45 protein-coding genes and 1 pseudogene (1 of these 46 running past the window's edge) are annotated in these 57,671 nt (G+C 44.8%); 27 read left to right on the forward strand and 19 right to left on the reverse strand.

Annotated features, from left to right (window positions below; translation table 11 throughout):
* Both A37S_RS0113345 and A37S_RS0113350 read right to left on the reverse strand, forming a co-directional pair.
* Positions 1–210: transposase (locus A37S_RS0113345; protein ID WP_028297423.1), on the reverse strand; the 210-nt coding region annotated here is incomplete at its 3' end.
* A 283-nt stretch (positions 211–493) separates the two neighbouring features.
* Positions 494–1,138, reverse strand: coding sequence for an RNA polymerase sigma-70 factor (locus tag A37S_RS0113350; RefSeq protein WP_028297424.1), 645 nt, complete (start codon positions 1,136–1,138; stop codon positions 494–496).
* Positions 1,139–1,476: 338 nt separating this feature from the next.
* On the opposite strand from A37S_RS0113350, the gene A37S_RS24695 reads away from it, so the two are divergent.
* Positions 1,477–4,425: an FAD-binding and (Fe-S)-binding domain-containing protein gene (locus tag A37S_RS24695; RefSeq protein ID WP_051293168.1), complete on the forward strand. Its 2,949-nt coding sequence runs from the start codon at positions 1,477–1,479 to the stop codon at positions 4,423–4,425.
* Here the strand turns inward: A37S_RS24695 and A37S_RS0113360 are convergent.
* The 3 genes from A37S_RS0113360 to A37S_RS0113370 form a co-directional block, all read right to left on the reverse strand.
* Complete coding sequence (locus A37S_RS0113360) at positions 4,399–5,589, reverse strand: ATP-binding protein (protein WP_028297425.1); 1,191 nt, start codon at positions 5,587–5,589, stop codon at positions 4,399–4,401. The two genes, A37S_RS24695 and A37S_RS0113360, sit on opposite strands and share 27 nt — an antisense overlap.
* A 99-nt stretch (positions 5,590–5,688) precedes the next feature.
* Positions 5,689–6,291 (reverse strand): DUF6515 family protein, encoded by a 603-nt coding sequence (locus A37S_RS0113365; protein ID WP_028297426.1) that lies wholly within the window; start codon positions 6,289–6,291, stop codon positions 5,689–5,691.
* A 28-nt stretch (positions 6,292–6,319) separates the two neighbouring features.
* Complete coding sequence (locus A37S_RS0113370; protein WP_028297427.1) at positions 6,320–6,691, reverse strand: hypothetical protein; 372 nt, start codon at positions 6,689–6,691, stop codon at positions 6,320–6,322.
* 259 nt (positions 6,692–6,950) lie between these two features.
* Here A37S_RS0113370 and A37S_RS0113375 point away from each other — a divergent pair, with 259 nt between their 5' ends.
* Complete coding sequence (locus A37S_RS0113375; protein ID WP_028297428.1) at positions 6,951–7,142, forward strand: hypothetical protein; 192 nt, start codon at positions 6,951–6,953, stop codon at positions 7,140–7,142.
* 199 nt (positions 7,143–7,341) lie between these two features.
* On the opposite strand, the gene A37S_RS0113380 is transcribed toward A37S_RS0113375, so the two are convergent.
* Both A37S_RS0113380 and A37S_RS0113385 read right to left on the reverse strand, forming a co-directional pair.
* Positions 7,342–8,424, reverse strand: a complete 1,083-nt coding sequence (locus tag A37S_RS0113380; protein WP_028297429.1) for a hypothetical protein — start codon at positions 8,422–8,424, stop codon at positions 7,342–7,344.
* A 2-nt stretch (positions 8,425–8,426) separates the two neighbouring features.
* On the reverse strand, positions 8,427–9,056 hold the full coding sequence (locus A37S_RS0113385) for an ABC transporter ATP-binding protein (RefSeq protein ID WP_028297430.1): 630 nt from the start codon (positions 9,054–9,056) through the stop codon (positions 8,427–8,429).
* 161 nt (positions 9,057–9,217) lie between these two features.
* Between A37S_RS0113385 and A37S_RS0113390 the strand changes: the two genes are divergently transcribed.
* Both A37S_RS0113390 and A37S_RS0113395 read left to right on the forward strand, forming a co-directional pair.
* A complete protein-coding gene (locus tag A37S_RS0113390) occupies positions 9,218–11,095 on the forward strand; it encodes a CocE/NonD family hydrolase (protein WP_028297431.1) in 1,878 nt (625 codons plus the stop codon).
* A gap of 10 nt (positions 11,096–11,105) precedes the next feature.
* The gene (locus tag A37S_RS0113395) at positions 11,106–12,059 is read left to right on the forward strand and encodes a proline iminopeptidase-family hydrolase (RefSeq protein WP_084163901.1); all 954 of its coding nucleotides are present in this window, start codon (positions 11,106–11,108) and stop codon (positions 12,057–12,059) included.
* Here A37S_RS0113395 and A37S_RS0113400 read toward each other — a convergent pair.
* Complete coding sequence (locus A37S_RS0113400; RefSeq protein WP_036602508.1) at positions 12,049–13,230, reverse strand: MFS transporter; 1,182 nt, start codon at positions 13,228–13,230, stop codon at positions 12,049–12,051. The genes A37S_RS0113395 and A37S_RS0113400 overlap by 11 nt on opposite strands.
* A 185-nt stretch (positions 13,231–13,415) precedes the next feature.
* Here A37S_RS0113400 and A37S_RS27115 point away from each other — a divergent pair, with 185 nt between their 5' ends.
* Positions 13,416–13,592: a hypothetical protein gene (locus A37S_RS27115; RefSeq protein WP_157278651.1), complete on the forward strand. Its 177-nt coding sequence runs from the start codon at positions 13,416–13,418 to the stop codon at positions 13,590–13,592.
* A 279-nt stretch (positions 13,593–13,871) separates the two neighbouring features.
* On the opposite strand, the gene A37S_RS0113415 is transcribed toward A37S_RS27115, so the two are convergent.
* On the reverse strand, positions 13,872–15,449 hold the full coding sequence (locus A37S_RS0113415) for a beta-N-acetylhexosaminidase (protein WP_028297434.1): 1,578 nt from the start codon (positions 15,447–15,449) through the stop codon (positions 13,872–13,874).
* A 357-nt stretch (positions 15,450–15,806) separates the two neighbouring features.
* Between A37S_RS0113415 and A37S_RS26310 the strand changes: the two genes are divergently transcribed.
* Together A37S_RS26310 and A37S_RS0113430 are read left to right on the forward strand one after the other, a co-directional pair.
* A complete protein-coding gene (locus A37S_RS26310) occupies positions 15,807–16,664 on the forward strand; it encodes a collagen-like domain-containing protein (RefSeq protein WP_051293170.1) in 858 nt (285 codons plus the stop codon).
* A 314-nt stretch (positions 16,665–16,978) separates the two neighbouring features.
* Positions 16,979–17,737, forward strand: coding sequence for a metallophosphoesterase family protein (locus A37S_RS0113430; protein ID WP_211229796.1), 759 nt, complete (start codon positions 16,979–16,981; stop codon positions 17,735–17,737).
* Here the strand turns inward: A37S_RS0113430 and A37S_RS0113435 are convergent.
* The 3 genes from A37S_RS0113435 to A37S_RS0113445 are packed head-to-tail and all read right to left on the reverse strand — an operon-like array spanning position 17,724 to position 19,724.
* On the reverse strand, positions 17,724–18,785 hold the full coding sequence (locus A37S_RS0113435) for an SDR family oxidoreductase (RefSeq protein ID WP_084163902.1): 1,062 nt from the start codon (positions 18,783–18,785) through the stop codon (positions 17,724–17,726). The two genes, A37S_RS0113430 and A37S_RS0113435, sit on opposite strands and share 14 nt — an antisense overlap.
* 13 nt (positions 18,786–18,798) lie before the next feature.
* Positions 18,799–19,095 (reverse strand): putative quinol monooxygenase, encoded by a 297-nt coding sequence (locus A37S_RS0113440; protein ID WP_028297437.1) that lies wholly within the window; start codon positions 19,093–19,095, stop codon positions 18,799–18,801.
* Positions 19,096–19,106: 11 nt separating this feature from the next.
* Positions 19,107–19,724 (reverse strand): NAD(P)H-dependent oxidoreductase, encoded by a 618-nt coding sequence (locus tag A37S_RS0113445; RefSeq protein WP_028297438.1) that lies wholly within the window; start codon positions 19,722–19,724, stop codon positions 19,107–19,109.
* 100 nt (positions 19,725–19,824) lie between these two features.
* On the opposite strand from A37S_RS0113445, the gene A37S_RS0113450 reads away from it, so the two are divergent.
* The 4 genes and pseudogenes from A37S_RS0113450 to A37S_RS26720 form a co-directional block, all read left to right on the forward strand.
* Complete coding sequence (locus tag A37S_RS0113450) at positions 19,825–20,763, forward strand: LysR family transcriptional regulator (protein ID WP_028297439.1); 939 nt, start codon at positions 19,825–19,827, stop codon at positions 20,761–20,763.
* A gap of 83 nt (positions 20,764–20,846) precedes the next feature.
* On the forward strand, positions 20,847–22,328 hold the full coding sequence (locus A37S_RS0113455; RefSeq protein WP_028297440.1) for a S10 family peptidase: 1,482 nt from the start codon (positions 20,847–20,849) through the stop codon (positions 22,326–22,328).
* Positions 22,329–22,530: 202 nt separating this feature from the next.
* Positions 22,531–23,130 (forward strand): helix-turn-helix domain-containing protein, encoded by a 600-nt coding sequence (locus tag A37S_RS24705; RefSeq protein WP_051293172.1) that lies wholly within the window; start codon positions 22,531–22,533, stop codon positions 23,128–23,130.
* Positions 23,131–23,155: 25 nt separating this feature from the next.
* Positions 23,156–23,350, forward strand: a pseudogene (locus tag A37S_RS26720) (Txe/YoeB family addiction module toxin); the annotation flags it as partial.
* A 44-nt stretch (positions 23,351–23,394) separates the two neighbouring features.
* Here the strand turns inward: A37S_RS26720 and A37S_RS0113465 are convergent.
* Positions 23,395–24,612: a proline dehydrogenase family protein gene (locus A37S_RS0113465; protein ID WP_051293174.1), complete on the reverse strand. Its 1,218-nt coding sequence runs from the start codon at positions 24,610–24,612 to the stop codon at positions 23,395–23,397.
* A 195-nt stretch (positions 24,613–24,807) separates the two neighbouring features.
* Here A37S_RS0113465 and A37S_RS0113470 point away from each other — a divergent pair, with 195 nt between their 5' ends.
* The 13 genes from A37S_RS0113470 to A37S_RS0113530 all read left to right on the forward strand — a co-directional run bounded on the left by A37S_RS0113470 (position 24,808) and on the right by A37S_RS0113530 (position 47,933).
* Positions 24,808–25,014: an RNA-binding S4 domain-containing protein gene (locus A37S_RS0113470; RefSeq protein WP_028297442.1), complete on the forward strand. Its 207-nt coding sequence runs from the start codon at positions 24,808–24,810 to the stop codon at positions 25,012–25,014.
* A gap of 83 nt (positions 25,015–25,097) precedes the next feature.
* Positions 25,098–26,162, forward strand: coding sequence for a 3-dehydroquinate synthase (gene aroB / locus A37S_RS0113475; protein ID WP_028297443.1), 1,065 nt, complete (start codon positions 25,098–25,100; stop codon positions 26,160–26,162).
* Positions 26,163–26,414: 252 nt separating this feature from the next.
* The gene (locus A37S_RS24710; protein WP_051293176.1) at positions 26,415–27,002 is read left to right on the forward strand and encodes an RNA polymerase sigma factor; all 588 of its coding nucleotides are present in this window, start codon (positions 26,415–26,417) and stop codon (positions 27,000–27,002) included.
* 196 nt (positions 27,003–27,198) lie between these two features.
* Positions 27,199–28,341 (forward strand): FecR family protein, encoded by a 1,143-nt coding sequence (locus tag A37S_RS26315; protein ID WP_051293178.1) that lies wholly within the window; start codon positions 27,199–27,201, stop codon positions 28,339–28,341.
* A gap of 198 nt (positions 28,342–28,539) precedes the next feature.
* A complete protein-coding gene (locus A37S_RS0113490) occupies positions 28,540–32,040 on the forward strand; it encodes a TonB-dependent receptor (protein ID WP_169719499.1) in 3,501 nt (1,166 codons plus the stop codon).
* An 11-nt stretch (positions 32,041–32,051) separates the two neighbouring features.
* Positions 32,052–34,037 (forward strand): RagB/SusD family nutrient uptake outer membrane protein, encoded by a 1,986-nt coding sequence (locus tag A37S_RS0113495; RefSeq protein ID WP_028297445.1) that lies wholly within the window; start codon positions 32,052–32,054, stop codon positions 34,035–34,037.
* 55 nt (positions 34,038–34,092) lie between these two features.
* The gene (locus A37S_RS0113500; RefSeq protein WP_051293180.1) at positions 34,093–35,778 is read left to right on the forward strand and encodes a GH39 family glycosyl hydrolase; all 1,686 of its coding nucleotides are present in this window, start codon (positions 34,093–34,095) and stop codon (positions 35,776–35,778) included.
* A gap of 347 nt (positions 35,779–36,125) precedes the next feature.
* Positions 36,126–37,139: an IS110 family RNA-guided transposase gene (locus A37S_RS0113505; RefSeq protein WP_169719500.1), complete on the forward strand. Its 1,014-nt coding sequence runs from the start codon at positions 36,126–36,128 to the stop codon at positions 37,137–37,139.
* Positions 37,140–37,162: 23 nt separating this feature from the next.
* Positions 37,163–40,726, forward strand: a complete 3,564-nt coding sequence (locus tag A37S_RS0113510) for a glycoside hydrolase family 2 TIM barrel-domain containing protein (RefSeq protein ID WP_028297448.1) — start codon at positions 37,163–37,165, stop codon at positions 40,724–40,726.
* A gap of 26 nt (positions 40,727–40,752) precedes the next feature.
* Entirely contained in the window at positions 40,753–42,816 is a 2,064-nt protein-coding gene (locus A37S_RS24720) for a glucosidase family protein (RefSeq protein WP_051293182.1), read from the forward strand.
* Between the two features lie 109 nt (positions 42,817–42,925).
* Positions 42,926–44,224 carry a family 16 glycosylhydrolase gene (locus A37S_RS0113520; protein ID WP_028297449.1) on the forward strand — a complete coding sequence of 433 codons (1,299 nt, stop codon included), beginning with the start codon at positions 42,926–42,928 and terminating at the stop codon, positions 44,222–44,224.
* Positions 44,214–46,490, forward strand: coding sequence for a GH92 family glycosyl hydrolase (locus A37S_RS0113525; protein ID WP_084163904.1), 2,277 nt, complete (start codon positions 44,214–44,216; stop codon positions 46,488–46,490). Before A37S_RS0113520 ends, A37S_RS0113525 begins: the two co-directional genes overlap by 11 nt.
* Positions 46,491–46,514: 24 nt before the next feature.
* Entirely contained in the window at positions 46,515–47,933 is a 1,419-nt protein-coding gene (locus A37S_RS0113530; RefSeq protein ID WP_084163905.1) for a glycoside hydrolase family 140 protein, read from the forward strand.
* A gap of 111 nt (positions 47,934–48,044) precedes the next feature.
* Here A37S_RS0113530 and A37S_RS0113535 read toward each other — a convergent pair whose 3' ends face one another.
* On the reverse strand, positions 48,045–48,884 hold the full coding sequence (locus A37S_RS0113535; RefSeq protein WP_084163906.1) for a porin family protein: 840 nt from the start codon (positions 48,882–48,884) through the stop codon (positions 48,045–48,047).
* Positions 48,885–49,146: 262 nt separating this feature from the next.
* On the opposite strand from A37S_RS0113535, the gene A37S_RS24725 reads away from it, so the two are divergent.
* From A37S_RS24725 to A37S_RS0113550, 3 genes are read left to right on the forward strand one after another with little or no spacing between them, the layout of a single operon-like run.
* Positions 49,147–50,553 (forward strand): sensor histidine kinase, encoded by a 1,407-nt coding sequence (locus A37S_RS24725; protein WP_051293183.1) that lies wholly within the window; start codon positions 49,147–49,149, stop codon positions 50,551–50,553.
* 1 nt (position 50,554) lies between these two features.
* Positions 50,555–51,802: a TlpA family protein disulfide reductase gene (locus A37S_RS26320; RefSeq protein ID WP_157278655.1), complete on the forward strand. Its 1,248-nt coding sequence runs from the start codon at positions 50,555–50,557 to the stop codon at positions 51,800–51,802.
* Positions 51,799–52,476, forward strand: a complete 678-nt coding sequence (locus tag A37S_RS0113550; RefSeq protein ID WP_028297454.1) for a LytR/AlgR family response regulator transcription factor — start codon at positions 51,799–51,801, stop codon at positions 52,474–52,476. Before A37S_RS26320 ends, A37S_RS0113550 begins: the two co-directional genes overlap by 4 nt.
* A gap of 84 nt (positions 52,477–52,560) precedes the next feature.
* Here A37S_RS0113550 and ilvA read toward each other — a convergent pair whose 3' ends face one another.
* From ilvA to leuC, 5 genes are all read right to left on the reverse strand, one after another.
* Positions 52,561–53,808, reverse strand: a complete 1,248-nt coding sequence (gene ilvA, locus A37S_RS0113555) for a threonine ammonia-lyase IlvA (protein ID WP_028297455.1) — start codon at positions 53,806–53,808, stop codon at positions 52,561–52,563.
* Between the two features lie 26 nt (positions 53,809–53,834).
* Entirely contained in the window at positions 53,835–54,995 is a 1,161-nt protein-coding gene (locus A37S_RS24735) for a 2-isopropylmalate synthase (protein ID WP_036602536.1), read from the reverse strand.
* A 12-nt stretch (positions 54,996–55,007) separates the two neighbouring features.
* A complete protein-coding gene (leuB, locus tag A37S_RS0113565; RefSeq protein WP_028297456.1) occupies positions 55,008–56,102 on the reverse strand; it encodes a 3-isopropylmalate dehydrogenase in 1,095 nt (364 codons plus the stop codon).
* Positions 56,103–56,200: 98 nt separating this feature from the next.
* Entirely contained in the window at positions 56,201–56,788 is a 588-nt protein-coding gene (gene leuD, locus A37S_RS0113570; RefSeq protein ID WP_028297457.1) for a 3-isopropylmalate dehydratase small subunit, read from the reverse strand.
* 77 nt (positions 56,789–56,865) lie between these two features.
* Positions 56,866–57,671, reverse strand: the 3' portion of a protein-coding gene (gene leuC / locus A37S_RS0113575; RefSeq protein ID WP_028297458.1) for a 3-isopropylmalate dehydratase large subunit. The gene runs 592 nt beyond the window's last position; only the last 806 of its 1,398 coding nucleotides appear in the window; its start codon lies beyond the right edge, outside the window; its stop codon occupies positions 56,866–56,868.

The following is a 57,671-nucleotide window of genomic DNA, read 5'->3' on the forward strand; positions in this document are numbered from 1 at the left end:
CTTCTTGCCAGCTTCCATAAACTCTTTGTTCCAGGCGTAGAACTGGGACTGGGCGATGCTGTGCTTTCTGCACAATTCTGCCACAGAGGTCTCGGCTCTAAGACCCTCCATAACGATCAAAATCTTCTGTTCGGCGGTAAAGATCCTGCGCGTATTCTTACGAATGTCTTTTACAAATGATTCCGTGCTCTTCTTCTTTGGTGTTCCCATAATTAAATCTAACGTTTTTGATGAAAACACTCCTTAAGTTTTTAAAATATCGTGTCCACTTTTTGCTGACGATTTACACGTTTAAAATTAAATTTTATTGAGTTACAAGGGGATATGAAAATAAGTGCAAATGACTGAAATATAGGGTTTTATATCGTTATCAATTAGATGATAGTCAGTAACGATTTAGTAACCTAACCTTGCCATTTTAAGCTCAAAACCTGTCGGACACCTACTTCCAAATTTTTCCTCACGTTTTCTAAACTACTGTATATGAATGGTCTTAACCATTTTGCTTATTTTTACGTTCTTCTAATATTTTTTTACAAAAAATATAAAATATCGCTATGATGCCGCTTAATAGTAGGAAAAGGAAGTTTTTTAACGAATTTTTGATGGTGTGTAGCGCTTTTGTGATCTGGTTTTCTACCGTTTTTGTGGAAATATTGAGTTGTTCTGCTATTTCTTTATGCGTAAGCTGTTGCTCACGGCTCATAATATAAACCTCTTTGCAGCGTTCCGGCAAAGTATCTACCGTGGCGGCTATGGATTTGATGAGTTCCTTTTCTTCCAAGATATCTTGAGGAGAGAGGCCCATGTCCATGGCCATCCTTTCCGAAAGGTTTTCATAAACCTGTGGCCTAGCTTGTCCGTTTTTTATGCTATGGAAAACCTGATAGCGGACCATGGCCTGTAGGTAGGCTTTTATGGATCCCCGGATGGACAGGGTTTCTCTACGTTGCCATATATGCATAAAGGTGTCCTGGATAATGTCTTCCGCCAAAACCCTGTCTTTTAAGATGCCGTAAGCCTGACGGAAAAGAAGGTCGTAATAACGCAAATATAAGCGCTCCAAAGCTTTTTCATCTCCACCTTGAAGCGCTTTTAACGTTATGTTTTCTTCTTGTTCTCCAAATGCCACTTGCATATCAATATAGTGTCTTTAAAGGTAGATCGCGGACAAAGATATATAAGAAAAAGCAATGTCTACTATTTTGGTATTCTTTTTTTGTTGGCTAAATGGCTTTGATATTTATCTGCTGCACCGTTATAAAACACATTGCCTCTTAAAGTAATTGTAAATTTACAATTAAGTGTGGAAGAATCAAATACTTTGTCAAAAGGCTCCATAAATCTGGGTTTATTATGGCTGTTTGATGGTGATATCACTTTGCTTTTGCAAGCGTAGAATAAGAGACACAAGAATAAATTTACATAAACGAGATTTATGATTAATTTAGTCGATCTGTATACATAAACTAAACAATGACGCATTTTGCAAGGCTCAGCGAACAGCTAAAGGGCGAACTATATTACGACAACTCATCTGAACATAAAACCATTAAACTGGCCTATTCTACAGATGCCTCGGTTTATCAGGAAATGCCCTTGGCGGTAGCTACCCCGGCCGATGTGGAAGACCTGCAAAAGCTGATCGCATATTCCGCCACGTATGGGCACACCCTGATCCCGCGTACGGCGGGCACTTCGCTGGCTGGTCAAGTGGTGGGAAAGGGCATCGTGGTGGACCTGTCGCTCCATTTCAGGGACATCATCGAGCTGAATGTTGAAGAACGTTGGGTGCGGGTGCAGCCCGGGGTCATCCGCGATGACCTCAACGCATTCTTAAAACCATATGGCCTCATGTTCGGCCCCGAGACCTCCACGGCTAGTAGGGCCATGATAGGAGGGATGATAGGAAACAACTCCAGTGGCCTGCATTCCATTGTCTGGGGCGATACGCGAAGCCACCTTCTTTCGGCCAAGGTGCTTCTCAATGATGGTACTGCGACCGAATTTCGAAAACTGGACGGATCAGCGCTTTTTGATAAATTGAAACAGGAGGGGAGGGAAGGCGATATCTACAGGCAGGTATTGGAACTGCTCCATGATGAAGGGAATAAGCAGACCATTGCCAATGGGTATCCCAAACGTTCCATCACCCGTCGCAATACGGGCTATGCGCTGGATATACTGGGAGACCAGGCACAAGCTTTCAATTTTTGCAAACTGCTGGCCGGTTCTGAGGGTACGCTGTGTATGGTCACCGAGGCCAAGCTGAACCTGTTGCCGCTCCCCCCAAAAGAAATAGGACTTTTGTGCGTCCATTGCCACGACCTCATTGAATCCTTGCATGCAAACGTGGTGGCTTTGAGCCACCGGCCGGAGGCTTCCGAATTAGTGGATAAATATATCCTCGACTTTACCAAAGGGCACCCTACCTATCAATACAACCGTTTTTTCATCGAGGGCGATCCAGCGGCCTTGTTGATGGTGGAGTTTCGTGGCGAAAGCTTGGAAGAGATGGAAAAGAAAGCCGAAGCGCTGAAATTGGATCTCCAAACAAGACGGCTGGGCTATGCCTATCCCTTGATTACCGGGGGGCCAAAGACGAATTTGGTATGGGACGTGCGCAAGGCTGGCTTGGGGCTCATTCGCAATCTGCCAGGCGATACGCAACCTGTCAACCTGATAGAGGATTGTGCCGTATCGCCCGAAGACTTGCCGGCGTATATTGAGGAGCTTCGGCAGCTGCTGGACAGACATGGCCTCAATGCTTCCTATTATGCCCATGCCGCTGCGGGCGAATTGCACGTGGAACCGCTCATCAACCTCAAGTCTGCCGAAGGCCGCAAGGCATTTCGATCCGTACTGGCGGAAACGTCCGTGCTGGTGAAGAAATACAATGGTTCGCTCAGTGGTGAGCATGGCGATGGTCGACTGCGTGGCGAGTTTATTCCGGCTGTCTTGGGAGAAGGGGTATACGAGCTATTGAAGAAAACGAAAAACATATTTGACCCCATAGGCGTGTTTAATGCAAACAAGATTGTGGACACGCCGCCGATGGATCAGTCCTTGCGCTACGAAAAGGAAACAAGTAGCATCAGGATAGATACAGTGTTTGATTTTAAAGGTCAGGAGAGCATCCTCCGCCTGGCCGAGAAATGTTCGGGTTCGGGCGATTGCAGGCGTTCGCATATCTCGGGAGGTACCATGTGCCCTTCCTACATGGCCACGCGTGAGGAAAAAGATACTACGAGGGCCCGTGCCAATATGCTACGCAATTTCCTGACCAACTCTACCAAGGTCAATCGCTTTGACCATGAGGAAATCAAGGATGTGATGGATCTTTGCCTCAGCTGTAAGGGCTGCAAGACGGAATGCCCATCCGGAGTGGACATAGCCAAAATGAAAGCGGAGTTTCTGCAGCATTACTACGATGCCAATGGCACGCCATTTAGGGCTAAGCTGATAGCCAATTTCACCAAGATGCAGCAGTTGGCCAGCTGGGTTCCCTCGCTTTACAATTTCACCGTCAATAACAAGGTGCTGTCCACGCTCATCAAAAAAACGGTGGGCTTTGCAGTAGATCGCTCATTGCCCGAAGTGGGGAAGACTACCCTGCACAAATGGCTTGCCCGGCAAAAGCCCTCGGGCGATACCAGCAAGGGGCAGGTGTGCCTTTTCTGCGATGAGTTTACCAATTACAATGATGTGGGCATTGGGCAGACTGCCGTTCGGCTGCTTAACGCCTTGGGTTATGAGGTGCTTTTGGCACCCTTTGCCGAAAGTGGGCGTACCTACCTGTCCAAAGGCCTGGTAAGGGAAGCCAAGGTTATTGTCAACAAAAATATCGAGACATTTGCCCAACTTGTCTCGGCAGATGTGCCCTTGATAGGTATTGAGCCTTCTGCCATACTTACCTTTCGGGATGAATATGTGGAGCTGGCGAGGCCGGAACTGGTGGATAAGGCGCGCCAACTGGCAAAAAACAGTCTTTTGATAGAGGAGTTTCTATGGCGTGAAATGGAGTTGGACCATATAGACCAATCCATGTTCAGCCAGGATGAAAAGCACATCAAGCTGCACGGGCATTGCTATCAGAAAGCATTTCATACGGTAGGTGCTACGGAAAAAATATTGAGTTTCCCCAAAAATTATAAAGTAGAGACTATCCCATCGGGCTGTTGTGGTATGGCCGGTTCCTTTGGTTATGAGGAAGAGCATTATGAGATATCCATGAAAGTGGCCGAACTGGTGCTACTACCCGCTGTGAGGGCTACTTCAGATGATACACTTATTGCGGCACCTGGCACCAGTTGCCGGCACCAGATAAAGGATGGTGCGCATCGAAAGGCCTTACATCCGGTAGAGATACTGTGGGATGCGTTGGCGATCAGGCAAAGATTAGTACAAGAAGCCAAACAGCCATAGCGGGATCCTGTGTTGAAAACCGTATTCTATGTCGTCTGCCGCAACGTAACTTTGGGGGATTTTCTGGATTTGCCGGGTATCTTTGCCTTTCCCGCCTATTTCAAAGGTGTATTTTTCGTCTATCAGGAAATCCCCTTTTTCCGGATAGGTCAAAAGGTGCTGATAGCTAAGCTGATTGGCAAAAAATGTTTCCCGTAGGTTGCCCATGTCCGGAGCGTTCAGGACATAGGCTAGATTGGTGTTGTCTACGTAGATCTTATTGGGTTTTTGCAAGCGGCTGATACCCTTGGCCTCCTTGAAGAGATTCTGTGTAAGCCCTATTTCTTCCAGGAAATGCAGGTATTGCAACAGGGTGTTGCGATTGATGCCGATCCGTTCGCTTAGTTTGCTCACATTGGCAACGAAAGGTGCAGACTCTGCAATGGTGAGTAGCAGTAATTTTATTTTAGGCACATAGGCTATGTCTACCTGTCGCAGCAAGGGCAATTCTATTTCCAGCATCATGTTGATGATTTCCTCCAATCTGCTTTCGTAAAGATCTAGCTCTTCTTGGTAAAAAGGATAATAGCCGTGCCTTAGGTATTGCGGAAAATATTGTAATGGCTTCACGCTTTTCAGCACCTCTTGACTGATGGCTAGGTGATTTTTTAGTATTTCCTCCAACGGGAAGACACTCAGTTGAATACGTTGGTCTATGGCCAAAAACTCCCTGAAAGAGAGGCCCTGCATATGGTATACAACTGCACGTCTGCTAAGGTCTGCTCGCGCATTCAATATTTCCAGCAAGGAAGAGCCCGTAAATACCACCTGCAGTTTGGGGTGGTCGTCATAGATGTTTTTCAGCTCCTGCGACCAGTTGGGGTATTTGTGTACCTCGTCTAGGAATAGGTGTTTACCGCCGCGTTTCACAAACATATCGGCGAGGTCTACTAGTTTGTTCTGGCTGAACCATATGTTGTCCAAGCTGACGTATAGTGTGTTTTCAATTTCATGCGCTAGCTTTAACTTGATGTATTGAAGCATCAAAGTGGTTTTTCCCACCCCTCTTGGTCCTTTTATCCCGATCAATCTGGCTTTCCAATTGATGCGATCAAGTAAGTTGCGCACAAAGGAAACATCTGTATGCTGGACCTTTTGGAGGTATTTTTCCGTTATTTTTTCCATTTGCTTATTGTAATAAGCAAATATAGTTATTTTTTGCTTATTGTAATAAGCGATTATGGTACTTGATGCCAACCAGGCACGATAGAATAAGCTCAAAGCTTATTCTATCGTGCCTACCACTTCATATCCTTTTCCATTTGGCGTATTGACTTTTTGGTACAATACGTTATTGTATTCATAGTAGACAATACCATTAATTTCCACTTTTTCGTAGTCGGCAGGCAGTGCCTCCACGATCATGCCTACTTCGGGTGATATAACCTGGTAGCCGTTGTTGTAGCTGCCATAGAAAATCCCATCGTAGTAATAATAGTTGCGGTTCCCGAAAAGGATATTGATGTAGCCCAGTGGCAAGGCATTGATCTGTAATCCTACTGCAGGTGCTACCGGTATATATTTGCCGCCGGAGTTGGTATAGTAGCGGCCGTTATAGACACGGTAAGTCGTGTTTTTATAGGACACTTGATTGCTCTGCGTGGGCAAATTGCGTACGGCCGTCACTTTGGAAGTACTTTTCTTATAAGTTACCTGTTCGCGGGACACTTTTCCCGGCGTGTTGGGACTTTTTTGATTTCCTCCTGTGTTGTTAGTTTGCTGTTTGCCAGCTGGCTGACTGCTTCCTCTTTGTTGTGCCTGTAGATGGCCCAAGAGAGCCAACAGCAAAAAGGAGAGGATAAGGACGTTTCTATAGCTCGTTTTCATGTCTTAGCTTATTAATGATTTACTTTTTTTATTTTTTACTACCGCTTGGCGTATTTGTGCGTTCACTTTCCTTGAGGTAGGTGACGTATTTTTCGTTGCCCAGCAATTTTTTGATCTTGGTCTCTTTCTTAGCTTCTAATTCGGCAATTTTCTGTTTGCCTTTGGTGCTGGATTCACCGTACTTTTGTTTGGCGGCATTCACTTGACTATCGTGCTCCGTCAATATTTTTTGGTATGACGTGCTTTGTTTTGCGCTTAGATCCAATTTAGTGGCCAAATCAGTCATTTGGGTTTTTGTAGGTGTTTGAGATGTTGTCTTTACTTTCTCCTGTGCCAGGGCATTCCCCGCGCTCCATATTAAAGCTATCGCTATGATGCCTTTCAATAATCGACTTTTCATTTTTACTCTTCTTTTAACTTGTCATTTAATGAAGCTAAGGTATAGGGAATAGAAATATTATGAAATGGTGCTTGTGTTAATTTTGGTTAAAATTAATTATTGTAAATTATTATTAAATAATGTTAATTAATGTAAATTGATGGGTTTCTGAGTTGCCGCGGCATTATTGATGTTGAAAGAATGAAATAAGGGTGGTTAGAAGCCATAATTTTAAACATTTTAATAAATTTGTGCTTATCTATGAAAAGAGCGAGTGCACATGTTTTTTGATAATCCCGTTGATGAACTAAAATTTAAGATCATGCGCCAGTTGGTGCCCCAACTGGATAATAGCATGACAGAGACTTCCATGCCCTATTTCGACATAGAATCTGGCATCAGGTACCAGGTAGATCTCCGTCAGGACAATGAAACAGGATGGCAGATCGAGAGGGTGGTCAAATTGTCCTAGCTATCTTTTTCGTTTTCCTTTGGTGCTGGACGATAAAGTATATGATCAGTAAACTGCAAAAGACCGACGGTAGAAATTGACTGTAAGGTTTGTACTGGGGGAAAACCGTGCCGGAGAAAGCCAATAGCGAACTGTCGGAGGATTATAGGGTGTCTTATCTATTTATCTCCTACGTATACAAAATGATCATAGTAGATGGTCAGCCAAATCTGCGCTTAAAGCTATATATGACCAAAGAGGTGACCAGAAAAATCAGGGAAACCACCGTGATATAGCCAAAAGGCACCACAAATATCATGGAAAGGAAAAAGTAGGCCAATAACTTGATATAAGCGTCTGTTTCATTGTCACTGAGTATGGCAAAGTGATATACCAAAAGGGAGGCACACAGGAGGAAGATGACGAGCAGGCTTGCCTGCACCACATCGTATCGTATATATAGCCAAGTGATCTCGGGCAATAGGATGATGGTTATCCTGCCTGGGATAAGGAGCCAACGTTTGACAGATCCAAACGGTAAATTGCGCATAAAGGCTAGTTCGTATTGCTCAAATCGGTATTGACCAAATAGAACCATGCTATTGGCTAATGCCAGCAAAACCATCACCAATGTAGCCATGCGGATATTGTCCTGCACATCGCTGAATGCATGGAACATGCCCACAACCAAGAAATAGGAGAGTACCTTGCTGGTAAGAAAAGCTATTTTTTGTTGATCTACGAGATGCCTGATGCCAAGAAAAAGATGACTGTTATCCATCTTTTGCAGCAAAATGATCTCAAAATGCCTATTGCCGCTATTTCGTTGGTTGGTAAATGACCTGTCCACATATTTTACCGTAGAGAAAAAAGCCAAGGTAGATGCGAATACTATGCACAAGGGCTGGGCTATATAGCCATATGCCACGGCCGTAATCATACAGAGCAGGATATATCCTCCCAAGGGAAGGGAGATGTAAAGCAGCACGTACGACCAAAGGGCTATTCGTGTTCTGCTAGACAGGCAATAGGCACTGTAGTACAGGAAAGCGGAATTCTTTTCTCGCATCTTTTTCTTGATAAAGGTCACCGCTTTGAGCAGGTACAGTCCCCAAAATACCAGTAGGCCTATGGCCGCCCACCAATTGCTGCATAGCATTACAGATAGGGAGATGTGCAGTGGAAGCAATTGGCTTGGATCTACCAATCCGAACAATAGTAACGCAGCAAACAGAAACATGCCAACATGGGCCTGATAGAAAGGAAGCACAAAAATCTTTTTGAAGACCGTTTTGCTGCACATAGTTAGGCTATTTGATGGAGTTCCCCTTGCCGTATCTCCCATTTGTGCATAGGATTGTTCAGTACCAGATCGAGCACTTGGTGGGAGGAAATGATAAAGTCCACTCCCATGGCTGCGTTTGCTTGGATGAGCATTTTCAAGGTTTCCTGTGCTTCCACATCCAGTGTGACGAGCGGCTCATCTAGCAATACGAGTTGCGGATGACCTAAAAAAGCCAATATCAACGACAGTTTCTTGGCCATGCCGGAGGAATAGGTGCCTACGGGCTCCTGAAGGTAATGCTGTGCACCAAATTGTTCGATAAGCGTTTCTGCCTGTCCATTCGGTGCTTTTTTGGCTTCAGCAAAAAAGCGGATGAGTTCCATACCTTTCAGAAAAGCGGGGAACAGGGGCTCTGCCTCACCAAAATTGACCAAAAGGCGATAGGCAATCGGTTTTTTTTCCATGTCGATACCGTTCCATGCGATTTGCCCTTTATAGTCTATTATGCCGGCCACGCAGCGCAATAGTGTCGTTTTGCCGGCACCATTGGTTCCCATCAGCCATGAAACACCTTTACTAAAGGTGAGGTCGTCCAATGAAAGGATAATATGGCCTTTATAACCCTTTTCAAATCCTTTGAAACTAAGCATATCACCTTAGACCCGGTAGCCTGTCATTTGTTACGGCAGGGAAATGGACATGCTACTTGTGATAATTGTTATAATCACCAAAACAAACAATGCTTCAAACAACGTTCTTTTTTTGTTATTATATTGGTAAATTAGTCGCTCTAAACTTCATTTTTTCCGGTATGCGACACAAACTCACCTACGTCCTTTTCTTTTTGATAGTGGCTTGCTTTTCCTTCCATAGTGTCTATGCACAGGAAGAGTTGGCTTCCTATATCAAGCAGCACTATACCAAGATAGAACGCCAGATTCCCATGCGCGATGGGGTCAAGTTGTTTACATCCATATACATTCCCAAGGATGAGAGCAAAAAGTATCCTTTTCTCATCAATCGCACACCTTACACCGTTGCACCCTATGGCGAGGAATTTAAGACGAGTTTGGGCCCAGATAGTCTATTTGCCAAGGAAGGATACATTTTCGTTTACCAAGACGTACGGGGCAGGTGGATGAGCGAGGGCAGCTTTGAGGATATCAGGCCGCATATTGCCAATAAGAAATCAAAAACTGCTATTGACGAAAGCTCGGACACTTACGATACCATTGATTGGCTTCTGAAAAATATTCCCAACAACAATGGCAAGGCCGGTATATACGGGATATCCTATCCGGGTTTTTACTCCACGGCATCCCTGCCAGGAGCACATCCGGCGCTGCAAGCCGTATCACCACAGGCACCCGTGACCGATTGGTTCCGTGGTGATGATTTTCATCATAATGGCGCCTTCATGCTTGTAGATGCCTTCAGTTTCTATAGTAGCTTTGGTGTGCCACGTCCCAAGCCGATTACGCCCGACAAGGCTACTCGGGTACAGACCGATATCAGGGACAATTATCAGTTCTTCCTCGATCTGGGACCGCTCAAAAATGTCAAGAAAAACTACTTTGGCGATAGTATCCGTTTCTGGAATCAGGTGACCAGCCATCCCGACCTGGATACCTTTTGGCGCGCTAGGGAAATCGTTCACCATCTTAAAGGCGTGAAACCTGCCGTGATGGTTGTGGGCGGCAATTTCGATGCCGAAGACCAGTTTGGTACCTACCATACCTTTAAGGTGCTCGATAGCCTGAGCCCCAAGGCGGACAACTATTTTGTTGTGGGGCCGTGGTTTCATGGCGGATGGGTGCGTAGCGATGGCAGCTCTTTTGGCGATATTGTCTTTAACGAACCCACTAGTGACTACTACCAGCGCAATCTGGAGCTGCCTTTCTTCAATCATTACCTCAAAGGCAAGGGGAGTTTCGATGCGGCAAAAGTGAGTATATTCGTCACGGGATCCAACAAATGGCAGCATTTGGATACCTGGCCGCCCAAAGAAGCCACGAGTAGCAGGTTGTATTTACAGGAAGGCGGTAAACTGAGTTTTAATGCACCCACAGCTGCCGAAAGTTACGACGAGTACATAAGCGATCCCAATAACCCTGTACCTTACCAGCGAGGTACCAATTCCCGACGCAGCCGCGAGTATATGATAGACGATCAGCGCTTTGCCTCACGCCGGCCGGATGTGATGGTCTATACCACCGACGTGCTACAGGAAGATATCACTTTGGCGGGTCCGCTATTGGCCCATCTGAAGGTGTCTACCACCGGTACGGACGCAGACTATGTGGTAAAGTTGATTGATGTGTATCCGGCAGATAGCCCCGATCCCGACCCAAACCCCCAGAACATCGTGATGTCGGGCTATCAGATGCTGCTACGTGGCGAGGTGATGAGAGGCAAATACAGAAATAGCTTCGAGAAACCCGAGCCTTTTGTGCCGGGACAGCTCACGGAGGTGAATTATGCCTTGCCCGATGTAGCACATACCTTTAAGAAGGGACATAAGATCATGATCCAGGTTCAGAATTCCTGGTTCCCGCTGGTGGATCGCAATCCGCAGCAATTCATGGATATTTTTCAAGCCGATGAGGGCGATTTCAAGAAAGCTACACAACGCATCTACCACGATGCAGCGCATCCTTCTTGTCTGGAAATAAAGGTATTGGCCAACTAGAAAAAATGATATGGGAGCAGAGAGGATCTTGATGTTTTGCTGGTATTGCTGTTTGTCCTTAGCGGTGTTCACGGGGTTTTCCCAAGAGACAAAGGAACTGTACGTTGCCGTGCCGGGAGGCAAGGTCTATTGCAAGATTATCGGCCTCGAACGCTCGGGTATACCACTGCTGTTGCTACACGGAGGCCCAGGAAGCGGTAGTCGGCGACTGGAAGAGGCATTTTCCCAACACTTGGTCGATAGGCCCATCATCGTCTACGACCAGTTGGGTTGTGGCCTGTCAGATAGACCGCAAGATACGGCCTTGTGGACAGTGGATCGCTTTGTGGAAGAGCTGGATTTGGTGATTGCGGCTTTGGGATACCCTAAGATACATCTTTTGGGGCATTCTTGGGGTGGTACGCTAGCAGCACAATATATGATCGACAAGCCTTCCTCTGCCGTGGTCAAGCTCGTGCTTTCCAGTCCTTTGATAGATACGCGCCTTTGGGAGCAAGATGCCCAGCGTTACATAGCGGCAATGCCTTTAGAACAGCAGGAGGCCTTGCAATGGGAGCACGATACGTTGGAAATGAGGAAAAAGGCATATAAGGATGCGGTAGCGGCATATTATGTGTTACATGTGAATAGAAATCCCACTATAGATGCGGGTAACAAAGGGAATAATGCACGTTCACAAGCCTATTCCAATAGCGACATTTATACCTATATGTGGGGGACCAACGAGTTTTCTCCTTCCGGAACGCTTAAGGACTACAGCTGTTTGGATAGATTGGAAGAGATCAAGGTGCCTACGCTATATATTTGTGGCGAGCATGACGAAGCTGCCCCCGGATCGATGCGCATTTTTCATGAAAAAACACCACGGAGCAAATTAGTTATCGTTTCCGATGCGTCACACTCTACCTATCGCGAGCAGCCAGCGTTTTATTTTGCCAACTTGCGGGAGTTTCTTAAAGACTAACACCATCGCCTTTCCTTTGCTTCCAAAACAATAGATACGCTATAGCCATAAAGGCAATGGCGGCGCAGGCCACGAAGATAGATGGGATTAATGCTAACTTGTCCATGTACCACCAGCCGGATAGCAAGGCACCCAGGCCTATGCCGGCTTCCATGCAGATATACATGGTGGCCATGGCCTTTCCCCTATGGGCCGACGATCCCAGCTCGATGGTCCAGGCATTGAGTGCCGGGGATAAAATGCCCGTGCCAATACCATATAGCACAGCACCGGTAAACAGGCCCGTGAGGTTGCTTTGCAAGGCAATGATGAGCAGTGACAAGCATAGTATGACCAAGCCCGCCAAGATGACGTAGATGCGGCCATAGCGATCCGAAACCTTGCCAGCCACGAAACGGACAAGTAGAGAAGAAAGCGTAAAGACCATGAAGAACATCCCCTTGTTGACCACACCAAGATGCTGCGACCAATCGGGGATCAAGGTAAGGATCGCTCCATAAGCCATGTAGGATAGTAAGGTGACGATAGCTGCCGGAAGTACCAGTACATCTATCACGTCATGTCTTGATATTTTTAGCAGAGATGGTCTGAATGCTTGCTTGTTTACCAAAGTCTCCTTCATGTTAAGCAATATCATGATAGATAGCAGGGCAAATGCAGAAGAGCAATAGAAAAGCACGTCAATGGAATACCGGTCGCTGATGAAGCTTCCTACCGCTGGGCCTGCAGCCATGCCGATGCTGAAGAAAAGTCCGTGAATGCCCAGCGCTTCCCCCCATCTATCGCTAGGTACCAGATCGGCTACGTAAGCCGCCGTGGCCGTGGGTTTGAAACCAGTGGAAAAGCCATGCAGCAAGCGCAGCAACAGAAAGCCGGCCACGCTACTGAGTATGGGATATAGAAAGCCGCACACAAAACATACCAGCGAACCAATGGCCATCACGGGCACACGGCCAATGGTATCCGTCAGCTTGCCGCTGAAAGGCCTGGATATGCCTGCGGTGAGCGTGAAGAGCGCGATGATAAGCCCCTTATATTCCGCACCGCCTATACTGGTCAGGTAGGCCGGTAGGTCGGGAATGAGCATATTGAAACTGGCAGAGAACAGAAAGGAGCTAAGGCAGAGCAGGGCAAAGGGAATATTATATATCGCATCTTTTTGTTTTTCCATCATGTTGTTCTCGCAAGGAAGCTGCAAACTTAGATAAATTGCTTTTATATCCTATTTAATTGCATTGCATATAAAAGCAATTTATCGGTCTCTCCTCTGCCATTGAGAACTTTTTTATAGAGGAAATATAGATAAACGGCAAGGTAATTGAGCTTTATACCGTGTTACCGATAAATTAGGGAGCTATGAAAAGGAACAGAAAGAAAATGTGGATCGTATTTGCCTGTTTCGTGGCAGCATCCATGCTGTTGCGCATGGCCTTTGCCACGGTTTACAACAATGTCAGCGTATGGCTCATCTGTGTGGGTGTTCTCTTTGCCATAGCGGCCATCGTCTCCTTTGCCCTATACTTTAAGGAGTGAGAAGTGCTGTTTGTTGTCTAAGTTGGCGTAAGATTACCCAAATTTGGGTATTGCTAGCCCTACGTCATACCTCTACCTTTGTTAATGTCTACTAATCGTGTGCTTAGACATGGTTTATACAATAGTTGCCTTTGCCATACAACTCATCCCCTACATCCCACAATACCAACTAGCTTTCATAGCTCTTGGTATATGGGATTTAATATCTGTAGTTTTAATAACTAGATTATATGCCGAGATTGAAGTCGTAGGCGACTTTTAATTTAGAAGACTAACTATTTAGTCTAAATTGCCTATTTCATATCCCTCTCGCTCCCATCTTTTCAGGAAAAAATTTAATTGTCGCATGAACCGATCAAAATTCTTGTTTTCCGGACTGCTCCAGCCCACTTCGGCATAGGCTGCAATCCGTGGAAAAACCTGTTTGTACATAGATTGGGACGTAGGGATCCATTCGCCCCACATCTGGCAGCCCAACCCGAGTATCTTGGCGTGATATTCATCTTCCAATCCATCAGGAATAGGATTGAACTCGTAAGCCTTCCTCAAAGGAATGTGCTTGTAGTCATAGTCCAGATAGGTATATTCATGATATGAGTTGACCACATCGTATCCCTTGCTGACCGCATCTTTTACCATATCCAAGTCTCCCTTCCAGAACTGTATGATGGTTTCTGAAGCCAATTGACCGGTCGCCAGTTTCTGATCGCTATAATCGTGCAATTTTGCCCCCGTAATATCGTTCCATCCCATCATGCGTTTTCCCTGTTCTGCAAGAAATGTAGAAATACCGTTCGTAAAATAAATCTGCAGATCGGCAGAAGAGTTTAGCTGGCGTTCTTTCATGTACTGCTGCACTTTTTGTGACTCTTCCCATTGTTTAAATTTTACTTCATCTCCGCCGATGTGTATTACGTTGCTAGGGAAAAGGGCTATCACTTCCTTTAACACCTGATGTAAAAACTGGATTACCTTTGGATCGGTTACGTCGTATACGTCGTACTTTACGCCAAAGCTTGTCGGTACGGTTATGGCTTCCTTGGTCACCCCCAGCCAGGGATAAGCTGCTATGGCTGCGCTAGAGTGACCGGGCATTTCTATTTCGGGTACGATCTGGATGTGTCGTGCTGTGGCATAGGCAATTATTTCCTTGATATCGGCCTTGCTGTAATAGCCCTGATGCTCTTTACCATCATACTTGTCGCTTTTCCATCCACCTATTTCCGTGGAGTCGCGTTTGCCGCCTATACGGGTAAGTTCTGGATATTCATCTATGGCTATGCGCCATCCTTGATCTTCTGTCAGATGCCAGTGAAAGATATTCATTTTTAACAAAGCCATCTCGTCCAGCATTTTCTTAACCACCTCTTTCCCCTTGAAATACCGTCCTTCATCCAGCATGAAACTCCGCCAAGCAAACTTAGGCTTGTCCATGATCCGCGAATAGGGGAGCTGCAATTGGTCGCCTCTTTTATTGATAAGCTGTTTTATCGACTGGATACCGTAAAAGATCCCGGTAGCACTTGCCGCATCAATTTGCACTCCTTGCGCATTTATCGTTAGTTCATAACCTTCTTTGCCCAAGCGATCGTTTAAGGATTCTTGTATGAGTAGTTTAATGTTTGCTTTCTTTTGATCAGACGGCTTCGTCTTTATCTGGAAGATAGATGCCAGATAATTGCTTAAGTCGGTAACTTCATCATTGAGACTTGTGGAGGCAGCCACGTTTATAACCTTTGGCAGGTTGTAATTTTGATTTTGGATGCTTATGTCGTAAGGTTGGGGGATAACCTTCTGGGCATATGTATAAGTCGCAAGTCCAATGATCAGAAAAGTAATCGCAATAGGATTTTTCATGTGGATATAATTAGTCTAGGCAATATTACACATCGAGCACCAGATAGCCAAGCGCTGTCACAACGCAATCGTTTGCCTAATTTTCGATTCATTAAACAAAGACGCTTTTTGTGCTGATCTCAATATGTTGTATTCCATTTCTTATCTTCCCTGTTGTCGATGAAATAATTGGTCATGCGAAACTCAATTATCTCGGATAATTAAAGGTCGTGCTGCTAAGACTGCTAGGTATAAAATACACCTTTTCGCGTATTGTTAATGCTTAGGAGCCTCGATAGATTTGAGACAAGTAATTTGAGCACTATAAATTGGTATATAGCCTATTATAGTTCATTTAAAACCTATAAAAAATAAATTATGAAAAAGCTAATTGAAATTTTAATGCTGGCGCTGGTGTTTTCTTTCGTCGCCAGTTGTAAGAAAGGCGAGCAAGGAGAACCTGGCCCCCCAGGTAGCAAGATATTGAGCGGTACGGTGGAGCCTACAGCCAGTACGGGGAATATCGGCGATTATTACTTGCTTACGTCAAATAGTAATCTCTACGGACCCAAGACCGAAGCTGGATGGGGAGAACCTCTCAACTTGAAAGGAACCACAGGGGCTACTGGATCTCCTGGGACAAATGGGGCACCAGGGGCAGCCGGCAATACCATTTTGAGTGGTACTACCGCTCCCGCCAGTACTTTGGGTAGGAATGGGGATTTTTATATAAATTTGAGCAATAGCTCGCTATATGGGCCTAAAACCAGTTCAGGTTGGGGTACCCCGATATCCTTAAAAGGACAAAAGGGCGATGATGGTAATGCAAATGTGAGTACAAAGATATTCCTGCCGGCAAATATTACATGGCGACAAACCACGCTATTTGGCACCAACTACGTGACGGCTTCACTGAATATGTCGGAAATAACATCCGATATTGTAAATAATGGTGCGGTGATGGTATATGGAGGTTTTTTTTGGGGCGATCCATGGTCGGCATTGCCCATTTCATATTTTGAGAACAGCAGAACTGTCCATTTTGCCTTTGGGGTGAAACAAGGCTCCGTTACCTTGAGGATGCACTATTCCAGTAATGCAGCCCCGACCGCTCCCGGCATTCAGTTTAAAGTTGTCGTAATTAAAGGTAATGCTGTGACGAGCGCTAAAAATCAAGGTGTTGACCTGAATAATTATAATGAAGTGGTTTCGTTTTTTAATCTTTCAGATCGTTGATCACTTTAATGGTATGGGAATGGGGTTTGCTTTAGAGCAGGCGTATGCGTGAATCACCCTTTTTCAACCCCATTACAGGAGGCTAAAAAGCGAAAGAGGTTCAGCTTTTGGGGATACTGAACCTCGTTTCTTATAATCAACCTAAACCTACCTTCTTATAGCAATTGCCGTGCCAAAATTATTAAATAAGGGCGCCTGTTTGGCTTTGTTTTCAAAGTTTTTTTAATTATGTCGGCCTTGTTTCCTTTGGGACACCTTATTCCTTCTCTGGTTATTTATGGGCGAATAACCTTCTTTAAGGCCTTGAATATCGAATGAAAAAGATTCGGCATGTTTTCTGCTCATACTCTTTCCGTATGAGAACAATGGTCTTTGGAGATATACACGGTGCTTATCGGGCACTGGAGCAGTTGTTGGAAGAGGTGAAACCAACTGCAGGGGATAAACTAGTATTCTTGGGTGATTATGTAGATGGCTGGCCACAGAGCGCACAGGTGATAGAGCTGTTGTTGCAACTCTCCCAGCAGTTTGAATGTGTATTTCTAATGGGTAATCACGATTTATGGTGTCGAGATTGGTTGAACAGCAAACAGGCCTCGCCAGCCTGGCTGCAGAACAAAGGTGATACGACTATAGCTAGTTATGGCCAATACAATCAGGAAACACTAGACAGGCATGTACATTTCTTTAATCAGTTGAAAGACTATTATGTGGATGGCAGCAATCGTTTGTATATCCATGCTGGATTTACATCCATGGATGGACCCGAACATGAAGCGAGCCACGATACCTGTTTTAATGACCGAACATTGATAGAACTTGTGGTGTGCATGAATGAGGACTTATCTTCCGAACACCCCTTTTATCCAAAACGCTTGAAACTGTTTCGTGAAATATATATCGGTCATACGCCTACCTTGCGCTATGGCATTACTGAACCTTTACATAAAGCCAATTTATGGGATATGGATACCGGTGTTTCCAAGGGTGGAAAATTATCGGCCATGGACGTAGACTCAAAGCAGATATGGCAAAGTCAGCGTGTAGAAGAGTTATATGCTAGTCAATCATAGGTATCACCTTGTTTTTTTTAAACTCATCAAAAATAGCATAGAACATTTGTTCCGTGTCCACGAATTCATGGAAGCCCAGTCGCCTTGCTTTGGAACCATCTGCCAAAAAATCATAATCCCAAGAAAATACGAAATCGCCGAATAACCAGGAAGAGACCTCTCGATAGCTATATTGTAGTCCGTATTTTGCCATCATAGATTCCCAAAGTGTTTCTTTGCTGCTCATTACCTCCGCAAGGGGCAGCGGTAGGGGATCTGCATTTTCCAGATGAAAGTACTTCCCGATTTTGGGCCATAGTTCGCTCCAGCGAAACAGGTCGCCATTGTTGATGTTGAAAACCTGATTGGCACATCGCGTCTCCGTTGCTGCCCATACCGTAGCTTTTGCCAACAGCGCGGCATCTGTCATCTCCATTAGGTGATGATACGCACGCCCTGATTTGCCAGGAAATCGGAAGGGAAGGTTCAGCTCTCGGCAGATGGAGGCATATACGGCAATGACCATGGCCAGGTTCATTGGATTACCTAAGGCATAACCGCTGACGACCGATGGCCGTATGGCAGACCAGGTCCAGTTTTTTCCCTGCTGCTTTTGACTCATGTACATTTGCTGCTCTGTCATGAATTCCGGAGGCATAATGGGCGGGTCGTCTTCCCTTGCAGGAGTTTTGAAGGGCCCCAAATGGGCACCGTATACTTTGTAGCCCTGCATAAAGCTGATATGCTGTAACATAGGTGATGCCTTTTCTATCGTTTCGACCACATTTTGCAACATAGTCATATTGGGTGCCACCAGTTCCGCCCAAGTGGGCCTATCCTGATAGGCCGTGTAAAACACGTGGGTCACGGTGTTTAGACCAGCAAGTTTGTTCAAGGTATCGCCTTTATCCAGTAGATCTACGGATAGAGACAAGACACCTTCCATTTCATCGGATTTTTTTCTAGATAATCCAATGATGTTCCAACAGTCGAGCGTTTGCAGGTAGCGAATTAGATTGCTGCCAATGACTCCCTTTGCACCGACTACCAGGGCCGTGTATTTTTCCATTGTTTTTTTGGCTTTAATCGGTCGCAGGTAGCAACCTGGTTTTATAAATTTGGACAGGCTCTTGCAGTTTACCCTCAGAAGCAACAAAATCTTGAATATAATCCCGTGCATTGTGGGTGGAGAGGCCTGTATCATCGGCCCAGATCTCGTAAAATACGAAAAGGTTTTCATCCTCAATTCCCTGATGAAGGTCATAGCGGAGATTTGCCTCTTCTTTTCGTGTTTGAACGACCATGTTTTCCAGCATGGCTTTTATATCTTGCCGATATTCGGATTTGCTTTTCAGCGTGGCAATTAGATAAATAGGCATACGTGATAAATTTATTCGGTGATTTCCTTTTCCTGAAATATGTGCTTTAAGTGTTCCAGGTACCTGTTTTTATAATCCGTTATTTGTTCTTCCGTCACGTTTTTTTCCAAATCGTGAAAGTGGATACTGGGCAAAGGCTCCATACCTGTAAAGGCATTCATACGGTGAAAGCCAAATAGGGGTCCGTCGTCTACGGATGTCTGATGAAAGAACTCGCCAGGAAGCGTGAAAGCTGTTTCCGGTGCATTCCAGGTAGTCGATAGCATGTACTTTCTGCCATGTAGCATGCCCCCGGTGCCGTAATTGATGGCTGGGTTATCGGTTTTGCGTCCGTCACTTCTGTAGATTCCCTTACGGTGTCCGGCAGTAAATACCAAATCGATGTATTCTTTCAGTTTGTACGGTAGCCCAAACCACCAAACCGGTGTATGATAGGCGACTACGTCTGCCCATACAAATTTTTGTACCTCCTGATCCAGGTCATAAGGTTCGTTAATGTCAGTCACCTCTAGTTCAAAACCATTTTCTTTGGTGTAGAATGAAATATCCAGTTCGGTAAGCGTTTTGTTAAACTTGCCGCCCGAATGGGCGAAATGTTGACCACCGTTGATTACAAATATTTTTTTCATTTTAAGTTCTGTTATTTTGATAGCACAAATTTCCATTATACTTTTGTATTATTAAAATAACTTAAGTTATATGTTTGTATCATTAAAATAATATTTAGATATGCAACTCAATCTCGAGTGGTTTCGTACTTTCAAGGCGATATATGAGACCGGAACATTGTCTGCTGCCGCTCAGGAGCTTTTCATCTCCCAGCCCGGCGTAAGCTTACATTTGAATTCTTTGGAAGCTTATACGGGCTACAAACTGTTTGACCGTTCGAGTAGACGAATGGTGCCTACGGAAAAGGGAAAAGTACTGTACAATGTGATATTGGATCCCATCAAAAAACTGGAAGATGCAGAACAGCATTTTCACAAGAGTTCAAAAACGGATAGGCCAACCATTAGCTTGGGGATGTGTTTTGAAACTTTTCAATATACTTTGGAAGAACATATAGCACAGTTGCCCTTTAACCTGATTATTAAATTTGGTGAATATCCACAGATGCAACAAGATCTGGACAATGGGCTGTTGGATTTGATTGTCTCTCCCAATAAGGGCCAACAGAAGAACTTGATCTATAAACCCTTTTCCAAGGAAAAACTCATACTGATAGCCGGAAGCGATACGGATTTGGGATTGCTGCAGGGATTTTTGGATGGTAGCGATACCGTCAGTGCAAAAGCGTGGCTGAAACAACAGATTTGGTACAGTACGGCCGCAGATATGGAGCACCTAAAGAATTTTTGGCTGAAGAATTTTGGAGAACATCCCGATTTTAAACCCAATTTCATCGTCCCAAATATCTGTTCCATTATCCGGTGTTTGAGCGGGGGTACAGGGTTTTCCATCGTGCCCGATTTCTTGTGCAGAGAGGCCATAGAGTCGGGCGATATCATGGTCGTGTGGGAGGGACATACACCATTGGAAAATACACTCTATATAGGTACAAGGAAGAAGACCATTTACCAAAAGGAAATCGATCAGTTGGAAAGGATTTTTGTCGACAAATGGCAGAAGGTGGCACCGATAGACACCGTCCTGCACAATAGAGCCTAAAAAACTGTAATATTATTGACACAAATTGACGATTTGGCCTATAAAGCCTACTTTAGAGGTGTCAATCTAATAAGACAGTTTTTATGTATCACAAATTATTTATTGCAATTACTTTATTCTTGGTGCAGGGCATAGCGGCCTTTGCACAAAAATTGCCGCCCATTGATTCTGCGGTAGTGACCAAGCATACGACGACCATTAACGGACAGCGCGTGAGCTATGATGCCAAAACGGGTATGCAGCCTGTGTGGGACGAACAGGGAAAAGCCACGGCAACTGTACATTATACCTATTACGAGCGTAATGATATACAGGACAAAGCCAGTAGGCCACTGTTTATTTCGTTCAATGGTGGTCCGGGCACAGGAGCGCTATGGATGGAAATAGGCTATACAGGGCCACGAATCCTAACGGTAGACGACGAGGGGTACCCCGTTCAGCCATATGGGCAGATGCGGGACAATCCCTATTCGATCTTGGACGTAGCAGACATCGTGTATATCGACCCCGTAAATACAGGATATTCGCGCATCGTGGAGAAAGATGCGGATAAGAAACAGTTTTTCGGGGTAAACGCCGATATCAAGTATTTGGCGGCATGGATCAACACCTTTGTCACTAGGCACAACAGGTGGCCATCTCCCAAATACATCATTGGCGAAAGCTATGGTACAACACGGGCTTCGGGCTTGGCTTTGGAACTTCAAAATGCGCAATGGATGTATGTAAACGGTGTCATCCTTGTATCTCCCACAGAGTTGGGCTTGAAACGGGAGGGGCCTGCCGAACAGGCGCTTAGGTTGCCCTATTATGCGGCTACCGCTTGGTTTCATAAGGCACTATCGCCAGACTTGCAGCAACGCGATTTGGAAGAGCTACTACCCGAAATTGAAAAATTTACTCTCGACAAGCTGTTGCCTGCCATAGCCAAAGGAGGTTCTTTACCTGCCAATGAGCGACTGGATATCGCCAAGCAATTTGCTAAGTATTCTGGATTGAATGAGAAGGTGGTGTTACAGAATAATCTCGATGTAAGTACGAATCTCTTTTGGAAAGAGCTTTTGAGAGATCGTGGTTTCACAATTGGTCGCTTGGATTCGAGGTATTTGGGCATTGATAAAAAGGATGGCGGTGAGCGACCTGATTATAACGCCGAACTGATGTCATGGGAACACTCCTTTACTCCTGCCATCAATAACTATATGCGCAATGAGTTGAATTTCAAGACGGATGTTAAGTACAACGTTTTTGGCTCGGTTTACCCATGGGATCGTTCCAATGACAATACAGGGCAAAACCTGCAACGTGCCATGGCGCAAAATCCTTACCTGCATGTACTGACGCAATCTGGTTATTACGACGGGGCTTGCGATTATTTCAATGCCAAGTTCAACATGTGGCAAATGGATCCAGGAGGTAAGTTTCAAGACAGGATGCACTTCAAAGGGTATCGCTCAGGACACATGATCTATATGAGACAGGAAGATCTGAAAGCGGCGAACGATGATTTGAGAGCATTTATCAAAACAACCACGGTATCAAAAGATACGCCGGCCAAATATTAAGAAAAATCCATCCACAAATAAATACAAACGCCCGGAAGTCGAAATGATTTTCGGGTTTTTTTGTGCTTGTTGCTTTGACTTACCGGAATACGTTTTGCTTTAGTGGGATCTTATATGAAATGTCGTATAAATGACGTACCATAAATAAACTGAATGCCTGAATAATTAGTTAGTTTTGCTCGAAACACATAAGAAAATCGATATGGATACAAGCATCGGACAACGGATTAAGGCAATGAGGATAAAAAAGGGCTTATCGCAAGAAGAACTGGCAAATATGTCTAAACTTAGCTTGCGTACTATTCAGCGTGTAGAAAATGGAAAAACAGAGCCTAGAGGATTTACCTTAAAGAGACTATCAGAAGTATTGGAGATACCGATGGATAGGTTAATGGCAACTGTGCTTCATGAGGACAGAGGAATGCTGGTGATACTGAACCTTTCTCCCATGGCATTTTTGATATTCCCTCTGCTAGGTATTTTAGCGCCTTTTGTTTTTTGGACACTATATAGGCATAAGATAAATGGTGTAGATGAACAGGGCAAATCTATCCTCAACTTTCAATTGACGTTAAATATAGTGGCGCTTATCATACTTCTAAATTTGGCGACGGGGTGGCCATATCCAATCTTAAGGCTACTTCCTTTTAATAAAGGCATCATAGGTAATGCGGAGTTTATGCTATTATTTTTGTTCTTGTTTTACTATGTGTTCAATTTGGCTACGATTGGGTGGAATGTATTTAGGATATTCAAAGATAAAGCTATTGTTTATAGACCAGCTATACCATTGATAAAGTAATTATCTTTATTGACAGGCTAAAGACAAGGCAATGCTTCGAAAAATAAATTCCCTAATAAAAGAAATTGAACGAACTCTATATACAGGTATAGGAAAACCCGAGTCCCTGAAACATCAGCTTTCAGGTTGGTGGTCAAGGCGCATCAATTTAGAACACCGTCTAGTGTATCTGATAGAAAAAGATGCCGTGGTTATCCTGCAGTGTAGGTATCATTATTGAAAGCCACCTTATCACCACTACTGCGTCTTATACCTTAAAGCCTTTTACCTTCCTGCTTTGGTCTTTCTTCTCTTCTTCTCCCTTGTAATCAATGCCAGTTCCCTGCTAGTTTGTCCGGCAACAGAAGTGTTCTCCTGAGCTCTACGAAATAGGTAAGGCATTACGGCCTTCACAGGTCCATAGGGCATGTACTTTGCCACGTTATAACCAGATTCGGAAAGATTGAAGCTCAAATTATCGCTCATGCCCAACAATTGCGCAAAGTAAACCCGACTGTCGTTTCTTGCTATACCCCTTTGGTCTATTTCCATTGCGAGAAGTCGGCAACTGTCTTCATTATGGGTGCCGGCCATAAAGCCGATGCGATCTAGGTTGTCTAAGCAAAAACGTATGCCCTCGTTATAATCTCTATCGGAAGATGACTTGTTGGGCTGGATGGGAGAGGGGTAACCGTACTCCGCAGCACGTTCTCTCTCAATTTCCATATATGCTCCTCTTACGAGCTTGGCTCCTAGAAAAAAGCCACTCTCCTTGGCCAAGTATAGGTCGGTTTTTAGAGCGGCCAAAATATCGTGCCTATACAATTGATAGGTATTGTAAATCAGTGGCTTCTCGCGGTTGTATTTCATCATCATATCGCGGGCCATATCATCAATTACATCCTGAATCCAGGAGTGTTCGCCATCTACCAAAACGGCAACATGATGCTGATGCGCAAAATGGCAGATTTTATCTACACGAGCCTTCACCCGTTCAAATTCTTCTACTTCAGAGGGGGACAATTGTTGCTTGGCATTCACCTTTTCAAGCAGCTCGAATCGGCCTAAGCCCGTTACCTTGAATACCGAGAAAGGAATATGTGGATTTGTTGCCGCCTTCTGTATAGTCTCTATAGTTTCTTCGCAAACATGATCAAAAGCAGATTCGGTTTCTTCCCCTTCTACGGAGTAATCCAATATGGTGCCGACATGCTGAGCGGCCAATTGTGCTATAGTATGGTCGCAACCCTCAATGGTCTCTCCACCACAGAAATGTTCGAAAATGGTCTTCTTGATAATTCCAGTAATGGGCAGCCCAATGTTAAGCGCAAAGTTGGTAATGGGCGTACCTACTTTGACCAATGTATTACTCGCTATCATTTTAAAGAGCCAATAAGCCCTGTTAAGTTCGGAGTCGCTCTTGCTCCTAAACGCTATTTCTGTATTGTCAAAGCTAATGGTGCCGCTTTGGGTCGCATTAGGACGTTCTGTACTGGGTTGCATGGGTCAAACTTAGATAAAATTGCGTTTATCTGCAAGTTTGCAAAGCGGCAGATAAACGCAATTTTATCGTTCTTTTATCAGCCATTGAAAAACAAGGTTTATAGATGAAATTTAGTGATAAATAGATATTATTTCCTAGCGGAAACTACAAAAAAGAGTGTTGCTTGGAGCTTTTTATAAATGTATTTTTGGCAAATGATTAAATTTAAGTTGGACAAGGAATTTATTCACCTAATACAGTTGTTGAAAGCCGTAAACTTGGTACAAACTGGCGGCGAAGCGCAGGCCGTGGTAATGGAAGGTTTGGTGAAAGTGAACGGGGAGGTGGAATACCGTAAACGTTACAAAGTGCGGGTCGGCGATAAGATTAACTTTGATGGACAGGCTATAGAGGTGTCGTGAGCGGCCCTTTGCGTGAATACCCCTTTATTGGATAAAAAACGAATGGCCAATAGCTAACTTCCGATGGCCGATAGTTAAATAAAATGAGAACACTAAAAAGTAATACATATACCGTCTATTTTGATCAAGGGCTTACTCAGTTAGCCTCCTTCCTAAACGAAGGTGCTTATTCCAAAATATTCATCCTCACCGATGAAAATACGGGTGAACATTGTTTGCCAAAATTGAAAGACTCCTTGCCCCTTTTGGAAAACTACGATTTGATAGAAGTAGATTCTGGGGAAGAAAATAAGAACATTGATTTTTGTATCGGAATCTGGAAAATGTTATTGGATTTTGGAGCAGATCGTAATAGCTTAATGATTAATTTGGGTGGGGGAGTTATTACGGATATGGGTGGTTTTGCAGCCTCAACTTTCAAAAGGGGAATCCCGTTTATCCAAATACCTACCACCTTGCTTTCTCAGGTAGATGCTTCCGTGGGGGGGAAGACAGGCGTTGACCTAGATAGCGTTAAAAACATTATCGGTACCTTCACACAGCCAGAAGCCGTATTTATCAATCGCGATTTCTTGGATACTTTGGGGCATAGGCAACTGGTGTCGGGCTATGCAGAAGTATTGAAGCATGGGCTGATTTTTGACAGAAGTTATTTCAATAAGTTGAAGGATACGTCTGTTGAACAATTTACGGAAGACCTGCTCTTCCGTTCGGTAGAGATCAAGAATGAGGTGGTATTGATTGATCCGAAAGAAAAAGGATTGCGGAAGATACTCAACTTTGGCCATACCATTGGGCATGCCATAGAAACCCATTCGCTGGCCAACGATAAAAAACCTCTTTTGCACGGCGAAGCCATAGCCGTAGGGATGATCTGTGAAGCTTATCTTTCTCATCAACTCAATAAACTGCCGGCTGAGGATTTACGTGAAGTGATTACCACCATCAAGGGCATTTTTCCAGATTATCGTTTTCAACAAGCTATCTATGATGAGGTAATAGGATATATGAGAAATGATAAGAAAAACCTGGGCGGGCAGATTGGATTTTCGCTCTTGCAGCAAATAGGTGTCTGCGGATACGATTTCTTTGTGGATGAGGAAACTATCAAAGACAGTTTGGATTTTTATAACAGTTTGTTGGCGTAATATACCGATAGCTCCTTTCCCCCTTTGTTCGTAAATGATTGGCTCGGTCCAATTAGGGGCGCCTATTTCTTGCGAGATTCGTTTTGCGTTTAGTCTCGCTTGTTTTTGTATCTATTAATTTCTATACTTGCAATATCCAATTGTGGACTCACTATCCATGCAACCTTTTATGATAATGACCATAAATTATTAGTATTGCTTAGTGCCTTTTTGGAGGATATTTAAGAATAACCAATTAACCTCAGTATAGCCATGAACAGAGATGGAGACGGTAATCTTTTACAACGTCTTAGCGTGGGCGACAAGCATGCTTTCACGGATATATACAATCAATATTGGGCGTCATTATTTAAATACATCATTCGTATTGTTTCCAGTGAGGAGGATGCAGCAGACATTGTTCAAGAAACTTTCGTGACATTTTGGGGAGTCGGCCGAAAACTGAAAGAAATAAAATCCATCAAGGCTTATCTTTTCGTTATGGCTAGAAACCTTGCCTTTAAGCGTTTGCGCGAACAATTGAAAAAGGTAGAAATAGAAGACAAGTTAGTGGAATACTACGGGCAACATATCGAAAGTGTGGAACGACTGGTGTCCACGAAAGAATTGTCCGACTTACTAGATACCGAAATTGATAAACTTCCGAAACGGATGCGCGAGATTTTTGTATTGAGCAGGAAGGAACACCTCTCTTATAAGGAAATCGCAGAGCGACTCAATATTTCAGATCAAACGGTAAAAAAGCAGATATATCATTCACTTAAGTACCTTCGTTTGAAGATAGATGACGAATATATCCCATACCTATCTTTGTTACTGCTAGCAAATATATTTCTTTAGTACCCACTCCACACTATTTTCTGCCTCGATCCACTAACAGGCTGTCTGTATTCTGGGACGTGCATTCCATTGAAATGATATTTTTATTATTGATTATCAATGTTTTGTAGGGTGTGTTCATTTTTTTTAATATACGCATACCACTTTGCGCCGCCATTATACTCTTAATAAATAAAAGTAGACCAATTTATAGGCCATGTCGATAAACCATCAGGAATTAAGGGAATTATTGCGCCGTTATGCCAATGGAAAATGTACATCGCAGGAAGCGAAACTGTTGGAGGAAATGGTCATTCGAAACCCGATATTGAGCAATTGGGACTGGAGCAGCGAGGAAGAGAAGATGCTCATGGGCATACGGATAAAGCAAAGTGTAGACCGGCAGATACAAGACGTAAAGACTGGGCGTACCAAGAGACTTTGGTATGCCGGTATTGCCGCTTCCCTGTTTTTGGCATTAGGTGTTTTCTGGCATAAGTTCGGCGGAGAAGAAAAGGTGTCAAATACGTCGCTGGTAATTTCAGAAACCGCCGCTCAGGCCCCTAATGGCACCATGCTGGTACTGGCTGACGGCACAATGGTCGATCTGGATGATATGGATGACAGTCTGGTACGTGATATGGGAGCAGTATTGATCAGAAAGTTGGGAGACGGGCGAATGGTGTACGAATCAACGAATGCAGGTAACAGTGGGAATGCGACGGCAAAGAATACCATCCATACACCAAACGGAAAGCAGTTTCAACTGACACTTCCCGACGGTACGCAAGTCTGGATGAACACCGCCAGTACCCTTACCTATCCTGTGTATTTCAATGGAAATGAGCGAAGAATTTCGCTAGTGGGAGAAGCGTATTTTGAAGTAGCTCACGATAGCTCAAAACCTTTCGTCGTAATGGCAAATGGAACGGAGATACTGGTCACTGGAACCCATTTCAATGTCTCTGCCTATCCATCAGACAACAGCGTACGCACCACTTTACTAGAGGGTGGGGTGGAGATCAGGCAGCATAACCGTAAGGTGTCGCTGACGCCAGGTTACGAGGCTATTGCCTACATGGACGGTTCGGCCATCAGTAGGCAAAAGGCAAATCAGGAGCAAGCCATGGCTTGGAAAAACGGATATTTTGTGTTCGACGACATGGATATTGTCTCCGTCATGCGTAGTGTGGCCCGTTGGTATGATATCACCGTCGTTGTAGAGGGCAACCTGCCCAATAAGAAATTTGGGGGCACATTTCCCATAACAGAGGATCTCGGAGAACTGTTAAAAGACCTGTCTGTATTGGCAGATATCCAGTTTCAACAAAATGGAAAGGAGGTACGGATTATACGGTGATATGATTATAAACACCAAATGGTCTAAAAAGCCAGAAGTGCAGCGAACACTTCTGGTCTATTGGCCCATGAGCCAAGCCAGGCCATCATTTAATGGAGTGCTAACCACATTAATTACTAACCTGAATTACAAATGTACAAAAAATCGACTGCATCTATATGCATAGCCAATTATAACGTCCTGATTAAGCTTTTCATTATGCTAAAGTTTACGTTATTGATCTTGATGCTTTCCGTTTCTCAAGCTGGAGCAACCGTCTATGCTCAAAATGCGAGCATTGAGGCCAAGAATATGTCCCTCACCGATGTATTCCGCGAACTGAGAAAACAGACTGGGTATCATTTTCTCTACCTGTCCGATGATTTGAAAAACGCTAAGCCCGTCAACCTTCACTTGATCAATACTCCCTTGGAGACTATACTTGATCGCTGTTTCGAAGGGCAGCCGCTCACCTATGAAATCCGTAAAAATAGGGTGCTGGTAGAACGTAAAAGGACGAAGATTGATAAAGGATCAGATCCAAAGGAGACTGACAGGCAACAACGTGAAGTAAGCGGCAGGGTAACCAATGGTCAAGGCGAGCCATTGGAAGGAATAACTGTGAAGGTGAAAGGTACGAACATGTCTGCCACCACCAATAACGAAGGAAATTATCGAATTACGATCCCGCAAAATGCAACGACTCTGGTATTCAGTAGCATTGGCTACGAAGTGCAGGAGGTCTCTATAGGGACATCTACCACCATTAATATGGTGCTGACCGAAGCCATCGGGGATTTGGATGAAGTCGTGGTAGTGGGATTTGGTACCCAAAAGAAGGTCAATCTGACTGGATCTGTGTCGACAGTAGACACGAAATTACTCGAAGCCAGACCAGTAGCCAATGTTGTGCAGGCACTGCAGGGTGCCGTGCCGGGATTAAATATTTACCAAAATAACGGGGGTGAAATCGGGACATCATCGACCATAAATATCCGTGGTATAACAACTATAGGTCAGGGGTCAAATGGTGGTCCTTTGATTCTAATTGACGGGATGGAAGCCGATATTACTACGCTGAACCCGCAGGATATTGAAAACATTTCGGTGTTGAAAGATGCAGCAGCATCATCGATTTATGGTTCGCGTGCGCCTTTCGGCGTTATCTTAATCACCACAAAAAGCGGTAAATCTGGAAAAGCGCAAGTAAATTATATTAACAATTTTAGATGGAATAGTCCCTTGCTTATACCCAAAATGGCCGATTCTTATTCATTTGCCCTTTATATGAACGACTTGTTGACAAATGCGGGTAGAGAGGCATGGTTTACGGCAGAACATTTGCAGCGGATTTTAGATTTTCAGGCCGGCAGGCTAGGGAATCAAACCACGATACCCAGTCCAAACAATCCCAATGAATGGAGTGGGTTTGATGTCGGAAACGATAATGTGGATTGGTATGATGCGATTTATAAGGATAGTGGGTTTTCGCAGGAGCATTCATTAAGTGTTTCCGGTGGCACCAACAACAGCTCTTATTATATTTCCGGCAACTACCTGGATCAAAATGGCTTGCTTCAAATTGGCAAAGACGGTGCGAAACGCTATACAGGTGTTGCTAAATTGGCGTCGCAAATTGCCCCTTGGGCTCATATAGGATATAGTGGCCGATTTGTAAGGTATGAAACAACCAGGCCGCAAACATATAGAGGACAGCATGACTTTTGGTTTGCCGAACAGGCATGGCCTATTTTGCCCCTTTATGATCCCAACGGATATTATTTTTCGGCCCCATCGGCAGCATTATTTTTGGCTGAGGGTGGTACGAATGATTTTACATCAGATAAAACCTACCACCAATTGAACATAACAACGGAACCCGTAAAAGGTCTTCGGGTAATCGGTGATATAAACTATGCTATAACGGATGACTTCAGAACGGTTGTGCAACAAAAGTTGTATAACCATAATGTTGCCGGAGAGCCGATTCTGTACAATGACTATAATTCAATTACTGAGTATGCCTATAAAACAAATTACCTTAACTCGAATGTTCGGGCAGAATATCAAAAATCCCTAAACCAGCATAACTTTATGTTGATGGGAGGTTTTCAGGCAGAACAAACCAGATACAGGGACCTAAGTGCCAATCGCGTAGGTATTTTCGCCGGTTCACCGACAATTAATACCAGTACAGGCGTTTCGGATAATGGAAGTATTGTTGCTCCTGAGGTATCGGGCCAATATTATAATTGGTCAACAGCCGGTTTTTTCGGAAGATTTAATTATGACTATATGGGTAAATATTTGTTGGAGGCAAATCTCAGATACGACGGATTCTCTCGTTTCAGATCCGACAACAGGTGGAGTTTGTTTCCTTCATTCTCGTTGGGTTGGAATATTGCCCAAGAATCTTTTTGGGAAAATCTCAGTACCCCCGTCAATGTATTGAAACTTCGCGCATCATGGGGTAAACTGGGCAATCAAAATGCGAACAGCTATTATCCTACTTATTCCGCTATGGGATTAGGCGCCGCATCGGGAAACTGGCTGGTGAATGGTGTTAGACCCAATACCGCTTATGCTCCCGCTTTAGTAAGTCCGTCCTTGACCTGGGAAAAAATATCGACATACAACGTAGGTCTGGATATCTCCGCGTTCAACAATCGATTGACCTCGTCTATCGATGTTTATACTCGATATACAAATGATATGATTGGCCCTGCTATCGAACTTCCCGTTATCTTGGGCACAAGTGTTCCACGGACAAACAATACCGATTTGAGGACTTCTGGATTTGAATTGGAGCTTGCTTGGAAGGATAATTTAGCGAGTGGATTCGGGTACGATATCCGGTTTAACGTATCTGATTCGAGAACAAAAATCATCAGGTATCCGAATGACACCGGCGTACTGGGCTTTAATAACGGCGGAACAGGAGAAGTACAATATTCGACATTTAGAAATGGGGAAACTTATGGTGAAATCTGGGGCTATACCACCATTGGAATAGCCCAAACGCAAGCGGAAATGGATGCCCATTTGGCTAGTTTGCCAAATGGAGCTCAGGATGCAATCGGCACCAATTGGGGTCCTGGAGATATCATGTATGCCGATATAAATGGCGATGGAAAAGTTGATAATGGATCTAATACCATTGGAGACCATGGCGATTTAACGGTGATAGGAAATATTACGCCGCGGTTTTTGTTTGGCTTTAATCTGGGTGCAAACTACAAGGCATTTGACATATCCGTCTTTTTTCAGGGTATCATGAAACGCGATTATTTTCAGGGCAGCTACTTATTTTGGGGCAATGGCAAGTCCATGTGGGAGTCCACAGCCTTTGTGCAACACTTGGATTATTTCAGGGATGATCCGTCGCACCCCCTTGGCGCCAACTTAGATGCCTATTACCCCCGACCGCTTGATGGCGACTGGAGCGGCATGGGTAGAAATCACGAAGTACAGACGAAATATTTACAAAACGCTGCTTATATCAGGTTAAAAAACCTTCAATTGGGTTATTCTTTACCAGCATCTACCCTGGCTCGAACTAAACTGCAACGATTGAGAGTCTATGTGTCCGGTGAAAATATCTGGACGGGGACAAAACTTACTGGAATTTTTGATCCTGAATTGATCGATAACCCAGGTTCAGGGGGATCGCAATACCCATTGTCTAGAGTATGGTCTATGGGTTTAAATTTAACCTTTTAATTTTTATGGCTATGAAACGCACAAAAATATATTTTTCGGTTTTGATTCTAATTTTGTCTGGATCTTGCAATAAATTCCTGGATGAAGAGCCAATTTCGACCATTACACCTGAAATGTATTTTACGGAAGAATCTCACTTCTCAGCTTATTCAATAAACTTATATAGCACCTTTACCAATGCTTCGGAGAATAACCAAATCCCATCCAAGGCAATGTATGATGTCAATACCGACAATCAAATCACCCGTTTTGCCAGCGAAAGTTTTTTTGCACCAGGCCAATACCGGGTTCCGCAAACAGGCGGCGATTGGGATTTTACGGAAATACGTAGTTGCAACTATTTTTTTGATTATGCTTTGCCTAAATATGAGGCGGGAAACGTTTCGGGAAATAGCGATAACATCAGGCATTATATCGGTGAAGTCTATTTTATGAGGGCTTATGCCTATTTTAAGAAGTTGCAACTATTGGGTGATTTTCCTATAGTAGAAACTTCATTGACCGATGATAAGGAAATTCTGATAGAGGCTAGTAAACGAATGCCACGTAATGAAGTAGCGCGATTTATTCTGTCGGATCTGGAGCTGGCAAAGCAATATATGAAACCAACTTCAATTGACGGAGCAAAGAACAGGCTTTCTGCACCTTGTGCCCAATTGTTCGCTTCAAGAGTAGCTTTGTATGAAGCCAGCTGGTTAAAGTATTTCAAAGGAACAGCCTATGTTCCCAACGGACCAGGTTGGCCCGGTAGCGACAAAAATTATAATGCCAATTATAATTTTCCGTCTGGAAGTATAGACGCCGAAATAGAATACTTTTTGACCATTTCAATGGAAAATGCAAAGCAGGTTGCAGATGCCTTTGCGCTAGTGACAAATACCGGAGTATTGCAACAATCTGCATCTCAGGCGAAAAACCCCTATTATGAATTGTTTGCAGATGTTAATATGGCCGAATATAGCGAGGTTTTGTTATGGCGGAGATTCGATAGGGGCCAAAATGTTGTTAATGGCTACGTCGGAGAACTGAGGGGAGGACAAATCGGATTGACAAGGGGCTTCATCGATACCTATCTGATGTCAAATGGACTTCCCATCTATGCTACCGGCTCAGGGTACCATGGTGATGATTACATTGCTGATGTTCGCAAAGACCGCGATTCAAGGCTTTACTTGTTTTTGAAGGAGCCTGGGCAACTCAATATCCTCTACCCATATGACGGAGGCAGTACCGACTCTTATCCGGTGGAACCTATTCCAGATATTATTGGAGGTGGAGACCATAGGTACCAAACGGGATATGCCCCCCGAAAAGGTTTGAATTTTGATGCCGCTGTAGCCGCGACAAATGCCAATACAGCTGGAGAACTGATTTTCAGGGCAACAGAAGCTTATCTGAATTATATTGAGGCCTGTTATGAGCGGAATGGATCGCTCAATGCCGATGCGACAAATTATTGGAAAAAAATAAGGGACAGGGCACATGTAGACAATGATTTGGATAAAACTATTGCCGCTACAGATATGAGTGCTGAGGCAAAAAACGATTGGGGAGCCTATTCAGGAGGCAATCTCATTGATAAAACGCTTTACAATATCAGGAGGGAAAGGCGCTGTGAGCTTATCAGTGAAGGATTTCGTCGTATGGACCTGCGTAGATGGCGCGCTATGGATCAATTGATCGTTACGCCTTATCACTTAGAAGGATTCAAACTTTGGGGCCCTATGCGGGATTGGTATAATCCCTCAACGTTAACCTATAATGTAGGCGCCTCGAGCACGGTTTCTGACCCTGCATTAAGTGATTATTTCCGTCCTTATCAGAAAACAAGCAATTTCATCTATTACAATGGGCTGAAATGGGCAATGGCTCATTATCTTAGTCCTATTGCCATACAGCATTTTTTGATAACAGCGGAAAATAACGTCATTAGCTCTTCACCAATTTATCAAAATCCGAATTGGCCAACCGAGGCAAATCAAGGAGCAATTCAATAAATTTTAAACGAGCGCCAATCCACGAATTGGTGCTCGTTTAAGTAGTAATTCTAGCATGATTGTTTACATTCCGAAAAAGGCATCTATTCGTTATACAGTCGAAAAAATATTTGCTTTTTCCTGTACTTTTCTTCTGGGTATCTGTTTGGTGTCTGCTCAAAAAACGGAGCAACACCTTTCATCCGAAGGTCGTCAAATCAATATTGATTTGTCTCATGTCAGAGGCGATTTTGATAAATTTTACAATGAAAGTGTTGGTGCTGGTCGTGCCTATTCGCTGATGCGTGCCGATCATCAGCAGCACATAGCCATGGCCGCCAAAGAATGCGGGTTTAAGTACCTGCGTTTTCATGGGTTATATCAGGACGATATGGGCGTATACAGGTTGAACAAGTATGGAGAGCCATTCTATAGCTGGCAATATGTGGATGCTGTTTATGACTTTATTCTCGGCATTGGCATGCGCCCCATATTGGTGTTTGATTTTATGCCCGAAGCGTTGGCAAGCGGTACGAAAACGATTTATTGGGAAAAAGCGAATATTACACCACCCAAAGATTACGGCCGTTGGTACGGCCTGGTAAAAGCAACTGTCGAACATTTTACACAACGATATGGCCTTGAAGAGGTGAGACAATGGCTGTTTGAAGTCTGGAACGAGCCAGATGGTTATTTTTTTACAGGCGATTTGAACGAATACCTGAAACTATATGATTATACCGCTCGTGCCGTCAAAAGTGTGAGTGCTGATTATCGAGTAGGAGGACCTGCTATTGCAGGGGATACCGATTGGATAACGGCTTTGGTAGACCATTGTCATCAGAAAAATGTCCCCTTGGATTATATTTCGTCCCACGCCTATTCAACGCGTGAGTTTTATCCCGATTCCGTTTATAACAAACTGCCTGATGCTGATTATATGAAGCGGGTTCCCGTTTGGTCTCCCGGCACACCATGGGCGATGGGCAACGTAGCCTATAATCCGGACGGGGTGATGGATGGGGTGAAATCATCTCTGGAAAAAGTGTCAACATCACCTATGCCGTATTTGGAAGTCTATTTTACGGAGTGGGGGTTGACCTGGGATTATTGGGATCCTTTGCGTGATGCTTACCAGGCGGCATCCTATCTTTTGACAAAAATAAAAGAAGTGGACGGACAGGTTAAATCTTTGTCCTATTGTGAAGTTTCGGATGTGTTTGAAGAAGATGGCCCTCCTACCGGAGATTTTCATGGAGGTTTCGGACTGATTAATCTGCAAGGCATACCTAAGCCGGCTTATTTCGCTTACAAATACCTGAATAGGTTGGGCGATACGGAATTGATTTGCGCTGACCCAAAGGCAATTGCATGTAAGACAGGAGACGCCGTACAAATATTGTTTTGGAATGATGCCCATCGTCAAGATGATGTGGATAAAATATACTATGCTAAGGACATACCTCCACTTTCAGCAGGGAAAGTAGCTGTTTTTGTCTCGGGATTAAAGCCAGGGAAATATCGAGTAAACGTTCATAGTGTCGGTTATCGTCAAAATGACGCCTTTACTGCATATCTAGGATTGAACTACGATGGAAGCATTAGTCGTGAACAGGTTGCTTGGTTACAAGAACAAAGTAATGATAAACCTTTAAGGAGTGAAGAGATAATTATAAAACAGTCTGATAAACCATTTGAATTCAAAACCGATATGAGGGAAAATGATGTTTTTCTTATCCTGATGGAGTATGTAGGAACATAATCAGGTTAAAATACGACCCGTCGTTGATTGCTTCTTTAACAGCCTTCAGGCTAGGACAGTGACAGATAGTTGGAGTTTTGAACAGTCGTTAAATTAAATAAAGTATGAAAAAACTGATATCGTTAGTTTGAACTCTAAAGAATAAAGACAAGCAATGAGAATACATCGAGAGATATATCTTTGGTTGAAAAGCTCCATCTGCTGCCCTAACTTTAAAATAACAATAGGCAGAACCTAAGTTTCATATTAAGGACAGCAGATCTATTGAGTCAAAGCCAGAGAGTATTTAGGGCAGAACCCATTATCACGATGTTAGCCACTCAATGCGGAGCATAAATAAACTATTTATGCAAGTATATGGAATAGATTTATCAAAAGAAAAGTTTGACGTAAACTTCTTTGATACAGATGGTAAAGAAAAAAGCAGGATGGTAAAAAACGGATTGGACTCGATATCGAAATTTCTATCGAAAGTACCCGGAGGTTCTGTGCTATGTGCGGAGAATACAGGTAGCTATGGAGATCTGTTAGTCTTTCTGTGTAACCAGTGCGGAGTATCGATAGCACTTGTTCCGGGCTATACGGTAAAACATAGCCTAGGTATCCTTAAAGGCAAGTCAGACCCAATAGATGCCGCTCGGTTGCGGGAATACGGGGAGAGGTTCTTTGACAAGCTATCTTTCAAAACATATCAGAGCGAAAGCGGTTCCGAATTACGCCAGCTTTATTCACTTCGTTCACAGTTGGTTAAGTCTCGTAAAAAATTAAGGACAGGTGAGCATGCCCGGGAACAGATGCCGATGCAGAGCATCCGTGCAAACGTAATTCTACAGGCTTCATTAGCAGCCCTTGATGAGCAGGTCGGAGCTGTAGAGAAAGAAATGGAACTGATCATCAAGAGTGATGCGGGACTTGTAGAGAACTATGAGCTGGCTGTATCGGTGCTGGGGGTGGGGCCGGTAATAGCCACCGACCTCATCATCAAAACAGGAAACTTCAGCACGATCGGCACGGCAAGGAAAGCAGCTTCATATGCCGGTGTATGCCCCTTTCCCAACGCATCGGGCAACATGGTCGGTAAATCCAGGACAAGCCCGTTTGCCGACAAAGAACTCAAGTCTCTGCTGTACATGGGAGCAAAATCCGCAGTAAAGCACAACAAGGAGTACAGATTGTATTATCAGAAAAAGCAACAGGAGGGCAAGCCTCATTATCTAATAATGAATAACGTTATGAATAAACTATTAAGAACGATCTACAGTGTGGTAAACAGCAAAAAGCCATACTCCAGAGACTACATTTGTCTCGACCCAAGAGAAATTAACAAAAATGATAACGGCTCCAAAAAAATAGTGGCCTAAAAACTTGTAATTTATTAGAGTATATGAAAAAACTGATATCCGGTTTCGTTTTACTATTGATGTCATTAGCTTTTATAGCGCAAGCGCAGGAGATAAGGGAAGATATCTTGTATAAAATAATCACCCCCTCTGGTTTGGCAGTGGACAACAAGCTTAGCCCTACCAATTTGTCCCACCTTTATCTTGAAAAAGAATCTAAGACCAGCAAGGGGCAATATTGGCGCATTGTTCGTAACGAAGATGCTTATGTGATCTACAACCCATTTTCATCCAAGAGTTTTGATATCGGAGCATCCTATGAAGTCAGTAATGTGTTGTCAGTTTGGGATTTCAGTAAGTCAAATGAAAACCAGCAATGGTATCTTGTCAGCAAAGACGATGGTTTCGAATTGGTATCAAAAAAGCACGGCCACCATGTTTTTGCCAATCTGGGTGATAAAGCGGGTAATACGCTTTTACTTTCGCCAGAAGGTACCACATTTCAATTGAGGGCAACATCGGAAAAAATACCACCTGAAAACATTCATGGGAAAACGGAATGGGAAAATGAAACCCTATTTGCCGTCAATAAAGAAGACGGACGTAGCACATATATCCCGTTCCCCTCCATAGAAAGTTTAAAGTCTGACGCGTATTTTGACAAACCCTGGTTACAGCCTTCATCTTCTTATTTTCAGTCTTTGAACGGGATGTGGAAGTTCAATTGGGCAAAACAGCCTGCTGAACGTCCTGTGGACTTTTACAAAACAAATTACGATGTTACAGCTTGGAAAGAAATACAGGTTCCTTCCACGTTGGAAATGCTGGGGTACGGCACTCCCATTTATACCAATGTAAATTACCCTTTTAAAAACCAGCCTTCGCTTATTCTTCCGCAGAAAGGCTATACAAACGAGAAAGAACCGAATCCCGTAGGTTCCTACAGGAGAAATTTTACCATACCTACTGATTGGGACGGAAAGGAAGTATTTATTCATTTCAACGGCGTTTACAGCGGATTTTATATTTGGGTGAACGGCAAGAAAGTGGGTTACAGCGAGGTTTCAAATTTGGATGCGGCATTTAACATCACAAAATACGTGAAGCCGGGCGAAAACATGGTGGCGGTTGAGGTTTATAAATGGACGGACGGCAGTTACCTTGAAGACCAGGATATGTTCCGTGTCATGGGGATCCATCGGGACGTATACCTGTATGCCGTGCCGAAAGTGCACGTCCGCGATTATTTCATCAAATCGGCATTTGATGGAGATGATTATAATGTCGCAACTTTCTCGGTCGATGCCAATGTGCGAAATTACAAGGGCAATGCATCGGCAAAGTCAACGATCGAAGTCCAATTAATTGATCCCTCGGGAAAAACGGTGAACACCTTAACCCAGGCAGTTGAACCGATAATGGGCAATGCGGAACAAAGCTATGTTTTGAAAACATCCGTATCCAAGCCCATGCTCTGGTCTGCCGAAAAGCCGAACTTATACAGCGTGATCGTATCCTTGAAAGATGAAAACGGAAAGGTAACGGAAGCCATGTCTTCCAAGTTCGGGTTCCGGAACATTGAAATCAAGAATAAGCGGGTATACATCAACGATCAACAAGTGTTTTTCAGGGGCGTAAACCGGCACGATGCGCATCCTCAATATGGCAAATCAATACCCCTAGCATCCATGATTGAGGATATTCTGCTGATGAAACGCCACAACGTGAACACGGTGCGTACATCTCATTATCCAAACGATCCCAAGATGTATGCACTTTTTGACTACTATGGGCTGTATGTCATGGACGAGAACGACCTGGAATGCCATGGAAACCACAGTTTGAGCGACCGCGAGTCATGGAAGCCTGCCTTTCTCGACAGGATGACACGTACCGTACAGCGCGACAAAAACCACCCTTCGGTCATTTTCTGGTCCTTTGGCAATGAAAGTGGAGGGGGAGTCAACTTTGAAGCCCTGCAGGAAAGGGTGAAGGAACTAGACCCCTCACGCCCCACCCACTATGAAGGAAAAAACGGTGTCCCCGATATGGATTCACACATGTATCCGGATATTCCACGAATGACGGCCTTTGACCAACAGGAGTCGGACAAGCCCTATTTCCTGTGCGAATATGCCCATGCCATGGGCAATGCACCCGGCAATCTTTTCGAATATTGGGATTACATTGAAAATCATTCCAATAGAATGATAGGCGCCTGTATTTGGGAATGGGTAGACCATGCCATGAATAGGTACGGAAAACCTGGAAATCAATACTATTATGGGGGAGATTTTGGAGACCAGCCCAATGACGGAAATTTCTGTGCAGACGGTTTGGTGACGCCCGATCGCAAGGTGACGGCAAAACTGCTAGAAGTCAAAAAGGTATATCAATATATTCGAATGGCCCCGCTAGTTATCCGCGAAGGAAAGATCAAGATCGATAACCGCTATGATTTTACCAACCTGGATGCGTTTAATATCGCATGGAAGGTATTGGAAGATGGCGTGGTTGTCCAATCAGGTGAGATTCCCCCTTTGGATGTGGCGCCTGACCAACACACCCAACTGAAAATTCCCTTCGATGCAAAGATGTCGGCCGATAAAGAGTATTTCCTGAATGTGGAATTTTCATTGAAGAACGGCACACGCTGGGCTGATGCGGGACATGTTGTCGCCGCTGATCAGTTTGCCCTGAACACGCGCCCCACTGTGCAAGCTGTTGACAGGACCGCTTTGGGTAAAATAAACATCGAAGAACAAGCCAATAAGCTGTCGATAACGGGAGACGGATTCAAGACGGTATTCGACAAACAAACAGGAGGGATGATCTCGCTGGAATATGCCGGTAGGGAAATGCTGCACCATAATAAGGGACTACAATTGAACTGGTTCCGCACCATTGACAACGACAGGTATACGGATCAAGAGTATCACGAAACCACTTATCGCAAACCAATATTTACATATCAAACAGATGAAAGTGGCAGGTTTGTGACCGTATTGGTGGAGAATGACGCAACGATCAGTTGGAAGCATCCAGTAACGGTCAATCATGTTGTAAAGTATATCATTTACTCCAATGGTGCTATCGACGTGGATGCTAGTTTTACAAAACCCGATAATGCCGATGTGGTTCGCCGCTTGGGATTACAGATGGTCATTCCGCAAGAATACGAAAACATACAGTATTATGGTTATGGCCCGCATGAAAATGCCGTTGACCGCATACAGTCGGCTTTTGTAGGATTGTATAATACAACACCCAAAGGCATGGAGGCCGAACGTTACGTACGCCCGCAATCCATGGGGAATCGCGAGGATATCCGTTGGGTGACACTGACGAACAGCGATAAGCAGGGATTGAAAATAACGGCCAGGAATAGATTCAGTTTCAGTGCTTTGAATTTTCCTGATAAGGATATCTGGGAGGCGAAGCATGATTTCAACCTGGATAGCATACGTAAACCTGAAATTTACCTGAATATTGACTGTATTCAACAAGGCTTGGGAAATGCCTCATGCGGACCGCTCCCGTTGGAGCAATATATGATTCCGGTCAATACGCCTGTTGGCTATTCGTTCAGGATCGAAGGTTTAAAATAAGTGATTTCAACAGTATAAATTTTGTTATGAAGTATTTTTTAAGTTCAGGCAGTTTACGTACGGTTTCTGTCTTATTCGCAATTCTTTTTTCAGGAATACTATCAAGTGCCCAAACGCGCTGGGAAATACAGCCAGATGGTTCTATTATCTGGAATATTGATAATCGTTTGCCTCATTTCGACCATGTCGAAATGAGTGGCGAGCAGATGTCGGTCATCTTGCGCTATGGTGTCAATGCGGATGGAGCCTTTGCGGCCGAGCGCATGGTGATATGGCCCATGTTGCGGACCATTCCGAATGATACGCACGCCAGCTTGCGGCAGCGATTTTCCATTGATTACCCTTCTTTGCTGATTGTCAACGGATTTTCGTTGCAGCAAGAGCGCGTAAAATCCATACAGCTAGATGGCAAAGTGACGGCGATCAGTGAGTACGGCCTTGGTTTAGCCGTCAATACCGGTGCTAAACAAATCATTGACACTAAGCCAGCAGTAGAAATCACGCGTATATTTTACCCCTCAACCGATAAGCCGCTTTTGGGTGAAACGTACGTTGTAAAAAACATCAGTTCCGAAAGGCAAACGGTCCTTGTTCCCAACGAGCGTACTGTTTATCAAACCGACCCGCAAAAAGGCGTTGACGGCAGTTACACCATGATTGCCAAAATTCAGGAGGGCGATGCGGGACTTTTCTTTTTGGAGCCGCAGCAAACGCTGACGTTTAGCGCTTCTGTTCAGGCATATAAGAAAGGGCAATCCGAGCTGAATCCCCTTATGCGGGAGGAAAGGCTGGCTCGTGAGCGCTTTGTGAACGAGATGTGGTCAAAATTAGTATTTAACTCCCCTGACCCGGTTCTAAATACGGCCTTTGCTTTTGCCAAGATAAGGGCTTGTGAGAGCATTTTTAAAACAGCGGGCGGATATATGCACGGACCGGGAGGCGATAATTTTTACGCCGCCATATGGGCAAACGATCAGGGGGAATACATGAATCCTCTATTTCCGTTTATCGGGTACGATCTTGGCAACAAATCGGCCATCAACTCGTTCAGGCACTTTGCCCGCTTTATGAACGACGAATATAGGTCCATACCCAGCTCCATTATTGCCGAAGGAAAAGATATCTGGAACGGTGCAGGAGACAGGGGCGATAATGCCATGCTTGCCTATGGTGCCACGCGTTATGCCTTGGCGCTCGGTGACAAGCAGGAAGCAGAGGAATTGTGGCCCCTGATCCAATGGTGCCTCGAGTATTGCAGACGTCATCTGAATGATGAAGGCGTTGTGATGTCCGATTCCGATGAACTGGAAGATCGGTTCCCCTCTGGGAATGCCAATCTTTTCACATCGATACTCTACTACGATGCGTTGATCTCTGCCGGACACCTGGCAGAGGAAATCGGTAAGCCGGGGCGCGTGTCCCAAACCTATAACAAGGAAGCCGCCCGAATGCGAAAAGCCATCGCGGATTATTTTGGCGCCACAGTCGAAGGGTTTGAGACATACCGCTATTATGAGGGTAACGAGGTACTCCGCGCATGGATCTGCCTACCGCTGACCGTGGGGATCTACGACAGGAAAGTAGGCACTATTGACGCGTTATTTTCACCAAGGCTATGGACGAAAGACGGCCTGCTGACCGAGGCTGGATCAGAAACGTTTTGGGATCGCGCCACTTTGTATGCGTTAAGGGGTGTTTATGCCGTAGGCGAGAGAGGTAAAGCAACCGAATACCTGAAGCGTTTTTCCGCCGAACGGCTATTGGGCGGGCACGTTCCCTATGCCATAGAAGCGTGGCCCGAGGGTAACCAGCGACATTTATCGGCAGAAAGTGGGCTGTATTGCCGAATTTTCACTGAAGGCCTTTTTGGCATCCGTCCGGTTGGGTTCAACAGTTTCACCCTGGCTCCCCAACTTCCGGACGGATGGGATTTCATGGAGTTGAGAAATGTTCATGCCTTCAAAAACGAGCCTTTTGACATACGGGTAGAGCGGGAAAATGGCAAGATAAGGACGATAATAAGCAGAAATGGAAACGTGGTGAAAACGGTAAAAACTAACGTAGGGGATACGTTTGCCGTTATGCTGTAATAACATACAAGAATAGGAAAGGGGAATTATTCATCCTATCTCAGGGAAACCGGTAGGACCGTATCCTTTTTTCTGGATATAACTAATAGGTAATTAATCTCGTGAGAATATGAGGCAGGTAATTTTAACCATATTTTTAAATGTTTTTGTGATCAATGTGGTGGTATCTCAAGATCAAAGTGGATTTGAATCAATATACAGAGACTTCAACCATGGACAAAGTGTAGACAAAAATACGGAGTGGACACAAGCAATTCAAGTCATTGAACCAGCTTGCAGGTCGGAAGTAAAAGGAAAGATAATCGTCAAATTTACGGCGGCTGGTATGGATGAAGCCAAAGCATATTGTTGGAGGCAGCCTACTGGAGAAAATCCGAATGAATGGGGACACGACGCAGATTTAACACCAACAACATTAAAACTGGGAAAAAAAGGAGAAGGTTCATTTTCGTTTAATGCGGATGATTTTCCGGCGGGGCCTATGAATGTTCGTATATATACAACTAATAAGAACGGGGAAAAGGACGTATTTGAATTACAGCTGTATAATTTGGGCGGTGTAAGATGGAATATGGGGATTCCCGCGACCGATCCCCCTGGAGCAAGAGGGTTGAAATTGGTGTTTTCGGACGATTTTAGTGGGCCGTTATCCATTTCAAATGACGGGCGGAATGCCCGGTATAATGCCCATAAATCACGCTTCGGAGATTTCAGTGGTTGGCCTTTTTCAGATGTCGATGGACTGGACACCCCATTCAGGCAGGTGGACAGCTACTTGAAAATCGAGGCACGGAGGAAGCCGGGTACAAAAGGAAGCACGGGGTTGATCGCTTCCGTGGATATGGATGGAAAAGGCTTCTGGGCAAAAGCTCCCTGCTATTTGGAATGTCGCTTCATGGCGCAATCTGCTCCCGGCACATGGCCTGCTTTCTGGACAATCACGGGCCTTGACGAAGGGTTTGCCGGTGACGAACTCGATATTGTCGAAGCTTACGGCGGCGTGGGGAAAGGTAATCCTAACCATACGGGATATGGTGTTGCCAGCCATTTCTGGTTGCAAACACAACCTGACGGACATCCAGGGAAGGTTATTCCCATTATGGAACTGGGTGGTAAATCCTATTGGTCAACCACCTTCCATACCTACGGACTATACATCGGTTTGGAAGAAACTATTTATTATTTTGATAATATTGAAGTATTCCGTCACGCAACCAATAAGATGTCTCGTGATTATCCGCATACATTCCTTGTCAATTATGCGATAGGAGGGATTAGCGGATGGCCAGTTGATCTGGAGCGGTATGGAAATGGATCGGATATGTATATCGACTTCGTCCGTGTGTATGCCTTATATGATGTTGATTACGTAAGGCCTATTCAACAAGTAGAGGAAGATGGTTATTGAAATCTTCAATGTTTATACCTCAATTCAGAAATTGTTTACGGATGAAACCCATTTAAAAACAAATTATTTTCGAATGAAAAAGTATGTAATTATTGCAATTGTTTTAGTTTTTGCGCAAACTTCATGCAGCGACAAAAAAGAACTATCCAGCGTCTTACAATACGTCGATCCTTTTGTGGGCACGACCTATACCGGCCATACATTCCCTGGAGCAGCTTACCCGCTGGGCATGATGCAGCCTGGACCACAAACAGGTAACTTCGAGTGGAAGTACTGTGCAGGATATAAATACGAGGATCCCTTGATTTGGGGTTTCACGCAAAATCGCCTGAACGGAACTGGAATCCCAGATATGGGTGACATCCTGATGATGCCGTTTTCCGGTACACCGCGCGGCGACTTTAGAAGTGCCTTTTCAAAGGAAAGCGAAAAAGCCTCACCAGGTTATTATGCCGTTGCCCTAGAGGACAATTCGGTGGATGTGGAGCTGACCACTACGCCCCATGTCGCCATACATCGTTACCGTTTTAAGAAAGAAAATCCTGCGGTGTATATCGATTTTCAGAGCGGCAACACCAGTTCGGAGGATTTGTACAACACCCGCGTATTGTACGCCGATATAAAAGTGGAAGACAGACAAACCATCGGCGGAAAAATGCGGGTAAGGCATTGGGTAGAACGCGATATGTTCTTTGTGATCCACTTCAATAAGCCTTTCGTCTCGGCAGATACGTTGCTGGGCGACCCAAGAAACAAAGCCCCTAAAATCGTCTATCATTTCGATAACGAAAAAGAGCTGAACATCAAAGTGGCTATTTCGATGGTCAGTGTTGAAGGAGCCAGGAAAAATATGGAAGCGGAACTGAGCCACTGGGATTTTGATAAAGTGCGAAAAGATGCAGAGGATACTTGGGAAGAATTGCTGTCCCGCGCCATAGTGGAAGGAAGCATAGAGCAGAAGAAGAACTTTTACACGTCCATGTATCACCTGTTTATCCAGCCCAATAATATTGCCGATGTAGATGGGCAGTACAGAGGAGCGAATGATTCCGTCGCCCTTTCCCCAATAGGCAAGTATTATTCTACATTCTCGCTTTGGGATACCTTCCGCGCCGCCCATCCGCTATACACCATCCTTTCGCCAGAAATAGTACCCGATATGGTCAACAGTATGTTGCTGCACGCCGAAACTTATGGTTATTTGCCCATTTGGGCCTTATGGGGCAAGGAAAGCTATGTGATGATCGGCAACCATGGTGTCCCGCCAGTGGTAGAAGCCTGTTTGAAAGATTTCCCTGGCGTAGACCAGGAACGCGCCTATCAGGCTGTAAAAAAATCCCTGACGGAACGGCACCGTAAGTACGACTGGAACATGTATGACCACTACGGTTATTTCCCTTTCGATTTAGTAAAGGAAGAATCCGCTTCCCGAACATTGGAGTGCGGCTACGATGATTATTGTGCTGCCTTATTGGCGAAAAAACTCGGTAAAGAAGAGGACTATGAATTTTTTATGAAACGATCCAACTATTGGAAAAATTTGTTCGATCCCGAATCAAAACTGGCAAGGGCAAAAGACTCAAAAGGGCAATGGCGCACACCATTCGACAAATACCATTTGTCGCATGCGGGAACAGCGGGAGGAGACTATACCGAAGGCAATGCCTGGCAATATACCTGGCACGTATTGCAGGATGTGGATGGCTTGATAGAGGCGATGGGGGGAAATGAAGCATTCACGACAAAGCTAGATTCATTGTTTGTGTTAGATGCCCAAGTGGAGCAGGAAGGCTTTACAGGGGATGTGACTGGGCTGATCGGCCAGTACGCGCAGGGCAACGAGCCGAGCCACCATGTCGTCTACCTGTACAGCCTTGCAGGAAAAAGGGAGCGTACGGCGGAGTTGGTTCGCGACGTGTTTGACCGTTTCTACAAACCCAAGCCTGATGGCCTGTGCGGCAATGACGACTGTGGGCAAATGTCGGCCTGGTACCTGTTCAGCGCAATGGGGTTTTACCCCGTAAACCCTGCAAGCGGCGAATACGTGCTGGGCGCACCCCAACTGCCTAAAGTAACCTTAAAACTTCCGGAAGGTAAAACGTTTACCGTAATCGCAAATAACCTGTCGGAAGCGAACAAATATGTAAAATCTGTCAAACTGAATAATGTTGAAATCACAAATCCAATCATCACCTTTGCACAGATCGTCGAGGGTGGAACATTGACCTTTGAAATGGACTCATCAAGTAGAAGAATAATAGATTGACAGCAGTTATAAAATTAGCTTGAGATGATTAAAACAAACCTCATCATCGCCCTGATAGCAGCTTTTCAGTGTGTAGAAGTCAACATGGTAGTCGCCCAGACATCCAAACATGGAAAAATAGAAGTTCACCCTAATAAGCGCTTTCTCCAGTATGCAGACGGCACGCCCTTCTTTTACTTAGGGGACACGGCCTGGGAATTGTTTCACCGTCTTGACCGTTCCGAAATCCGGATGTATATGCAAGACAGGGCCATGAAGGGATTCACGGTGATCCAGGCCGTATGCCTTGCCGAGTTGGACGGGCTGCGGGCACCGAACGCATATGGAGAGCTGCCATTTAAAGACGATAAGTTTACGGTGCCGAACGAAAAATATTTTGAGCACGTGGATTTTGCAATTGATCTGGCGGATTCTCTAGGACTCGTTATTGGATTGCTGCCCACTTGGGGAGATAAGATCGCTCAGGAATGGGGAGTTGGTCCCGTTATTTTTACGGATGAATATAGCGCGGAAACGTATGGCAGGTATATCGGCAGTAGGTACAAAGACAGGAAAAATATCATTTGGATCCTAGGTGGCGACCGTTGGCTTGGAGGCAAGGAACATATTGTGCGGGCAATGGCGAAAGGTGTCGCCATCGGCATCACAGGGAAGGAAGATTATACAAAATTCTTGATGACCTATCATCCCTGGGGCAAGGGCAGTTCTGCTGAGCTTTTTCCAGATGAGGTATGGATGCATTTCAACATGCAGCAAAATGGCCATGCCTACGATTACAATGTGTGGGAAGTGGTGACGAGAGATTACAACAAGCTTCCCATTAAGCCTATTATTGACGGCGAACCATTGTATGACGAACATCCCATAGACTTCGATCGTGAAAAGAATGGAACTTCCAATGACCTGCATGTAAGGCGTGGATTTTACCATGCCGTGTTCTCGGGGGCATTCGGACATACCTATGGCTGTCATGCGATATGGCAATTTTGGAACTCCGACAGAGAACCGGTGAACGGGCCAATACGCAGTTGGCGGGAATCCCTTGGCCTGATCGGTTCTTATCAGGTCGGCTATGGCAAGGAGTTGATGGAAAGTCGCCCCTTTTTTAACAGGATACCAGACCAAGGGATCGTAATAGATGCCTATGATAACCACAACAGAATAACGGCAACGCGTGATAACGATGGCTCCTACGCAATGGTTTATTCAGAAAGTGGAAAGCCATTTGAAGTGGATTTATTGAAACTTTCTGGTAAGACAATTACGGCCTGGTGGTATGATGTCCGTTCAGGGAGAGCATATAAAATAGGTGATTTTCCGAAAACGGGAACGCAAGGGTTTCATCCTCCCACTAATGGAATCGGCAACGATTGGGTATTGGTGCTTGATGATGTGGAGGCAAAATTTCCACCTCCCGGTACCGGAAAACAATTTGACAATTAGAATTAGGTTTTTAGAGAATTAAACAGTTGATGCTGGCAACGACTTCCTTCTACCAAATTTTAAAACTTTACCATGGCGCGTGCCCATGGTAAAGTTTTAGGTAATCGATCTTTACAGAGAATAAGCGTAACCGATCATCACTGTAGCTGCTCCGGTATTGTTCTTTCCGTTGGCCGTGCCCTTTTGTATGTTTATCAGGCCATAATTGCCACCACCTTCAACAAATATAGAACTTCTGTTAATCTTATAAGATAACCCAACATTGGCCTGAAAGCCGAAATTCACTTTGTTCAACTGATCTTTGATATCCGTCTCTGCATTGAAATCGGATGCAGGTACCGGGATTGTGATAGGCGAGCTTGGATCCTGGGGATTTGGAATGGAAATAGTCAATGGAGTTTGGCCACCTTCGTCCAAGTAGATTTGACTGTTGCCACTTGTTATCTGTTTGGCACTCATCAAAAATCCTACAAAGGGACCTGCGCCTGCATAGAACCTAAACGGACTTTCTTGCGAAAAGTCCCACCCAAATTTGGCCAAGACGGGAACCAGAAGATAATTCATCTTCGCCGTACTATTGAAGTCGGCATACAGGTATTGTGGTAACTGTGAGGTAATAGCTGGAAGAAGTTCTGCTGGAATCAATCCTTCTGCTTTTGCGGCGAAATCTTCTGCTGGAAATGCCTGAAGCCCATTTTTTTTACCCCCCTGTGCGGAAAATTCAATAGAAGGCTGTATGGAAAACAATTTCGAGAACTTGATGTCGGCAAATACGGCAAAGCCGGGACCTGTTCTTGAACTGTACCCCTCGTTCAAAGGAGTTGTCTCCGAACCGGATGCCGAAAGATTGGGGATACTTAGCCCCCCTTTGACACCAATATCCACAGATTGAGCGTAGGTGAACCCCATAGCACAGGCCATGAGTAGCGTTAGTGATAATAATTTTTTCATGTTAAATTGAATTTAAGTGTACGGAATAATAAAGAACGATATATCGCGGTTTAACGGTAAGCTAGGCATAGAATGACGACAATGATCTATGTCACTTTCATATAGAGACGCAAGATGCTTAATTCTCGCGAAACAACTGACATGCCAGTGTAATAATATGCCCTGTGGCCTTTTCATCCCAAGAAAGGGTACTTTCACCCCAGTTGCTTTGTTGGTAAATGGCTATTGGCTATCATTGCCTTTGTAAATTAAATCATTGAAAATGAAAAATAGGCGAATCGAAGCGATATTGGCTACGGCCATTTACGTCTTTATCCTTATCGTTGTTTGGGCAAATAGTATGCGCAACGCAGACAGCATACAGTTGTTTGCACAAATGGCTATTCCCACATTTATATACCTTGCTTTTGTCGCTTTTACGCAGGGTATATCCCCCTTTTGTTTTCGCAAAAAGAGAATAGAATTGGGTATTGTGCTTACTTTAGCACTTTTCTTCGTTACTTGGTTTGCCCTTGCGGCATGTGTTTGGGCCAATAGATATCCCCGTCATGAAGTACCTTTTTCGCAGAGCGATTTTCTTGGTGAAGCTTTGGGCATCGTTTGCGTTTTCTTCTTACTATTGTTTGCCTATGAGGGGATAAAGAGAGGGATACGCTACCTGAAACTACATCGAAATAACCTGACCAGACGTATTGGGCAGGAAAGTTTGGTAGTCTTTGGAATCGGAGCACTGGTGTTTTTGCTCCTAATGGTTCTAGCGCCAGAGCTTGCGGCTTTGTGGATGGTGGCCGTACCTTATGCCTATATCCTCTTTGCGCTGATTACCTATTGGCTCATACCGCATATGGAAAGGCGCCAGCACGGAGTGGACAAGTTCATCCTGGTAACCTTACCCTTGTCTTTTGTCCTTTTTATCCCTTTTGGCGTTCTTTTCATGTCAATGATGGGGTCAAGAGGCGTTATTTTCTTTTTGGTGTGGATGTGTATCGCCATCATCATCCTGCCGCTTTCTTGGTACGTATTCCAGCAACAAAGGCAGCGCATCGCACAGTTGGTAGACCTGAAAAAGGAACTTGGGCAGACCTCGGCCGACTTAAAGCACCTGCGATCCCAGATCAACCCCCATTTCCTATTCAATATCCTCAATACGCTCTACGGCACGGCCTTGCAGGAGGGCGCCTCACGCACGGCAGACAGCATCCAAAAACTGGGCGATATGATGCGCTTTATGCTGCACGAGAACCATCAGGATAGTATATTGCTAGCTCGGGAGATAGCGTATCTACGTAATTATATTGACCTGCAGCTGCTCCGCACGGCCACTACGCCAGAAGTCACCGTGGACTGCGATATCACAGATGTCTTGGAAGGTGTCTATATTGCGCCTATGCTTCTCATTCCTTTTGTGGAGAATGCTTTCAAGCACGGCATTAGCTTGCAGGAGAAGTCGTGGATAAAGATCAGTCTGAAAGAATCAGAAGGACAATTGCATTTTGACGCATACAACAGTATTCATAGGGGGGCAGCTAGCGACCCAGAGCGAAACCATTCGGGCATAGGACTGGAGAATGTGCGGCAAAGGCTGGAGTTATTGTATCCAGGCATATACGATCTAGTGATTAGGGAAACGACCCGAGAGTTTTTCGTACACTTAACTATAAAATTGTAAAATGAAAAATGTAAGATGTTGCGTGATCAGTATGTTCGTCACGTTTTCCTATGTACTGTGTTGTTTTGCACAGCAATCAAACCATAATTCCCCAAGTTTGCTTTTGGAGCAAATAGGGGAGCCAGAGTTTTTGAGACAGGAAAGCCTTTTGGTCAATACCTTGTTCACAGGCGGTTATAACAAATGGAGTGGGGACTCCATACTGACGATTCTATTGCCAAAAATTTGGCAGGAGAGAGACTCCTTGCTGGCTATCCATATAGATGCTGCAAGGACGGATATTCGCTATTATTATGCCAATGCTTTGAACGATCTATGCCACGGAATACGGGTTAAGTTGAGTCGAGATCAGGCATGGAAGCGTCTTGCCGACACGATTTCGATGGACACACGTCTTCCATTGGTAAAAGATTTGATCTATAGTATATCGGCCAATCGTTATATGGATACCTATGTAGGTAACGAATTGCTAGAGTTGTTTCTTCAAGCGAGGGAAAATGGAGAGAGTATCCTTTCCGAGAAGATCGGACTGCCTATCGATTCGCTTAAACATTTAGCTATGCAGTATGGAGAGACATTTTTGAAGATTCCTTATGCTGAAAAATGCTTGCCCGCAGCTTTGGCAGAACGTTATTTGGCAAACCAATTGTTGGATAATGTGGAAAAGAAAGATTTACTGAAGACTGCCGCCATACGCGGTGTAATGGTCAGTAGTTTTCCCAACAGCACTTATCTCCCCTTATGTGATGGAGAAATGCTGAAGCTGGAAGAAATGCTTGCCCAAACCGAACAAAACAAGAACATCGTATTGGTCAAAAAGGCAGCAGACATAAAATCGTTGGCCGAGCTAATAAGACCACATAAAGGAAAGGTAGTATACCTGGATTTCTGGGGCACCTGGTGCGGTCCCTGTATAATCGAACTTGTGCAGCATACAAAGGCAATGAAAACGCATTTTAAGGATCAGGACGATTTGGTTTTCATATACCTGGCCATGGAGGAGAAAGGTAGTGAAGATAAGTGGCGGCAGTTCGTGTTCCTTCACGAACTGACAGGTTATCATCTTTGCAAAAGCAGCGAAGAAATGGAGCCTTTTTGGGTTGATCTCTTGAGGACAGAAAATGTTCCCCGTTTTTATCCCACGTACGCTATCTTTGATAAGAAAGGGAATCTGGTAAATGCAAATGCCCTACGGCCCAGTAATGGAGAGGCCTTGTATAAACAATTGGAGGAACAATTGAACAAATGATAACTGCCATAGCCATAGACGACGAACCCATTGCCCTAGAGGTGATTCGTTCACATGCCGAAAAGTTGGATTTCCTAAGATTGAAGGCCTACTTTACCAATGCCTTCAAGGCAATAACGTACTTGGAAGACCATTCGATGGATATATTGTTCCTAGACATCAACATGCCCGACATTTCAGGGATGGACGTGCTCAAAAAATTGGTAGTTCCCCCTTTGGTTATTTTTACTACGGCTTATGCCGAGCATGCCGTACAAGGTTTTGAACTGGATGCGGTGGACTATCTGTTGAAGCCCTTTTCTTTCACGAGGTTTGAAAAGGCTGTTCATAAAGCCCACGAACTATTGAAACTAAGGACGGAACTGGCAGAGCGGGAGAACAAAAGCATTATGGTAAAGTGCGGGTACCAGCAGGTAAAGCTCGTACTCGATGACATCATCTTCTTGGAAGCCAACGGCAATTATGTGACTTTCTTCCACAAGAACGGCCAGTCGACGGGCCGATTGAAGCTGGCCGAATGCGAACTGCTATTGCAAGAGGGGGATTTTGTGCGCATTCACCGCTCCTTCATGGTCAACAGACAAAAGATAGAACGAATGGATCGAGACCAGGTCATGGTAAAAGGAGGACATTATCTTCCCGTTAGTACTTCTTATAAGAAAAACCTCGTTTAAGTGAATGGGGTTGATTTGACGAAGTAAATCCAACTACCATTTGAAAATACTGTTTAAAGTATAACTTCTCTAGTCTTTAAGCTTTTAGATCAAATACTCAAACAAGGTCTGGTCGTTATTGATCTCTATCACGTCAAAATTATAATCGTCCATACGCTGGCGCAGCGCAGCATAGTCATTAGCCTCTTTCAGTTCAATACCTACCAGGGCGGGGCCACGTTCGCGTTCGGTTTTCTTTATAAATTCAAAACGGGTGATATCATCATTGGGACCCAATACTTCAGTAACAAATAGCTTGAGTGCTCCAGGCCTTTGCGGAAAGCGAACGATGAAATAATGTTTCAGCCCTTCATATAGCAAGGAACGCTCCTTGATTTCGGCCATTCGGTCTATGTCATTGTTCCCGCCGCTGACGATGCAAACTACCTTTTTGCCCTTTATTTCCCCCTTGAATAGGTCGAGAGCCGCCACAGATAGTGCCCCCGCTGGCTCGGCTACGATGGCGTCTTCATTATACAAACGCAAGATGGTGGTACAGACCTTTCCCTCGGGTACCAATTCCATGCGGTTCAAGAGTTCTTGGCAATAGTGGTACGTGAGGTCTCCCACGCGCTTCACCGCAGCGCCATCTACAAATCGGTTGATACTATCCAAGGCCACTGGATGGTGGCGTAAAAGCGCCTCTTTCATGGAAGGAGCTCCCTCAGGTTCTACGCCCCATAGTTGCACATCGCTTTTTTTACTACGAAGGTAATGGCTCACACCCGATGCCAGGCCACCGCCTCCTATTGGTATGATGATGGCCTCCACATCTGGCAAGTCTTCCAGTATCTCTACACCTACGGTACCTTGGCCTTCTATGATGGCTGGGTCATCAAAGGGAGGGATGAAAGTCATGCCGTGAGCCTCGGTATATAGCAAAGCTTCGGCAAGGCAATCGTCAAACGTATCACCAACGAGGACAATTTTCACATTGCCTTTGCCGAACATCTCCGTTTGGCTCACCTTTTGCCTCGGAGTGGGGGTGGGCATGAAAATGACACCAGGAATATCAAGCCTCTTGCAAGAAAACGCCACGCCTTGGGCATGGTTGCCCGCACTGGCGCAGACTACTCCTTTTTGGAGCTGTTCTTTCGGCAAGTTACTTATCTTATTGTACGCTCCTCGCAATTTGTAGGAACGTACTACTTGCAAATCTTCCCTTTTTAGATATATATCAGCACCATATCGCTCGGATAGGCGTGCATTGTACTGCAAAGGTGTGCGGTTTACCACGTCTTTGATACGTGTCAGTGCCGCTTCACTATCGAGTACATAATCTTCTGTTGTCATTTTATGCTGTTATGCTTGGCTTTAGGCTAAGCTTCTACTTTTACTAAGTTTATCAGATCTTCGTCCGTTATTTGCTTTTTCTGGTCGGCAAGGTCGAGGAAACGTTTGTATGCGTCGGCCAGTTGCTCCTTGTCCAAGGAAAAACCGAGCCGCTCTAGATGATGCTTTAAGGCGTGTCTCCCGCTACGGGCTGTAAGGATGATATCGGCCTCGGCCAGACCTACATCTTCCGGCTTGATGATCTCGTAGTTCTCGCGATGTTTCAAGAAACCATCCTGATGGATTCCCGAGCTATGGGCAAAAGCATTTCGTCCCACAATCGCTTTGTTTGGTTGCACGGGCATGTTCATCATTTCGCTCACCTTCCGACTTATATGGGTGAACAGCTTGCTATTGATATTGGTTCCCACCTTTAGACTTTGCTGATGCACCTTCATGATCATGGCCACTTCCTCTAGCGAGGTATTTCCCGCACGCTCGCCTATGCCATTAATGGTGCATTCGATTTGTCGGGCACCGTTCTGTACGCCGGCTATGGAATTGGCCGTAGCAAGCCCCAAGTCGTTGTGGCAGTGAGCCGAGATAATAGCCTGATCGATATTTTTTACGTGCTCTTTCAAGAATTTAATCTTCGCACCGTACTGATCGGGCAAGCAATAGCCATTTGTATCGGGTATATTCACTACAGTGGCACCCGCAGCAATGACCGCTTCAATCATTTTGGCAAGAAATTCAAGGTCTGCACGTCCTGCATCCTCCGCATAGAATTCTACGTCTTCCACATATTTCTTGGCATGCTTTACGGCTGCCACGGCACGCTCCAAGATGGCCTCGCGCGTACTGTTGAATTTGTATTGAATGTGCATATCCGATGCACCGATGCCGGTGTGGATACGGGGGCGTTTAGCATATTTCAAGGCATCTGCCGCCACATCGATATCGTTTTCATTGGCCCTGGTAAGGGCGCAAATAATGACGTCGTTTACCGCTTTGGAAAGTTCCACCACGCTTTGGAAATCGCCAGGGCTAGACACCGGAAAGCCAGCTTCGATGATATCGACGCCGAGTTTTTCCAGGTCTTTGGCAATTTCAATTTTTTCTACTGTGGTCAGTTGACAGCCAGGTACTTGCTCCCCGTCGCGTAGCGTGGTGTCAAAGATGTACAGGTGATTTGGATCGTGTAACATATCTTAGGTTTTTTAGTTTGCTATTTCCTGTTTTTGAGCGATTACTTGCAGCACCTGCTTGCCCATTTCCTTGGTGCCAAGCACCTGCTTGCTATCAGTCTTTGCATCGGCGATGTCGGCCGTGCGATAGCCCGCTTTCAACACGTCGGCTACGGCCTTAGTCACGGTTTTGGCTTCTTCGGTCAGGCCGAAGGCAATCTCCAGCATCAATGCTGCCGAGAGGATAGAAGCCAAAGGGTTGGCCTTGTTCTGGCCAGCTATGTCGTGCGCAGAGCCATGGATCGGTTCAAAGAAACCGGTGCTGTCGCCGATAGAAGCTGAAGCCAGCATACCCATGGAGCCTGCTATTTGAGAAGCTTCATCCGTAAGGATGTCTCCAAAAAGGTTGGCGGTTAGTACCACATCGAATTTCTTCGGGTTCTTTACCAATTGCATGGCCGCATTGTCAATGAACATATGCTCGGTTTCCACTTCGGGATACCGCTTTGCCACTTCCTGTACCACCTCCCTCCACAGCCTGGAAGTTTCCAGTACGTTGGCCTTGTCTACGGAGCATAGTCTTTTTGACCTGGCCTGTGCTGCTTCAAAGGCCTTGATAGCTATACGCTCTACTTCGTAGCGATGGTAGTTCATCAGATCGGAAGCAAAATTGTTGTCTTCTGAACGTTTCTTTTCGCCGAAATAAACATCGCCGGTCAGCTCCCTGAAAAACAATATATCTGTACCCCGAAGTACCTCAGGTTTGAGGCTCGAAGCATCCAGCAATTCATCGAACAACAAGATAGGACGTAGATTGGCATAAAGACCAAGTTCTTTCCGTATTTTCAACAAGCCCTGCTCGGGCCGTATCTTGGCCGTGGGGTCATTGTCGTACTTGATATGGCCAATGGCACCGAAAAGTATAGCATCCGAAGCCTTTGCTTTTGCCAATGTATCATCCGGAAGGGGATTGCCCATGGCTTCTATAGCCGTATGGCCCATAATGGCTTCATCAAAACTAAAGTCATGACCAAATTGCGTAGCCACCTGTTCCAGCACTGCCTTTCCCCATGTGGTCACTTCCTGGCCAATGCCATCACCCGGTATTACTAGAATATTCTTTTTCATTTTTATTGGTATCGAGAAGGGATAAGGCAAGCGGGTAGAAGGCATAGGGCTTTGACACAGCCTCAAACCTTACAACCATATACCTTAGACTTCATATTCTATCTTTTTTCGTATTCCTCTATTTTATCTATGTTACTCAAGATGTAATCGATATCGTCGTAGCCATTGATTAAGCAAGCCTTCTTGTACGGATTGATTTCAAATTCCTCCGATTCGCCTGTGCTCAGCAACGTGATTGTCTGTTTTTCCAGGTTCACTTCCAGTTCTGTGCTGGGGTCATTAAAGACCGCAGCAAAAATCTTTTGGAGAAACGCTTCGCTCACCTGCACGGGCAGCAAGCCATTGTTCAGTGCATTGCCTTTGAAGATATCGGCAAAGAAGCTGCTTACCACTACGTCAAAGCCGTAGTCTGAAATAGCCCAAGCCGCGTGTTCGCGACTGCTACCGCAACCGAAGTTCTTTCCTCCTACCAATATTTTTCCCGAAAAGGTATTGTCATTCAAAACGAAACCCGTTATCGGTTTATTGTCACTGTCGTAACGCCAATCCCTAAATAGATTATTGCCAAAACCTTCCCTGGTTGTTGCCTTTAAAAAGCGTGCAGGGATGATTTGATCCGTATCAATGTTCTCCGTAGGGATCGGTACCACGCCCGACTGTATGTATTGAAATGTTTTTGTTGCCATCTTTTTTTGTTGTCAGTTGTGTGTTGTGTGTTGTGAGCACGAATGGAAACTCGCAACTCATAACGGGCAACTCGCAACTAAATTAATTCTCTTATATCCGTTACCTTACCCGTTACAGCAGCGGCTGCGGCCATGAGCGGGCTGGCCAAAAACGTGCGTGAGTTTGGCCCTTGCCTTCCTTCAAAATTCCTGTTTGAAGTAGAGATGCAATATTTCCCTGCCGGAATTTTATCTTCGTTCATCCCCAGGCAAGCACTACAGCCAGGCTCACGAAGGCCAAAGCCCGCGGCCTCAAATACCTTATCCAAACCTTCTTTGATGGCTTGTTGTTCCACTTGCTTTGACCCGGGTACGACCCACACGGTCACATCATCGGCCTTTTTCTTTCCTTTTATAAACTCGGCAACTTGCCTTAGGTCCTCGATGCGGGAGTTGGTACAACTTCCTATAAAAACGTAATCTATCGGATGTCCCTCAATAGGAGTATCGTCTTGGAGACCCATGTACTGTAGTGCCTTTTTATAGGACAATTGCTCCTGATCGCTAAATTGACCAGCATCCGGAATTTTTTCGTCTACGCCTATGCCCATACCGGGATTCGTTCCATAGGTAATCATAGGGGCTATATCTTCAGCCCGGAAGCTATAGACCTTGTCAAACACGGCATCATCATCAGAGAAAAGCGTTTTCCAATAGGCTAATGCTTTGTCCCAGGCATCACCTTTAGGGGCAAATTCACGTCCCTCCACATAATCAAAGGTGATTTGGTCTGGGGCAATCAATCCTCCCCGTGCTCCCATTTCGATGCTCATGTTGCAGATGGTCATCCGGCCTTCCATGCTTAGCGAGCGGATGGTGTCGCCAGCGTACTCTACAAAATACC

This window comes from Olivibacter sitiensis DSM 17696, assembly GCF_000427965.1.
GTDB lineage: Bacteria > Bacteroidota > Bacteroidia > Sphingobacteriales > Sphingobacteriaceae > Olivibacter > Olivibacter sitiensis.

What these genes read in the sequence shown, in the direction of transcription:
- A37S_RS0113350 (WP_028297424.1), bottom strand. Translation starts at nt 1,138, where the DNA reads ATGCAAGTGGCATTTGGAGAACAAGAAGAAAACATAACGTTAAAAGCG.
- A37S_RS24695 (WP_051293168.1), top strand. Translation starts at nt 1,477, where the DNA reads ATGACGCATTTTGCAAGGCTCAGCGAACAGCTAAAGGGCGAACTATAT.
- A37S_RS0113360 (WP_028297425.1), bottom strand. Translation starts at nt 5,589, where the DNA reads ATGGAAAAAATAACGGAAAAATACCTCCAAAAGGTCCAGCATACAGAT.
- A37S_RS0113365 (WP_028297426.1), bottom strand. Translation starts at nt 6,291, where the DNA reads ATGAAAACGAGCTATAGAAACGTCCTTATCCTCTCCTTTTTGCTGTTG.
- A37S_RS0113370 (WP_028297427.1), bottom strand. Translation starts at nt 6,691, where the DNA reads ATGAAAAGTCGATTATTGAAAGGCATCATAGCGATAGCTTTAATATGG.
- A37S_RS0113375 (WP_028297428.1), top strand. Translation starts at nt 6,951, where the DNA reads ATGTTTTTTGATAATCCCGTTGATGAACTAAAATTTAAGATCATGCGC.
- A37S_RS0113380 (WP_028297429.1), bottom strand. Translation starts at nt 8,424, where the DNA reads ATGTGCAGCAAAACGGTCTTCAAAAAGATTTTTGTGCTTCCTTTCTAT.
- A37S_RS0113385 (WP_028297430.1), bottom strand. Translation starts at nt 9,056, where the DNA reads ATGCTTAGTTTCAAAGGATTTGAAAAGGGTTATAAAGGCCATATTATC.
- A37S_RS0113390 (WP_028297431.1), top strand. Translation starts at nt 9,218, where the DNA reads ATGCGACACAAACTCACCTACGTCCTTTTCTTTTTGATAGTGGCTTGC.
- A37S_RS0113395 (WP_084163901.1), top strand. Translation starts at nt 11,106, where the DNA reads ATGGGAGCAGAGAGGATCTTGATGTTTTGCTGGTATTGCTGTTTGTCC.
- A37S_RS0113400 (WP_036602508.1), bottom strand. Translation starts at nt 13,230, where the DNA reads ATGGAAAAACAAAAAGATGCGATATATAATATTCCCTTTGCCCTGCTC.
- A37S_RS27115 (WP_157278651.1), top strand. Translation starts at nt 13,416, where the DNA reads ATGAAAAGGAACAGAAAGAAAATGTGGATCGTATTTGCCTGTTTCGTG.
- A37S_RS0113415 (WP_028297434.1), bottom strand. Translation starts at nt 15,449, where the DNA reads ATGAAAAATCCTATTGCGATTACTTTTCTGATCATTGGACTTGCGACT.
- A37S_RS26310 (WP_051293170.1), top strand. Translation starts at nt 15,807, where the DNA reads ATGAAAAAGCTAATTGAAATTTTAATGCTGGCGCTGGTGTTTTCTTTC.
- A37S_RS0113430 (WP_211229796.1), top strand. Translation starts at nt 16,979, where the DNA reads ATGAAAAAGATTCGGCATGTTTTCTGCTCATACTCTTTCCGTATGAGA.
- A37S_RS0113435 (WP_084163902.1), bottom strand. Translation starts at nt 18,785, where the DNA reads ATGGAAAAATACACGGCCCTGGTAGTCGGTGCAAAGGGAGTCATTGGC.
- A37S_RS0113440 (WP_028297437.1), bottom strand. Translation starts at nt 19,095, where the DNA reads ATGCCTATTTATCTAATTGCCACGCTGAAAAGCAAATCCGAATATCGG.
- A37S_RS0113445 (WP_028297438.1), bottom strand. Translation starts at nt 19,724, where the DNA reads ATGAAAAAAATATTTGTAATCAACGGTGGTCAACATTTCGCCCATTCG.
- A37S_RS0113450 (WP_028297439.1), top strand. Translation starts at nt 19,825, where the DNA reads ATGCAACTCAATCTCGAGTGGTTTCGTACTTTCAAGGCGATATATGAG.
- A37S_RS0113455 (WP_028297440.1), top strand. Translation starts at nt 20,847, where the DNA reads ATGTATCACAAATTATTTATTGCAATTACTTTATTCTTGGTGCAGGGC.
- A37S_RS24705 (WP_051293172.1), top strand. Translation starts at nt 22,531, where the DNA reads ATGGATACAAGCATCGGACAACGGATTAAGGCAATGAGGATAAAAAAG.
- A37S_RS0113465 (WP_051293174.1), bottom strand. Translation starts at nt 24,612, where the DNA reads ATGCAACCCAGTACAGAACGTCCTAATGCGACCCAAAGCGGCACCATT.
- A37S_RS0113470 (WP_028297442.1), top strand. Translation starts at nt 24,808, where the DNA reads ATGATTAAATTTAAGTTGGACAAGGAATTTATTCACCTAATACAGTTG.
- aroB (WP_028297443.1), top strand. Translation starts at nt 25,098, where the DNA reads ATGAGAACACTAAAAAGTAATACATATACCGTCTATTTTGATCAAGGG.
- A37S_RS24710 (WP_051293176.1), top strand. Translation starts at nt 26,415, where the DNA reads ATGAACAGAGATGGAGACGGTAATCTTTTACAACGTCTTAGCGTGGGC.
- A37S_RS26315 (WP_051293178.1), top strand. Translation starts at nt 27,199, where the DNA reads ATGTCGATAAACCATCAGGAATTAAGGGAATTATTGCGCCGTTATGCC.
- A37S_RS0113490 (WP_169719499.1), top strand. Translation starts at nt 28,540, where the DNA reads ATGCTAAAGTTTACGTTATTGATCTTGATGCTTTCCGTTTCTCAAGCT.
- A37S_RS0113495 (WP_028297445.1), top strand. Translation starts at nt 32,052, where the DNA reads ATGAAACGCACAAAAATATATTTTTCGGTTTTGATTCTAATTTTGTCT.
- A37S_RS0113500 (WP_051293180.1), top strand. Translation starts at nt 34,093, where the DNA reads ATGATTGTTTACATTCCGAAAAAGGCATCTATTCGTTATACAGTCGAA.
- A37S_RS0113505 (WP_169719500.1), top strand. Translation starts at nt 36,126, where the DNA reads ATGCAAGTATATGGAATAGATTTATCAAAAGAAAAGTTTGACGTAAAC.
- A37S_RS0113510 (WP_028297448.1), top strand. Translation starts at nt 37,163, where the DNA reads ATGAAAAAACTGATATCCGGTTTCGTTTTACTATTGATGTCATTAGCT.
- A37S_RS24720 (WP_051293182.1), top strand. Translation starts at nt 40,753, where the DNA reads ATGAAGTATTTTTTAAGTTCAGGCAGTTTACGTACGGTTTCTGTCTTA.
- A37S_RS0113520 (WP_028297449.1), top strand. Translation starts at nt 42,926, where the DNA reads ATGAGGCAGGTAATTTTAACCATATTTTTAAATGTTTTTGTGATCAAT.
- A37S_RS0113525 (WP_084163904.1), top strand. Translation starts at nt 44,214, where the DNA reads ATGGTTATTGAAATCTTCAATGTTTATACCTCAATTCAGAAATTGTTT.
- A37S_RS0113530 (WP_084163905.1), top strand. Translation starts at nt 46,515, where the DNA reads ATGATTAAAACAAACCTCATCATCGCCCTGATAGCAGCTTTTCAGTGT.
- A37S_RS0113535 (WP_084163906.1), bottom strand. Translation starts at nt 48,884, where the DNA reads ATGAAAAAATTATTATCACTAACGCTACTCATGGCCTGTGCTATGGGG.
- A37S_RS24725 (WP_051293183.1), top strand. Translation starts at nt 49,147, where the DNA reads ATGAAAAATAGGCGAATCGAAGCGATATTGGCTACGGCCATTTACGTC.
- A37S_RS26320 (WP_157278655.1), top strand. Translation starts at nt 50,555, where the DNA reads ATGAAAAATGTAAGATGTTGCGTGATCAGTATGTTCGTCACGTTTTCC.
- A37S_RS0113550 (WP_028297454.1), top strand. Translation starts at nt 51,799, where the DNA reads ATGATAACTGCCATAGCCATAGACGACGAACCCATTGCCCTAGAGGTG.
- ilvA (WP_028297455.1), bottom strand. Translation starts at nt 53,808, where the DNA reads ATGACAACAGAAGATTATGTACTCGATAGTGAAGCGGCACTGACACGT.
- A37S_RS24735 (WP_036602536.1), bottom strand. Translation starts at nt 54,995, where the DNA reads ATGTTACACGATCCAAATCACCTGTACATCTTTGACACCACGCTACGC.
- leuB (WP_028297456.1), bottom strand. Translation starts at nt 56,102, where the DNA reads ATGAAAAAGAATATTCTAGTAATACCGGGTGATGGCATTGGCCAGGAA.
- leuD (WP_028297457.1), bottom strand. Translation starts at nt 56,788, where the DNA reads ATGGCAACAAAAACATTTCAATACATACAGTCGGGCGTGGTACCGATC.